Annotated in this window: 50 protein-coding genes, 1 pseudogene and 1 riboswitch (1 of these 52 running past the window's edge); of the genes and pseudogenes, 28 read left to right on the forward strand and 23 right to left on the reverse strand. The window is 69.1% G+C overall.

Annotation, left to right across the window (positions count from 1 at the left end):
• On the reverse strand, window positions 1-1430 hold a 1430-nt coding region (gene hflX / locus ABI385_RS13680), incomplete at its 3' end, for a GTPase HflX (protein ID WP_348104308.1).
• A gap of 113 nt (window positions 1431-1543) precedes the next feature.
• Between hflX and ABI385_RS13685 the strand changes: the two genes are divergently transcribed.
• The gene (locus ABI385_RS13685; protein WP_348104309.1) at window positions 1544-2173 is read left to right on the forward strand and encodes a methyltransferase; all 630 of its coding nucleotides are present in this window, start codon (window positions 1544-1546) and stop codon (window positions 2171-2173) included.
• Here ABI385_RS13685 and dapF read toward each other — a convergent pair.
• Genes dapF through def form a run of 3 tightly spaced genes read right to left on the reverse strand, consistent with a single transcriptional unit; the run spans window position 2157 to window position 4583 of the window.
• Window positions 2157-3023, reverse strand: coding sequence for a diaminopimelate epimerase (gene dapF, locus ABI385_RS13690; RefSeq protein ID WP_348104310.1), 867 nt, complete (start codon window positions 3021-3023; stop codon window positions 2157-2159). The two genes, ABI385_RS13685 and dapF, sit on opposite strands and share 17 nt — an antisense overlap.
• On the reverse strand, window positions 3020-3973 hold the full coding sequence (gene miaA, locus ABI385_RS13695; RefSeq protein ID WP_348104311.1) for a tRNA (adenosine(37)-N6)-dimethylallyltransferase MiaA: 954 nt from the start codon (window positions 3971-3973) through the stop codon (window positions 3020-3022). The genes dapF and miaA overlap by 4 nt, the downstream gene beginning before the upstream one ends.
• Window positions 3954-4583 carry a peptide deformylase gene (gene def / locus ABI385_RS13700; RefSeq protein WP_348104312.1) on the reverse strand — a complete coding sequence of 210 codons (630 nt, stop codon included), beginning with the start codon at window positions 4581-4583 and terminating at the stop codon, window positions 3954-3956. Before def ends, miaA begins: the two co-directional genes overlap by 20 nt.
• Window positions 4584-4682: 99 nt before the next feature.
• On the opposite strand from def, the gene ABI385_RS13705 reads away from it, so the two are divergent.
• Entirely contained in the window at window positions 4683-5003 is a 321-nt protein-coding gene (locus ABI385_RS13705) for a hypothetical protein (RefSeq protein WP_348104313.1), read from the forward strand.
• 16 nt (window positions 5004-5019) lie between these two features.
• On the opposite strand, the gene ABI385_RS13710 is transcribed toward ABI385_RS13705, so the two are convergent.
• Window positions 5020-5664: a TMEM175 family protein gene (locus ABI385_RS13710; RefSeq protein WP_348104314.1), complete on the reverse strand. Its 645-nt coding sequence runs from the start codon at window positions 5662-5664 to the stop codon at window positions 5020-5022.
• 102 nt (window positions 5665-5766) lie between these two features.
• On the opposite strand from ABI385_RS13710, the gene ABI385_RS13715 reads away from it, so the two are divergent.
• Entirely contained in the window at window positions 5767-6540 is a 774-nt protein-coding gene (locus ABI385_RS13715; RefSeq protein WP_348104315.1) for a hypothetical protein, read from the forward strand.
• A 40-nt stretch (window positions 6541-6580) separates the two neighbouring features.
• Here ABI385_RS13715 and miaB read toward each other — a convergent pair whose 3' ends face one another.
• The 3 genes and pseudogenes from miaB to recA form a co-directional block, all read right to left on the reverse strand.
• Window positions 6581-8086 carry a tRNA (N6-isopentenyl adenosine(37)-C2)-methylthiotransferase MiaB gene (miaB, locus tag ABI385_RS13720; protein WP_348104316.1) on the reverse strand — a complete coding sequence of 502 codons (1506 nt, stop codon included), beginning with the start codon at window positions 8084-8086 and terminating at the stop codon, window positions 6581-6583.
• 308 nt (window positions 8087-8394) lie between these two features.
• A complete protein-coding gene (locus ABI385_RS13725) occupies window positions 8395-8847 on the reverse strand; it encodes a regulatory protein RecX (RefSeq protein ID WP_348104317.1) in 453 nt (150 codons plus the stop codon).
• A 289-nt stretch (window positions 8848-9136) separates the two neighbouring features.
• Window positions 9137-10129: pseudogene (gene recA, locus ABI385_RS13730) on the reverse strand (recombinase RecA); the annotation flags it as partial.
• A 367-nt stretch (window positions 10130-10496) separates the two neighbouring features.
• Between recA and ABI385_RS13735 the strand changes: the two are divergent.
• Genes ABI385_RS13735 through ABI385_RS13745 form a run of 3 tightly spaced genes read left to right on the forward strand, consistent with a single transcriptional unit; the run spans window position 10497 to window position 13051 of the window.
• Entirely contained in the window at window positions 10497-11510 is a 1014-nt protein-coding gene (locus ABI385_RS13735; RefSeq protein ID WP_348104319.1) for a glutamate ABC transporter substrate-binding protein, read from the forward strand.
• A gap of 54 nt (window positions 11511-11564) precedes the next feature.
• Window positions 11565-12209: an amino acid ABC transporter permease gene (locus ABI385_RS13740; RefSeq protein WP_348104320.1), complete on the forward strand. Its 645-nt coding sequence runs from the start codon at window positions 11565-11567 to the stop codon at window positions 12207-12209.
• Entirely contained in the window at window positions 12206-13051 is an 846-nt protein-coding gene (locus ABI385_RS13745; RefSeq protein WP_348104321.1) for an amino acid ABC transporter permease, read from the forward strand. The genes ABI385_RS13740 and ABI385_RS13745 overlap by 4 nt, the downstream gene beginning before the upstream one ends.
• Window positions 13052-13101: 50 nt before the next feature.
• Here the strand turns inward: ABI385_RS13745 and ABI385_RS13750 are convergent, their stop codons facing one another.
• From ABI385_RS13750 to ABI385_RS13765, 4 genes are all read right to left on the reverse strand, one after another.
• On the reverse strand, window positions 13102-13926 hold the full coding sequence (locus tag ABI385_RS13750; RefSeq protein ID WP_348104322.1) for an ABC transporter permease: 825 nt from the start codon (window positions 13924-13926) through the stop codon (window positions 13102-13104).
• Window positions 13923-14768 carry an ABC transporter permease gene (locus ABI385_RS13755; RefSeq protein ID WP_348104323.1) on the reverse strand — a complete coding sequence of 282 codons (846 nt, stop codon included), beginning with the start codon at window positions 14766-14768 and terminating at the stop codon, window positions 13923-13925. The genes ABI385_RS13750 and ABI385_RS13755 overlap by 4 nt, the downstream gene beginning before the upstream one ends.
• A complete protein-coding gene (locus tag ABI385_RS13760; RefSeq protein WP_348104371.1) occupies window positions 14768-15727 on the reverse strand; it encodes an ABC transporter ATP-binding protein in 960 nt (319 codons plus the stop codon). Before ABI385_RS13760 ends, ABI385_RS13755 begins: the two co-directional genes overlap by 1 nt.
• Before the next feature lie 82 nt (window positions 15728-15809).
• Window positions 15810-16037 carry a DUF3046 domain-containing protein gene (locus ABI385_RS13765; RefSeq protein ID WP_348104324.1) on the reverse strand — a complete coding sequence of 76 codons (228 nt, stop codon included), beginning with the start codon at window positions 16035-16037 and terminating at the stop codon, window positions 15810-15812.
• 155 nt (window positions 16038-16192) lie between these two features.
• Between ABI385_RS13765 and ABI385_RS13770 the strand changes: the two genes are divergently transcribed.
• Both ABI385_RS13770 and ABI385_RS13775 read left to right on the forward strand, forming a co-directional pair.
• A complete protein-coding gene (locus ABI385_RS13770; RefSeq protein ID WP_348104325.1) occupies window positions 16193-21073 on the forward strand; it encodes a DEAD/DEAH box helicase in 4881 nt (1626 codons plus the stop codon).
• Between the two features lie 4 nt (window positions 21074-21077).
• Window positions 21078-21974, forward strand: a complete 897-nt coding sequence (locus ABI385_RS13775) for a DNA-formamidopyrimidine glycosylase family protein (RefSeq protein ID WP_348104326.1) — start codon at window positions 21078-21080, stop codon at window positions 21972-21974.
• A gap of 16 nt (window positions 21975-21990) precedes the next feature.
• Here the strand turns inward: ABI385_RS13775 and ABI385_RS13780 are convergent, their stop codons facing one another.
• From ABI385_RS13780 to rimO, 5 genes are all read right to left on the reverse strand, one after another.
• The gene (locus ABI385_RS13780; protein WP_348104327.1) at window positions 21991-23145 is read right to left on the reverse strand and encodes a dipeptide epimerase; all 1155 of its coding nucleotides are present in this window, start codon (window positions 23143-23145) and stop codon (window positions 21991-21993) included.
• Between the two features lie 30 nt (window positions 23146-23175).
• Complete coding sequence (locus ABI385_RS13785; RefSeq protein WP_348104328.1) at window positions 23176-23472, reverse strand: helix-turn-helix transcriptional regulator; 297 nt, start codon at window positions 23470-23472, stop codon at window positions 23176-23178.
• 218 nt (window positions 23473-23690) lie between these two features.
• Window positions 23691-24182 carry a CinA family protein gene (locus ABI385_RS13790; protein ID WP_348104329.1) on the reverse strand — a complete coding sequence of 164 codons (492 nt, stop codon included), beginning with the start codon at window positions 24180-24182 and terminating at the stop codon, window positions 23691-23693.
• Window positions 24179-24844 (reverse strand): CDP-diacylglycerol--glycerol-3-phosphate 3-phosphatidyltransferase, encoded by a 666-nt coding sequence (gene pgsA / locus ABI385_RS13795; RefSeq protein ID WP_348104330.1) that lies wholly within the window; start codon window positions 24842-24844, stop codon window positions 24179-24181. The genes ABI385_RS13790 and pgsA overlap by 4 nt, the downstream gene beginning before the upstream one ends.
• A complete protein-coding gene (gene rimO, locus ABI385_RS13800; protein ID WP_348104331.1) occupies window positions 24841-26295 on the reverse strand; it encodes a 30S ribosomal protein S12 methylthiotransferase RimO in 1455 nt (484 codons plus the stop codon). Before rimO ends, pgsA begins: the two co-directional genes overlap by 4 nt.
• Before the next feature lie 49 nt (window positions 26296-26344).
• Between rimO and ABI385_RS13805 the strand changes: the two genes are divergently transcribed.
• The 7 genes from ABI385_RS13805 to ABI385_RS13830 all read left to right on the forward strand — a co-directional run bounded on the left by ABI385_RS13805 (window position 26345) and on the right by ABI385_RS13830 (window position 35340).
• Window positions 26345-27541, forward strand: a complete 1197-nt coding sequence (locus ABI385_RS13805; RefSeq protein ID WP_348104332.1) for a dipeptidase — start codon at window positions 26345-26347, stop codon at window positions 27539-27541.
• A 114-nt stretch (window positions 27542-27655) separates the two neighbouring features.
• Window positions 27656-27742, forward strand: a complete 87-nt coding sequence (gene kdpF / locus ABI385_RS18550) for a K(+)-transporting ATPase subunit F (RefSeq protein ID WP_407068279.1) — start codon at window positions 27656-27658, stop codon at window positions 27740-27742.
• Window positions 27742-29388, forward strand: coding sequence for a potassium-transporting ATPase subunit KdpA (gene kdpA, locus ABI385_RS13810; protein ID WP_348104333.1), 1647 nt, complete (start codon window positions 27742-27744; stop codon window positions 29386-29388). The genes kdpF and kdpA overlap by 1 nt, the downstream gene beginning before the upstream one ends.
• The gene (kdpB, locus tag ABI385_RS13815; protein ID WP_348104334.1) at window positions 29385-31415 is read left to right on the forward strand and encodes a potassium-transporting ATPase subunit KdpB; all 2031 of its coding nucleotides are present in this window, start codon (window positions 29385-29387) and stop codon (window positions 31413-31415) included. The genes kdpA and kdpB overlap by 4 nt, the downstream gene beginning before the upstream one ends.
• 5 nt (window positions 31416-31420) lie before the next feature.
• Window positions 31421-31996, forward strand: coding sequence for a potassium-transporting ATPase subunit KdpC (gene kdpC, locus ABI385_RS13820; RefSeq protein WP_348104335.1), 576 nt, complete (start codon window positions 31421-31423; stop codon window positions 31994-31996).
• Window positions 31997-32035: 39 nt separating this feature from the next.
• The gene (locus ABI385_RS13825; protein ID WP_348104336.1) at window positions 32036-34660 is read left to right on the forward strand and encodes an ATP-binding protein; all 2625 of its coding nucleotides are present in this window, start codon (window positions 32036-32038) and stop codon (window positions 34658-34660) included.
• Window positions 34657-35340, forward strand: coding sequence for a response regulator transcription factor (locus tag ABI385_RS13830; protein ID WP_348104337.1), 684 nt, complete (start codon window positions 34657-34659; stop codon window positions 35338-35340). The genes ABI385_RS13825 and ABI385_RS13830 overlap by 4 nt, the downstream gene beginning before the upstream one ends.
• Before the next feature lie 7 nt (window positions 35341-35347).
• On the opposite strand, the gene ABI385_RS13835 is transcribed toward ABI385_RS13830, so the two are convergent.
• Window positions 35348-37864, reverse strand: a complete 2517-nt coding sequence (locus ABI385_RS13835; protein WP_348104338.1) for a DNA translocase FtsK 4TM domain-containing protein — start codon at window positions 37862-37864, stop codon at window positions 35348-35350.
• 19 nt (window positions 37865-37883) lie between these two features.
• On the opposite strand from ABI385_RS13835, the gene ABI385_RS13840 reads away from it, so the two are divergent.
• Window positions 37884-38264 carry a hypothetical protein gene (locus ABI385_RS13840; RefSeq protein ID WP_348104339.1) on the forward strand — a complete coding sequence of 127 codons (381 nt, stop codon included), beginning with the start codon at window positions 37884-37886 and terminating at the stop codon, window positions 38262-38264.
• A gap of 376 nt (window positions 38265-38640) precedes the next feature.
• On the opposite strand, the gene ABI385_RS13845 is transcribed toward ABI385_RS13840, so the two are convergent.
• Window positions 38641-39390: a 6-phosphogluconolactonase gene (locus ABI385_RS13845; RefSeq protein ID WP_348104340.1), complete on the reverse strand. Its 750-nt coding sequence runs from the start codon at window positions 39388-39390 to the stop codon at window positions 38641-38643.
• A gap of 65 nt (window positions 39391-39455) precedes the next feature.
• Between ABI385_RS13845 and ABI385_RS13850 the strand changes: the two genes are divergently transcribed.
• Window positions 39456-40697, forward strand: a complete 1242-nt coding sequence (locus tag ABI385_RS13850) for an amidohydrolase family protein (protein WP_348104341.1) — start codon at window positions 39456-39458, stop codon at window positions 40695-40697.
• Between the two features lie 1054 nt (window positions 40698-41751).
• On the opposite strand, the gene ABI385_RS13855 is transcribed toward ABI385_RS13850, so the two are convergent.
• On the reverse strand, window positions 41752-42747 hold the full coding sequence (locus tag ABI385_RS13855) for a Gfo/Idh/MocA family oxidoreductase (RefSeq protein ID WP_348104342.1): 996 nt from the start codon (window positions 42745-42747) through the stop codon (window positions 41752-41754).
• Window positions 42748-42845: 98 nt separating this feature from the next.
• On the opposite strand from ABI385_RS13855, the gene ABI385_RS13860 reads away from it, so the two are divergent.
• The 11 genes from ABI385_RS13860 (at window position 42846) to ABI385_RS13910 (ending at window position 56279) form a co-directional block, all read left to right on the forward strand.
• On the forward strand, window positions 42846-43991 hold the full coding sequence (locus tag ABI385_RS13860) for an ROK family protein (RefSeq protein WP_348104343.1): 1146 nt from the start codon (window positions 42846-42848) through the stop codon (window positions 43989-43991).
• On the forward strand, window positions 43988-45175 hold the full coding sequence (locus ABI385_RS13865) for a DegT/DnrJ/EryC1/StrS family aminotransferase (protein ID WP_348104344.1): 1188 nt from the start codon (window positions 43988-43990) through the stop codon (window positions 45173-45175). Before ABI385_RS13860 ends, ABI385_RS13865 begins: the two co-directional genes overlap by 4 nt.
• 1 nt (window position 45176) lies before the next feature.
• Window positions 45177-46835 (forward strand): ABC transporter substrate-binding protein, encoded by a 1659-nt coding sequence (locus ABI385_RS13870; protein WP_348104345.1) that lies wholly within the window; start codon window positions 45177-45179, stop codon window positions 46833-46835.
• 5 nt (window positions 46836-46840) lie between these two features.
• Window positions 46841-47788: an ABC transporter permease gene (locus ABI385_RS13875; protein ID WP_348104346.1), complete on the forward strand. Its 948-nt coding sequence runs from the start codon at window positions 46841-46843 to the stop codon at window positions 47786-47788.
• Complete coding sequence (locus ABI385_RS13880) at window positions 47788-48678, forward strand: ABC transporter permease (protein WP_348104347.1); 891 nt, start codon at window positions 47788-47790, stop codon at window positions 48676-48678. Before ABI385_RS13875 ends, ABI385_RS13880 begins: the two co-directional genes overlap by 1 nt.
• Before the next feature lies 1 nt (window position 48679).
• On the forward strand, window positions 48680-50719 hold the full coding sequence (locus ABI385_RS13885) for an ABC transporter ATP-binding protein (protein WP_348104348.1): 2040 nt from the start codon (window positions 48680-48682) through the stop codon (window positions 50717-50719).
• The gene (locus ABI385_RS13890; protein WP_348104349.1) at window positions 50716-51186 is read left to right on the forward strand and encodes an acyltransferase; all 471 of its coding nucleotides are present in this window, start codon (window positions 50716-50718) and stop codon (window positions 51184-51186) included. Before ABI385_RS13885 ends, ABI385_RS13890 begins: the two co-directional genes overlap by 4 nt.
• Complete coding sequence (locus tag ABI385_RS13895) at window positions 51186-51992, forward strand: sugar phosphate isomerase/epimerase family protein (RefSeq protein WP_348104350.1); 807 nt, start codon at window positions 51186-51188, stop codon at window positions 51990-51992. The genes ABI385_RS13890 and ABI385_RS13895 overlap by 1 nt, the downstream gene beginning before the upstream one ends.
• Window positions 51993-52323: 331 nt before the next feature.
• Window positions 52324-53688 (forward strand): IS1380 family transposase, encoded by a 1365-nt coding sequence (locus tag ABI385_RS13900; RefSeq protein WP_348104351.1) that lies wholly within the window; start codon window positions 52324-52326, stop codon window positions 53686-53688.
• Window positions 53689-53906: 218 nt separating this feature from the next.
• Window positions 53907-54032: riboswitch (SAM riboswitch) on the forward strand.
• Between the two features lie 37 nt (window positions 54033-54069).
• The gene (locus ABI385_RS13905) at window positions 54070-55539 is read left to right on the forward strand and encodes an aminotransferase class V-fold PLP-dependent enzyme (protein WP_348104352.1); all 1470 of its coding nucleotides are present in this window, start codon (window positions 54070-54072) and stop codon (window positions 55537-55539) included.
• A gap of 143 nt (window positions 55540-55682) precedes the next feature.
• A complete protein-coding gene (locus ABI385_RS13910; RefSeq protein ID WP_348104353.1) occupies window positions 55683-56279 on the forward strand; it encodes a hypothetical protein in 597 nt (198 codons plus the stop codon).
• Between the two features lie 150 nt (window positions 56280-56429).
• Here ABI385_RS13910 and ABI385_RS13915 read toward each other — a convergent pair whose 3' ends face one another.
• The 3 genes from ABI385_RS13915 to ABI385_RS13925 form a co-directional block, all read right to left on the reverse strand.
• The gene (locus tag ABI385_RS13915) at window positions 56430-56636 is read right to left on the reverse strand and encodes a hypothetical protein (RefSeq protein ID WP_348104354.1); all 207 of its coding nucleotides are present in this window, start codon (window positions 56634-56636) and stop codon (window positions 56430-56432) included.
• Between the two features lie 105 nt (window positions 56637-56741).
• Window positions 56742-57377 (reverse strand): NifU family protein, encoded by a 636-nt coding sequence (locus ABI385_RS13920; protein ID WP_348104355.1) that lies wholly within the window; start codon window positions 57375-57377, stop codon window positions 56742-56744.
• Window positions 57378-57671: the 3' portion of a nucleoside recognition domain-containing protein gene (locus tag ABI385_RS13925; protein WP_348104356.1), read on the reverse strand. It continues 219 nt past the right edge of the window; the window shows 294 of its 513 coding nt (coding positions 220-513); its start codon lies off the right edge, out of view — the gene reads right to left on this strand; it ends in the stop codon at window positions 57378-57380.

The raw sequence follows: 57671 nt of genomic DNA on the forward strand, positions 1-57671 counted from the left end.
TCGCTCGCCAGGGGCGGGTGCGCCTTGGCGTGCACCAGGGTCCCGTCCTCGCGGTGCTCGGTGGTGAGCACATCGGCCTCGGAGTGCAGGCGGCTGACCAGGTCCCCACGGTCGTAAGGGATGACGACCTTGATGTCGACGTCGGGTCGGGGGATCTCGCGGGCGATGAGGTCGCGAAGGGCGTCCAGGCCCAGACCGGTCCGCGCCGACACGACGAGGGAGTGCCTCTCGTGCCGGGTGATCCGGTCGAGCACCTCGGGGTCGGCGGCATCTGCCTTGTTGATCACGATGACCTCCTTGACGTCCGCCGCGCCGACATCGGCCAGCACCGAGCGGACGGCCGAGATCTGCCCCTCCGGGTCGGGGTGGCTGCCGTCGACGACGTGCAGCACCAAGTCGGCGTCGCCGACCTCCTCGAGAGTGGATCGGAACGCCTCGATCAGCTGGGTCGGCAGAGACCGGACGAACCCGACGGTGTCGGCGAGGGTGTAGGGCACGCCGTCCTCGGTCTCGGCCCGGCGCACGGTCGGGTCCAACGTGGCGAACAGGGCGTTCTCGACGAGCACACCTGCACCGGTGAGCCGGTTCAGCAGCGAGGACTTGCCGGCGTTGGTGTAACCCGCGATCGCCACGCTGGGGACGTGGTTGACGGAACGGCTGTGCCGCTTGGTGTCCCGGGTGGTCTTCATGTGGGCGATCTCGCGCTTGAGCTTGGAGATCCGGCTGTTGATCCGTCGCCGGTCCAGCTCGATCTTGGTCTCACCGGGACCGCGCGAACCCATTCCCTGGCCGCCGGCCGCTTGACCGCCCGCCTGTCGTGACATCGACTCACCCCAGCCGCGCAGCCGCGGGAGGAGGTACTGGAGCTGGGCCATCTCGACCTGCGCCTTGCCCTCGCGGCTCTTGGCGTGCTGGGCGAAGATGTCGAGAATCAGCGCGGTCCGGTCGATGACCTTGACCTTGACGACGTCCTCGAGGGCCCGCCGCTGGCCCGGGGCCAGCTCGTCGTCGCAGACGACGGTGTCGGCGCCCTGCGCGATCACGATGTCGCGCAGCTCGAGTGCCTTGCCCTTGCCCAGGTACGTGGCGGTATCCGGGCGCTGGCGGCGTTGGACCACCCCCTCAAGCACCTCGGAGCCGGCCGTCTCCGCCAGCGCCGCGAGCTCCCGCAGGGAGTTCTCGGCGTCCTCGAGGGTGCCTTCGGACCATACCGAGGCCAGGACGACGCGCTCGAGACGCAGCTGCCGGTATTCGACCTCGGTGACGTCCTCGAGCTCGGTGGACAGTCCGGAGACGCGGCGCAACGCAGCCCGCTCGTCGCGTTCCAGCTGCTCTCCGTCGTGCTCCGCGAGGTATCCGTCCTCGAAGGCGTCGGCTTCGGCAGCAATGGCCTCGGCTCGCTCGGTGAGCAGTTGTGAACGTCGCGTCATGTCTTCCTAGGGTCGTGAGCGGATCGAGGTGGTGCCCCACCAGGGTGACACGGTGGGAACGTCCACTGCGAAACGTTTATGCCGTCCAGATAGTGCTCGGTAGCGTTCGGGGGGTGGACGGCGAGACGCAGGAGCACTACTTCACGGCCGAACCCGCGGCCCCCGGGGGGCGGCGCACACACGAGGTGTGGCTCGCCGGTCGGCGAGTCCTGGTGCAGACGGCCGGTGGCGTCTTTTCGCCTGAACGGGTCGACACCGGCACGGGGGTGCTGCTCCAGGAGGCGCCGGCGCCCCCGGGGACGGGAACCTTCCTCGACCTGGGGTGCGGCTGGGGACCGCTCGCGCTGACGCTCGGGCTGGTCTCCCCCGAGGCACTCGTGTATGCCGTCGACGTCAACGATCGAGCGATCGACCTCACCCGGGCCAACGCAGCCTCGTTAAGCCTGACGGGAGTGGTCGCCTGTCGACCAGAAGAAGTCCCTGACGACGTGCACCTCGACGTCATCTGGTCGAACCCGCCGATCCGTGTAGGCAAGTCGGCGCTGCACGCCATGCTGGAGCACTGGCTCCCGCGGCTGCATCCCGGCGGAGTGGCATACCTCGTCGTGCAGAAGAACCTCGGCGCAGACTCTCTGCAGCGGTGGCTGGGCCACGCCATGCCGGAGCTCACCTGTAGCCGGCATGCCATCTCGCGCGGCTTCCGGGTCCTGCAGGTGAGTAGGGAGGTCAGTCGAGCAGGGTGACCGTGCCGTCCGCTACCAGCACTGCCGGCCCGGCGAGCTCGACGTGCTGGTCGGGCAGCGCGGTGACGGTGAGCCGCCCGCCGGGGACGTCGACGACCCACTCGGTGTTGTCGGCGGACTCCCCCTCCCACCACCGGGTCGCCAGCGCCGCCGCTGCGGCTCCAGTGCCACAGGACCGCGTCTCTCCGACGCCGCGCTCGTGGACGCGCATCGCAATGTGTCCCTGACTGATCGGCGTCACGAACTCGACGTTGGTGCCGTACTCGGGGTGGGGTGAGACGGCGGGTGGCTCGGTGAGGTCGAGGTCGTCGAGGCCGATCTCGGGGGGCAGGATGACCACCGTGTGGGGGTTACCGAGGTCCAGGAGCAAGGCCGGCAGCTCGACACCGCCGCGGGCGCGCACGGTTGCCCCGAAACCCCTCTCGCGGGCGCCGTCGGGGTCGACGACGTGCCAGGGACCGAGGTCGACGGCGTACTGCTCCCCGGTCACTTTCACGGACCGCACGCCCGCCCGCGTCGCAATGCCGAACTCGTCCTGCGTCTCCAGTCCCTCACGCCGCAGGTAGGCCGCGAACACCCGCGTGCCGTTGCCGCACATCTCCGCGACGGATCCGTCGGCGTTGCTATAGTCCATGAACCACGTTGCGGCAGCGGCCTGTTCGCGCACAGCTGGTTCGCTGGCCAACGTCGTCGGGACGATACGGATGACCCCGTCACCGCCGATCCCTGCCCTGCGGTCGGCGAGGAGCACCACCTGGTCTCGGGTCAGGGTGATCGCGCCGTCGAGGTCCGGGACGAGGACGAAGTCGTTCTGCGTGCCGTGACCCTTGGTGAACCGGACGCCGCTCATGACCACATTCTCGCAGCCTCGGCCACGACGGCGAGCGCCTGGTCGACGAGGTCGGGTGCGTCATAGGGAATCCAGAGGATCCGCGGGTCGGCGCGGAACCACGACTCCTGGCGGCGGGCATACCGTCTCGTGGCTCTGGCGGTGTCCTCCTGGGCCGCCGGCTCGTCGACCGCCCCGTCGAGCTGTGCGACGGCCTGGCTGTAGCCGAGCGCCTTGGATGCCGTTGTCCCGCCGCGCAGCCCGCGTCCGAGCAGTGACCTGACCTCGTCGACCAGACCGTCGTCCCACATCGTCCTCACCCTGGCGTCGATGCGTTCGTCGAGCACCGGGCGGGGGATCGACAGACCGATCATCACGGTCGGCTCGACGTGTTCTCGCGTTGGCATGGTTGCCGAGAAGGGCCGACCGGTCAGCTCGATCACCTCGAGAGCGCGCACGACCCGACGGCCGTTGTTGGGCTCGATGGCGCGAGCGGCGACGGGGTCGAGCGCCAGCAGCCGCTGCCTCATCGCCACCACACCGTCCCGGTCGAGATCGCTCGTGAGCCTCGCTCTCACCGCGAGGTCGGTGGGCGGGATGTCGAGTCGGTCGAGAGCCGCGCGGACATACAGGCCCGATCCGCCCACGAGGATTGGCACTCGTCCGCGGGCGCGGATATCCGCGAGGTCCAAGCGTGAGCTTCGTTGATATGCAGCGACACTCGCGACTTCCTTGACGTCGAGGACATCCAGCTGGTGGTGCCGTATGCCCCGACGTTGGGTCACCGTGAGCTTGGCCGTGCCGATGTCCATCCCCCGGTAGAGCTGCATTGCATCCGCGTTGACCACCTCACCGCCCAGCCGTTCGGCGAGCTCGAGGCCCAGCCCGGACTTGCCGCTGGCGGTGGGCCCGACCACGGCGACGACGGGCAGGAGCGAGGTCGGCGCCTGCTCAGACGACGCGGTCGTCATGCCCTGACGAGTCGAGGTGAGACTCCCCCGGTGGGTCGTCGTGCCCGAAGGGGTCACGGTCGACGCCGGGCATCCAGCGGTGACCGGCACTCCCCCAGCCGTTGGCTCGGATCGCCTTGCGCGCCTTCTTGGACTGCCGCGCGTCGAGGCGGTCGACGTAGAGCAGCCCGTTGAGATGGTCGAACTCGTGCTGCATCACCCGAGCGAACCACCCGGTCGCACCGAACGTGAACGGGTCGCCCGAAGGGTCGAACCCACTGACAGTCACCTGGTCGGCCCGCTTGAGGGGAAAGCTCTCGCCCGGGACCGAGAGACAACCCTCGCTGTCGTCGTCCGGGTCGGGGCGCTCCTGGGAGATCCGGCCCAACGAGAGGATCGGGTTGATGACGACGCCCCGGGCCGGCATCCCGTCGTCATTGCCGATCTCGTAGGTGAACAGTCGCATGGCCACACCGATCTGGGGCGCGGCCAAACCGACGCCATGGGCGGCGTCCATCGTCTCGAACATGTCCTGCACCAGCTCCGCGAGCGGAGCGTCGAAGGACTCGACGCGGGCGGCGGGTCGGTGCAGCACCGGCTCCCCGGTGATGACGACGGGGCGAACGGTCATGGAGGGAAGTCAACCAGCCCGGCCCACCGGACCAGAACGTGGAGTACGGGTCGGACATGGCACCGAGCCGCGTCCGGTCGGCGCCAGTAGCGTTACGCCATGACGCCCACCCCGCACCCCGATGCGCACAAACCCAACCAGGGGCTCGCCCAGGTGGACGACCCTGGCCTGGTCGAGGGGGCGGACGCCGGGTTCGAGCAGGAGACCGGACCCGCACCCGACTCCGGTGCCGAACCAGGCACCGACTCGCAGCCAGACAGTGACTCGCAGCCAGCGGCGACGTCCGCGCCGGCGACCACGCATCCGCAGGAGTACGACCTGGGCCAGCTCAGGGACGGCAGCGACAAGGGTCCGGTCGCGGGCCCTCCGGACAGCGCGGACGCCTACGGCTCTGGCCAGGACGAGGGCTCGATCGACTGACGATCGGGGCGGTGGGCTAGGGGATGGCGTTGCGATCGGCGCGCTCTTGGACGAAGACCGCCGCTATGAAGAAGAGTGGGACAACGACAAACAACGTGAGCGACAGGTAGGGGGAGACGAATGCGAGGGCGGCGGTGATGGGGTAGACCACGACGCTGAACATGGCGCGCCGCCTCGAGGTCCGTAGGTAGTCGACCTGGGCGGGGTCGGTGAGTAGGTCCACCGCGTGAATGAGGTAGGTCTCGACCGCGATGAAGGTCAGCGGGACGAGGAACCCGACTCCGGCGTACAGCAGGCTGGCCGCAATTTGGTCGTCACGGTCACCACCGCGTTGGGAAGCCGAGATGACGGCGGTCGGCCAGGGAAAGAGCGAGGCGACAAGCAACAGGAAAAGGTTCAGAGTGATCAGCGTGGCGTCGACCCCGCGGACGCGGGTGAACAGGTCGTGGTGGTTGATCCAGATGGCGGAGACGTTGAGGAACGCGGCGACGTACGCTGCGTAGGTCGGCCATTGGGCGCTCAGCTGGTTGGCGAAGTCGCCCCGTTCGAAGTCACTGTGCAGGTCAAGCACGAGCAACGTGACGGCGATTGCCAGCACGCCGTCCGAGAATGCCTCCACCCTGGTGCTCTCCGGTACTGAGCGAGTCGGGTGCTGCCCCATATACGGTCCTTCCCGGCTGGATGATCGTTTGTCGACGTCAGGTGGGACCGTCGTGGCGACTCTGTCACGTGGTCTGGTCAGAGGTCGCGGTTGGATAGCCCGGTGGGCACCGGGACTCGTGGAGGCGACGAACCGTCGACCGACGACGGCGTGGTCGAGCGGTCGTTGACCGTCTCCGGCTCGGCGGGCCGCGTGCCCGGCCTGCTCTGGCTGCCCGACTCGACGGCTCCCACCCCACCGCCCCTCGTCCTGATCGGGCACGGGGGGAGCGGCCACAAGCGCAGCGAACAATGCCTGCGCTTGGCGCGGTGGTTCACGACGCGAGCGAGGGTTGCCGTGCTGGCGACCGACGGGCCGTACCACGGGGACCGGGTCGCCCAGCCACTCAGCGCCTCGGTGTACCAGTCGCGGATGGTCTCCGACGGGGTCGACCTCGTCGCCGGCCAGATGGTCGACGACTGGTGGACCGCGGTCGACAGCGTCGGAGCTGCAGGCCTCGCCGACCCGGATCGGCTGGCCTACCTGGGGCTCTCGATGGGGACCCGGTTGGGGTTGCCGCTGGTGGCGGCAGCCGGTGCGCGGATGCGGTGCGCCGTGCTCGGCAAGTTCGGACTGAGCCAGACCTCGGTCCTGCCAGCAGGCCTGCGCTCGGAACTCGTCCTCGATCAGGCTCCTCGGGTCACGGCGCCGGTGCTCTTCCATCTGCAGTGGGACGACGAGATCTTCCCCCGGGGCGGTCAGCTCGCGCTGTTCGACCTGCTCGGATCCTCCGACAAGCGCGTCCTCGCCTACCCCGGTCGCCACAGCGAGACACCCAGGTCGGCGGTCGACGCATGGTGCGCCTTCACGGCATCGAGGCTGCTGAGTGGATCGTGACGCGACCGACGGCCGCGCAGCGCGGCCGGCGGGGTAACCGTCAGACCAGCTGGCAGGCGGCGGACAGAGCCGCAGGCGCTGCGGTCGGGGCCCCGAGCGACGGCATACCGAGCGACACCGATGGTTTCGCGCTCCCTCGCTCCTGCAAGGCCGCCCATGCGTCCCCGCCCCGGGTGCGACGCACGGCATACGCACCGCCGTGTAGGCCGGAGTCGGCGACCAGGTGATGCGGGGCCCCATAGCTGACGCCGACCGTGACGACGTCCCCAGGCCGCGGCTTCGTTGCCCCCTCGGGGACGGTGAAGTGCACCAGCCGGTTGTCGCGCGCCCGGCCCGACAGTCGGTGGGTGGCGGTGTCCTTGCGGCCCTCGCCCGTGGCGACGAGCACCTCGACGTCGGTCCCCTCGAGGCGGCGGTTCTCCGCCCAGGAGACCTCCTCCTGAACGGCGATCAAACGCTCATAGCGGTGCTGCACGACCGCCTTCGGCAGCTGGTCGGGCAGCTCGGCTGCAGGCGTACCGGGCCGGACGGAGTACTGGAAGGTGAAGGCGCTGGAGAACCGGGCGGTCCGCACCACGTCGAGCGTCTGCTCGAAGTCCTCCTCGGTCTCACCGGGGAAACCCACGATGATATCGGTGGTGATCGCGGCATCGGGGATCCGGGCGCGCACCGTGTCGATGATGGCGAGGAACCGGGCGCTGCGGTAGGAGCGACGCATCGCCTTCAGCACGCGGTCCGACCCCGACTGCAGCGGCATGTGCAGGCTCGGCATGACGTTCGGCGTCTCGGCCATGGCGGTGATGACGTCGTCGGTGAAAGCGGCCGGGTGCGGGCTGGTGAACCGGACCCGTTCCAGGCCGTCGACCTCGCCGCAGGCGCGCAGCAGCTTGCCGAACGCCAGCCGGTCGCCGAACTCGACACCATAGGTGTTGACGTTCTGCCCGAGCAGCGTCACCTCGACGACGCCCTGTTGGACCAGTGCCTCGACCTCGGCGAGAACCTCCCCGGGACGCCGGTCCATCTCCTTGCCGCGCAGGCTGGGCACGATGCAGAACGTGCAGGTGTTGTTGCAGCCCACCGAGATCGAGACCCAGCCGGCATACGCGCTGTCCCGTCGGGTCGGCAACGTCGACGGGAAGGTCTCGAGGCTTTCGCGGATCTCCACCTCGGCGCGCCGGTTGTGCCGGGCGCGCTCGAGCAGCACCGGCAGTGACCCGATGTTGTGCGTCCCGAAGACAACGTCGACCCAGGGAGCCCGCTCGACGATCGTCCCCCGGTCCTTCTGGGCAAGACAGCCGCCGACCGCGATCTGCATATCCGGGTTGCGTTGCTTGGCCGGCCGCAGCTGTCCCAGGTTGCCGTAGAGCTTGTTGTCCGCGTTCTCCCGCACGGCGCACGTGTTGAAGACGACCACGTCTGCCGTCTCGGGCGGGTCGGTGAGGCTCTTCACGTCGATGTAGCCCGCCGTCTCGAGCAGCCCGGCGAGGCGCTCGGAGTCATGGACGTTCATCTGGCAGCCGTGCGTGCGCACGTCGTAGGTCTTCATCTCGCCCCACAGGGTATGCCGCCACGGCTGATGGTTCCGCGGTGCCAGTCCGTCAAACGGGAGTTGGTCGCGTGCGGTCGCCGTTTCGGGCCGGAATCGCGACCAACTCCCGTTCGGGGGGCGGCCGAACGCCGCCACACGCGCTGAGCGCAGCCGGATGAAGGCGACCTCGACGGTGAGTGTGGAGCGGCGGTCCCCGGAGTAGACCCCCGTGGAAGCTGGGTCACTCGACGTCAAGGTTCGAGTGGTCGCCGATGGTCTCCATGGTTTTCCAGGCGCAACCGACCACACCCGATCGTGGCAGGCGGTCAGTCGCGTTGATGCTCGGGAGCTGCGTTGACCGCGTCGCGCACGACGGCATAGACGACCGAGGGCGGGTAGCCCTTGCGCGCGAGCGCCCCCGCCAGCCGACGCGACTGGACCTGGGGGTCGAGCCCGCCCATCGTGCGCATCTTCTTCGCCGCCACCTGCTCGGCGAGGGCCCGCTCGGACTCGGCATCGATCGAGCCGAGTGCCCCTTCGATGGTCTCGTCGTCGACCCCTTTGCCCCGTAGCTCCTGGGCGAGCGCACGCTTGGCGAGTCCACGGCCGGCCTGTTTGGAACGGACCAACATGGCGGCGTACGCGTCGTCGTCCACCAGCCCGACGTCGGTCATCCGGTCCAGCACCCGGCTGGCGACGTCCTCGGGACAGCCGCGCTCACGCAGCTTGTCAGCCAGCTGCCTGCGGCTACGCGGCGCCATCGTCAGCTGGCGCAGCACAATCGCCCGGGCGATGTCCTCCGGGTCGGGCTCACGATCGGGTTCCTGGTTTCGCGGTTCTCGGTTCCGCGGTTCTCGGTTCCGCGGTTCTCGATCCCGCGACTGCCGGTCCCGGCCGCGGCCCCGCGGCCTTCGGTCACTGGGCTGCCCACTCCAGGTCGGGCCCGGACCCGCCTGGATTTCCGGGCCCGACCTGGACTGAGCTAGCCCGTCGGTGTGGGTGTCATCCACGGGCGGGTCAGAAGTCGACCGGCACGTCCGCGACCGCCGGGGTGTTCACCTGCGGCCCGATGCCGAGCTTCTCCTTGATCTTCTTCTCGATCTCGTCGGCGAGGTCGGGGTTGTCGCGCAGGAAGGATCGAGCGTTCTCCTTGCCCTGCCCGAGCTGGTCGCCCTCGTAGGTGTACCAAGCGCCGGCCTTGCGGACGAACCCCTGCTCCACACCCATGTCGATGAGGCCACCTTCACGCGAGATGCCGTGCCCATAGATGATGTCGAACTCGGCCTGCTTGAACGGCGGGGAGACCTTGTTCTTGACCACCTTGACGCGAGTCCGGTTGCCGACCGCGTCGGAGCCGTCCTTGAGCGTCTCGATCCGACGCACGTCGAGCCGGATCGACGCGTAGAACTTCAGCGCTTTGCCGCCCGTGGTCGTCTCGGGCGAACCGAACATCACGCCGATCTTCTCGCGAAGCTGGTTGATGAAGATCGCCGTGGTGCCCGTGTTGTTGAGGGCGCCGGTGATCTTGCGCAGCGCCTGCGACATCAGCCGGGCCTGCAGGCCGACGTGGCTGTCGCCCATCTCGCCCTCGATCTCCGCGCGGGGCACCAGTGCGGCCACGGAGTCGATCACGATGATGTCGATAGCCCCGGAGCGGATCAGCATGTCGGCGATCTCGAGCGCCTGTTCCCCCGTGTCGGGCTGCGACACGAGCAGGGCGTCGGTGTCGACGCCGAGCTTCTTCGCGTACTCCGGGTCGAGCGCGTGCTCGGCATCGATGAACGCCGCTATGCCGCCGAGCTTTTGCGCGCTGGCCACCGCGTGCAGGGCCACCGTCGTCTTGCCGGAGGACTCCGGACCGTAGATCTCCACGACCCGTCCTCGGGGCAACCCACCGATCCCCAGGGCCACGTCGAGAGCGATGGACCCGGTCGGGATCACCTCGATGGGGGGCCGCGTGTTGTCGCCGAGGCGCATGATCGCACCCTTGCCGTGCTGCTTCTCGATCTGGCCGAGAACCGTCTCGATCGCCTTCTCGCGATCCGGTCCGCCTGCTGCCATGTCACCCTCCGTGCTTTCGTCTCGAAGTCTGCCGTCCACCTGCGACCCGCCACCGTGTCCGGACTGATCTGGCCGGTCGGACGTGTTGGGTCAGACGTTAGGAGCGAGCACCGACATCCCGTGAGGGCGCCAGCCAGCCTGTGGATCGTGGGACGACCGTGCTGCACCGTGTGGACAACGTACCGAACATCTGTTCGAGATCGGCGTCGACACGCGCGACGCGCCGATCCGGGCGACACACGTCCGGGCATCCGGAAGGTTGTGTCTCGACTGCACACCGATGTGAGGGTCTCGTCCTCACCCGCCGTGCTGTCGAGGTGACGGGTCTAGGGTCGAACGGAACCTTCCAGCGTACGAGGGAGCCCCCATGACGAAAAGCACTCCCCGCCTGCCCGAGCTGCCCGAGCTGCCCGAGTTGTCCCAACTGCCCCAGCTGTCCAGCGGCCCTCTGTCAAGGCGCCAGGCGCTCGCCCTGTTGGCCGGCACCGGAGCGACCCTCGGGCTCGCCGCCTGCTCGAGCAGCGGGGACGCCTCGTCCAAGCTCGGTGGCGGTGCCACCGCATCGGCGTCCTCGAGCGCATACGAGGCGATCATCACCAGCGCCCCCAAGGCCGACGACGCCACGATCAGCGGCAACGCCTGGGCCAAGGCGATCAAGGACCGCGGGACGCTGCGCTGGGGTGGCACCGATGCCAACCCCTTGTTCTCGCTGCTGGACCCGACGACGGGCAAGACCCAGGGCTTCGACGCCGGAATGGTCCAGATGCTGGCGCAGTACATCGTCGGTGACTCGACCAAATGGGCGATGACGCAGGTCACGGTCGACACTCGGGAGACGCTGATAGAGAACAACTCGGTCGACGTCGTCGTCGCGACCTACTCGATCACCCCCAAGCGCGCCGACAAGGTGGCGTTCGCCGGGCCCTACTATGCCTCGGGCTCCTCGATCATGGTCAAGGCGGACAACACGACTATCACCAAGGTCGACGACCTGGTCGGCAAGAACGTCATCACCGAGTCGAACTCCACGGCCATCACCGCTCTCAAAGCCCACGTGCCCTCGGTCCAGCCGATCCTGTTCACCGAGAACGCCCAGTGCGTCGCCGCCCTGAAGCAGGGTCGGGGCGACGCCTATGTTCTGGATCAGTCGATCCTGCTCTCGACCGCGGTCAAGGACACGTCGGTGAAGGTCGTCGGAGAGCCGTTCTCCACGGACAGCTACGGCATCGGGTGCTCCAAGTCGACACCGGACGCCAAGGCGTTCATCAACGCCTGGCTGAAGACGATGGAGGACGCCGGCCTGTGGGAGAAGCTGTGGGCCGCGACAGTCGGCACAGTCCTCAAGTCGACGAACACCAAGCCGCCGGCGATCGCCGCCTGAGCCGGCCCCGGTCTCCACCCGGCACCCGGTAGCAACAACGCCCCGCAGGTCTGCGTGGACATCTTCCTCGACCACATCGCTGAGTTCGGCCACTCGCTGCTGCTCACCCTCGCGCTGACCGCGATCGGGTTCGCCGGGTCGCTCATTCTCGGGACCGTCACGGCCGTCTGCCGCGTCAGCCCCGTCACGCCGCTGCGCGTGGTCGGCGCGGTCTACGTCGAGATCTTCCGCAACATGCCGTTGTTATCGCTGCTGATCGTCGTGGTCTTCGGCCTGCCGGACGTCGGACTGCGGCTGTCGCTGTTCAACTCTGCCGCGATCTGTCTCATGCTGATCGGTGGGGCCTTCACCTGTGAGGCGCTGCGTTCGGGCATCAACGCGGTGCCGGAGGGCAACGCCGAGGCGGCCCGGTCGATCGGGCTGACGTTCACCCAGTCGATCCTGTTCGTCGTGCTCCCGCAGGCGCTGCGCTCGATGATCCAGCCGCTCGTCAACATCTTCATCGGGCAGCTGCTCGGGTCCTCGCTCGCGGCCGCCGTCAACGTCGACGAGCTCACCTACCGCGTGCAGTTCCTCAACCTCCAGTATGCCGGCGGGTTGGCCCTGTTCGGGATCGCCGCGGTCATCTACATCGTCATCGCCCTGCTGAGCGGGGCCGTCGGCGCCCGGCTCGAGAAGACCCTGGCGGTGCACCGGTGAACGCCACCCGAGTGCTCTTCGACGAGCCAGGACCCAAGGCCAGAGCCCGCATCCGGATCACCACGGTGGTCGTCATCCTTGTGATCCTCGGGGTGTTCGCCCTCGTGCTCGTCCAGTTCGGCTCGCACGGTCAGCTCGCTCCCGAGAGGTGGACGCAGTTCACCGAGGGCCCCATCATCCGCTACATCGGGACCGGCCTCGTGAGCACGCTGCAGGCTGCAGCCGTCGCCGCCGTCGTGTCGGTCCCGCTCGGCGCACTCTTCTCGGTGCTGCGACTGAGCCGAAGCAGGCCGGTGCGGTGGCTGTCGACGGCATACATCGAGATCTTCCGCTCGACCCCCCTGCTGCTCCTGGTCTATCTGTTCGTCGGCGGACTGCCCGCGATCGGCTGGAACTTCCCGATCTTCTGGAAGCTCGTCATCCCGATGATCTTGGTCAATGTCGCGGTGTTGGCCGAGATCTTCCGCGCCGGGGTCGCCTCGCTGCCGAAAGGCCAGTCTGAGGCCGGCCTGAGCATCGGCCTCACCTACAGCCAGAACCTGCGCAGCATCGTGTTTCCACAGGCGATTCGGCTGGTGATCCCGGCGTTGGTCACCCAGCTGGTGGCCTTGCTCAAGGACACGACCCTCGGGTATGCGGCCAGCTATCCCGAGCTGATGAAGACGGCGACCAACCTGACGGCGTTCACCGGTTACCTGATCCAGACCTACCTGGTGATCGCCACGCTCTACGTGGTACTGAACTTCCTGATCTCCAAGCTCGCCGAGCTCCTCGAGCGCCGGATCAACGGAGGCGACCGGACCGCCGCGGCCGTCGCGAAGGTGACCGTTCCCGCCGAGTGAGACGGCGACAGCGAAAGGTTGCGACAGCGAGAGGCCGCGACAGCAGGAGGCTACGAGAGCAACAGGCGCTCGAAGCGGCGGGCCGTGCCGAGCAGCCCGAGGGCACCGAGCACGACGAAGTAGAGCACGTGCCACTGCAGCCCGGGCGAGACCTCCGCCAGCATGAGCGCCCGCTCGAGCGCGACCCCGTGGTAGAGCGGTGTCACCTCGACGAGCCACTGGACCGGGACCGGGTAAGTCGAGAGCGGGAAGAAGGTCGCCGAGAACAAGAACATCGGCAGCAGCGCCAGGTTGACGTAGTCGAAGTCGACCCAGGACCTCATGAAGGTCGTGAAGAACATTCCGACCGCCGAGAACGCGAACGCGACCAAGGTCGCGGCCGGCAGGGCCAGCAGCGCCCACCACGTCGAGACGGCCCCGGCCGCCCAGGCGACGGCCAGGAAGGCCGCCGAGTAGAACGTGCCTCGCATCAACGACCACGTCATCTCGCCCACCGCGATGTCGCGCGGACCCATCCGGGTGGCGAGGACGGAGTCGTAGAGCTTGCTGTACTTGAGCTTGAAGAAGACGTTGAAGGTGGCGTCGAAGATCGCGCCGTTCATGGCGCTCGTGGCGAGCAGCGCCGGGGCGACGAACGCGGCATACGAGACCGTCGTCCCGTTGTCGGTGGTGACGGTGCGGATCAGCGCTCCCAGGCCGATCCCGAGGGAGAACAGGTAGAACACCGGCTCGGCGAACCCGGTGAGCAGGGTCAGCCAGCCGTGTCTGAAGCTCGTGACGTTGCGCTCGACCAGCATCCGGGCCAAGCCCGCTCCGGCCGGGATCGGCACCATTCTGGCCAGCTTGGACGGCCGGGGCGACACGTCGGCGCTCACGGGACCAACCGTCTCTGCAGTCCTCGCAGCGCCAGAACCCAACCCAGCACAGCAAACCCGACCAGCGCGGCCAGGTGGCCGAATACCCCGGGCAGGTTACCGGTGCCGAGGGCGAGCGCGCGGTTGGCCTCGACGCCGTGCCAGAGTGGCGTGAACCAGGCCAGCGGCTGCATCCATCCGGGGAGCTGCGAGATCGGGAAGAACGTGCCGGAGAACAGCATCATCGGCGTCTGACCGAGACGGAAGAGCACGTTGAAACCGCCGTCGTCCTCGAGACGAGCGGTGAGCGCCACGACCAGGGTCGTGAACGCGACGCCGAGCAGCACCGACACCGGAAGGCACCAGAGTGCGGACCAGGACGGGAAGCCGCCGAAGACCCCGGCGACGACCATGAAGATCGCCGCAGCCATCGCCACCTGGGTCGCGACGTAGGCCACGTGCGCCTTGAGGATGTCGATCACGCGGGCCGGGGTCGCGAGCATCGCGTGGTAGCCGCCGAAGAACTTGATGGCGCCCAGCACCGGCCAGGACGACTCCCCCATGCCGGTGGTCATGCTCTGGACAGCGAGGATCGCCGGCACGACGAACAGCAGGTAAGGCACCATCCGGTCACCGACCTGGATGCCGCCGTTGGCCTTGTTGACCAGGGTTCCCAGCCCGATGCCCATCGCCAGCAGGAAGAACAGCGGCATGAGCAGCCGACTGGAGATGCTGGCCCGCCAGAGCCGCCGGTAGACGAGCACCTGGTACTCGTAGATGAAGACCCAGGGCCGGTGTGGTGGCGGGGGTGGCCCGTCGCCGGTGACGAGCTCGGGAGGCGTGGTGCGGCTGACGGTGGTCATCAGTCGATCAGGCTGTGGCCGGTGAGCGTGAGGAAGACGTCCTCTAGCGAGGACCGCCGCACGAGAGCGGAGACGGCTTCGAGTCCGCGGGAACCCACCGCGGCGAGCGCTGCGTCGCCGTCGTCGGCGTAGAGCAGGACGCGGTCAGGAAGCGCCTCGGCGCGGTCCCCGATCCCCTCGAGCCGGACGGCCAGTGCTTCGTTGTCCTCATCGAGCTCGAACCGCAGCTCGACGACCTCGCGGGTGCAGTGCCGGGCGATGAGCTCGCGCGGTGAGCCTTCGTCGATGATTCGGCCCCGGTCCATCACGACCAGGCGGTCGCACAGCTGCTCGGCCTCGTCCATGTAGTGAGTCGTGATGATCAGCGTGACGCCCTGACGCTTGAGCCGGAACAACCGGTCCCAGAGGATGTGTCGGGCCTGGGGGTCGAGGCCGGTCGTCGGCTCGTCGAGCAGCAGGATGCGGGGCTCGTTGATGAGCGAACGAGCAATGGTGAGGCGGCGTTTCATGCCACCGGACAGCGGTTCGACACGGTCCTTGGCCCGGTCCGTCAGCTGGGCGAACTCGAGCAGCTCCACCGCCCGGCGGCGGACCTCGGCCCGAGCAATACCGAAGTAGCGGCCGTAGAGCCAGAGGTTCTCCTCGACGGTGAGCTCCTCGTCGAGGTTGTCCTTCTGGGGGACGACCCCGAGCTGGGAGCGGATCGCAGGACCGTCGCGACCGGGATCGAGCCCGAAGATCGTCAGCTCCCCCGCCGAGACGGGGGACACACAGCCGATCATCTTCATCGTCGAGGACTTGCCTGCGCCGTTGGGGCCGAGGAACCCGAACGCCTCCCCGTGCCGGACCTCGACGTCGATGCCGTCGACGGCCGTGAAGTCACCGAAGGTCTTGGTCAGACCCCGCGCCCGCAGCAGCACCTCGCGGGTGTTGGTGTCGGGCTGCGCGCCGAGGGCCACGCGGTCGACAGGGTCGTCCACCCGGCTCGGTCCGCCGCTCCCACTCACCTGGCCCACGTTAGTGAGCGGCACCGACAGGTGATCAACCGGTTTTCCGCGCCGGGATGTCCCGACCGTGCCGCCTCGCAAGCGGGACGTCGAGCGCGTCGCATAGCGCCAGCCATACCTCACGAGGCGGTATGCCGTTGCCGAGGGCCTCGTCGGCGGTCCGGCCACCCAGTGCGTCGAGGGACTGGTCGCGGGCCAGCGACGCGGCATACGAGCGCCCGAACTCGTCCTCCATGAGGGTCCAGAACAGGCTCAGCCGCACGGCTGCGAGTGTGTCACAGCAGGTCTGGCCCAGAGTCTCGCGTGAACACGGATGACTCCAGCAGCCAGTCCGTCGGGTCCTGGACGAGCGGCAGGCCCATCCCCGCCACGCTCAGGTGGGGCCTGTCGGTGGCGGGTGGCAGGGTGGGACACCTGATGAGAGACGACGTCCTCGACCGGTTCTCCCCGGCCACTGCAGCGTGGTTCCGGGGTTCGTTCCCGATGCCCACCGCCGCACAGGTCGGCGCCTGGGAGGCGATCAGCTCGGGCATCGACGCCCTCGTCGTCGCGCCGACCGGGTCGGGCAAGACCCTGTCCGCCTTCCTGTGGGCGCTCGACCGTCTGGTCAGCGGCCCTCCCCCGGAGTCGCCGCAGCGGCGCTGCCGGGTGCTCTACGTCTCGCCGCTCAAGGCGCTCGCGGTCGACGTCGAGCGCAACCTGCGCTCTCCCCTCGTCGGCATCGGGCACGCGGCGGCCCGCCTCGGCCTGCCCCAGCCCGACGTCACCGTCTCGCTGCGCTCCGGCGACACCCCCGCGGCCGAACGCCGGCTCTTCGCCCGAGCGCCCTCCGACATCCTCATCACCACCCCGGAGTCGCTCTTCCTCATGCTGACGTCCAGCGTCCGCGAGGCACTGACGGGGGTCGAGACCGTGATCCTCGACGAGGTGCACGCCGTGGCCGGCACCAAACGCGGGGCTCACCTCGCGCTCACCCTCGAGCGGCTCGACGCCCTGCTGCCCAAACCGGCCCAGCGGATCGGACTGTCGGCGACGGTCCGACCGGTCGAGGAGATGGCCCGTTTCCTCGCGGGGGGCCGTCCCGTCGAGGTGGTGCAGCCGCCGTCGACCAAGGAGTGGGATCTCGAGGTCGTGGTGCCGCTGGCCGACATGTCGGCGCTCGGCGAGCTGACCGAGGACCTGAGCGGTCCGGCCGCCGGGGAGCAGCGCCGGGCCTCCATCTGGCCACACGTCGAGGAACGCATCGTCGACCTCATCGCGCGGCACCGGTCCACGCTGGTGTTTGCCAACTCGCGACGGCTCGCCGAGCGGCTGACCACCCGCCTCAACGAGATCTGGGACGAGCGCCTCACCGCGGCCGCTGACGCCGAGATCACCGGGGAGGCAGAAAATACTCCCAACGCTGGGGATCTTCGTGTCCCGAGGGGCGGGCCCGCGCGAACCCCCGCCGAGATGATGGCCCAGGCGGGTTCGTCCTCGGGCGCGCCGGCGGTGCTGGCGCGGGCGCACCACGGCTCCGTGAGCAAGGAGCAGCGCGCGGAGATCGAGAACGCCCTCAAGGCCGGGCTGCTTCCGGCCGTCGTGGCGACGAGCAGCCTCGAGCTCGGTATCGACATGGGGGCGGTCGACCTCGTCGTCCAGGTCGAGTCGCCCCCGAGTGTCGCCAGCGGACTGCAACGGGTGGGCCGGGCCGGGCACCAGGTCGGCGCCGTGTCGCGAGGCGTGCTGTTCCCCAAGTTCCGCGGCGACCTCGTGCAGACCGCAGTCGTCGTCGAGCGGATGCGCGCCGGGGCGATCGAGTCGATGCGGGTGCCCACCAACCCCCTCGACGTGCTGGCCCAGCAGATCGTCGCGATGTGCGCGCTCGACGACTGGGTGGTGGACGACCTCGAGACCTTGGTACGCAAGGCCGCACCGTTCGCGGGGCTCCCCCGCTCGGTCCTCGAGTCGGTGCTGGACATGCTCGCGGGGCGCTACCCCAGCGACGAGTTCGCCGAGCTACGACCCCGGGTGGTCTGGGACCGGGTCACCGGCGTCCTCACCGGTCGACGCGGCGCCCAGCGGCTCGCCGTCACCTCCGGGGGAACCATCCCCGACCGCGGCCTGTATGCCGTCTTCCTCGCCGGTTCCGAGGGCGCCGGACGGCGGGTGGGTGAGCTCGACGAGGAGATGGTCTACGAGTCCCGGGTCGGTGACGTGTTCACCCTCGGGACCTCCAGCTGGCGGATCGAGGACATCACCCACGACCGCGTCCTGGTCTCACCCGCCCCCGGCCTCCCCGGCAAGCTGCCGTTCTGGAAGGGAGACACACTCGGTCGACCTTCCGAGCTCGGGCAGGCTGTCGGTGCGTTCGTGCGTGAGGTCGGCGCGATGGCTCCGGCGAAGGCTCGCGAGCGCGTGGGCAACGCCGGGCTCGACGAATGGGCGACCGACAACCTGCTGGCCTACCTCGAGGAGCAGAAGGCCGCGACCCGGCACCTGCCGAGCGACCGGACGATCGTGGTCGAACGGTTCCGCGACGAGCTGGGCGACTGGCGGGTCGCTGTGCTCTCGCCGTTCGGGGCTCCCGTTCATGCCCCTTGGGCGCTCTGCGTGTCGGCGCGGATGCGTGAACGTTTCGGGGTCGACGTCCAGGCCATGCATGGCGACGACGGCATCGTCTTCCGCCTCCCCGACCTGGAGTTCGACGCGTTCGACGACCCGGAGGCCGACTCCGGCGACGGGACGGCGGGCACTAAAGGACGAAGTGGAAGCGGGCGAAGCGGGGGTGCCCGCGGCATCGGCGACGAGCTGCTCGCCTTGATCCTGCTCGACCCCGACGAGGTCCACGACCTCGTCACCGAGCAGATTGGTGGGTCCGCGCTGTTCGCCTCCCGGTTCCGCGAGTGCGCGGCCCGCGCCCTGTTGCTCCCGCGCCGCCGACCCGACCGACGCCAGGCTCTCTGGCAGCAACGCCAGCGGTCGGCTCAGCTGCTCGAGGTCGCCAGCCAGTTCCCGTCCTTCCCGATCATCCTCGAGGCGGTTCGCGAATGTGTCCAGGACGTCTACGACGTGCCCGGGCTCAGCGACCTCATGCGGCGCATCGGGTCGCGCGAGGTCAGCCTGCTCGACATCGAGACCGCGCAGCCGTCACCGTTCGCCCGTTCTCTTACGTTCGGCTACGTCGCCCAGTACATCTACGAAGGCGACTCCCCGCTCGCCGAGCGGCGCGCGGCCGCACTGTCTCTCGACCCGACCCTGCTGGCCGAGCTGCTCGGTCGCGGCGACGGGCTCAGCCTCCGCGATCTGCTCGACCCCGAGGCGGTCGCCACAACGGAGTCCGAGCTGCAGCGGCTCGAGGAGTCTCGGCGGGCTCGTGATGCCGAGGACGTGGTCGACCTGCTGCGCAGCATCGGGCCGCTTTCACTCGATGCGGTCGTCGCCCGGACCCAGGATGGTGTCGACGTGCGCACCGTCGGAGGCTGGCTCGTCGAGCTCGAAGGGTCCCGACAGGTCATCCGGCTTCGCGTCGCCGACGAGGAGCGCTGGGCGGCCATCGAGGACGCGGCTCGACTACGCGACGCGCTGGGCTCGTCACTACCCGTCGGGGTCCCCGACGTGTTCCTCCAGCCGGTCGAGGACCCACTCGGGGATCTCGTCGCCCGTTACGCCCGCACCCACGGTCCGTTCCCGGCCGTCGACGTCGCCCACTGGTACGGGCTGGGCCAGGCGGTCGTGTCCGACGCCCTGCGCCGACTGGTCGGCGCCGGCCGTGTCGTCGAGGGTGAGCTGCGACCAGACGGGTCCACGTCGGGCGGAGGCCTGGACTTCTGCGACGCCCAGGTGCTTCGCACACTACGCCGCCGCTCCCTGGCCGCTCTGCGCGCCGAGGTCGAGCCGGTCACCGCGGTGGACTTCGCCCGGTTCCTGCCGGCCTGGCAAGGAGTCGGCGGGACGTTGCGGGGGCCGGAGGGCTTGTTGCGGACGGTCGAGCAGCTCTCCGGCGCGGTCCTGCCGGCGAGCGCGCTCGAGGCGCTCGTCCTTCCCTCGCGGGTAGCCGGTTACACGCCGTCCATGCTCGACGAGCTGATGTCACGCGGCGAGGTCGTCTGGCGCGGACACGGTTCCCTCCCCGGCGACGACGGCTGGGTGTCGCTGCACGTGACTGACCTCGCGCACCTGACCGCCCCCCCGCCGGACGCGAGCCTGGACCTCACGGATCTGCACCACGCCGTGCTCGAGGCGCTGGCCGGTGGAGGTGCCTACTTCTTCCGCACCCTCGGCTCCAGCGTGGCCAGCCTCGGCAGTGCTGATGACGCGTCGCTCCTCGATGTCGTCTGGGACCTCACCTGGGGCGGGTACCTCACCAACGACACCCTGGCCCCGTTGCGCGCCCTGCTCTCCGGCGGCCGGGTCGCGCACCGCCGCACCGCCACCGGACCACGACGCGGCAGGTATGCCGGTCGGCCCGGAGCGCTCGGCGGCCTGGCTGGGGGGGCCAGCCGTGGTGCCCGGCCTTCGATGACCGCCCGCTCGGGTCCGGCGTCGGCGGCCGGACGATGGAGCCTGTTCCCTACGACCGAGACGGACGCCACCGTCCTGGCCTACGCCACGGCCGAGGTGCTGCTCGAGCGCTACGGAGTGGTGACCCGCGGAAGCGCGGTCGCCGAGTCCGTCCCGGGAGGGTTCGCCGCGGCATACCGGGTGCTCGCGGCCGCGGAGGAGTCGGGCCGGGTTCGGCGTGGTTATTTCATCGAGGGCCTGGGGGCTGCGCAGTTCGGCACCACCGGTGCAATCGACCGGCTGCGGGCCCAGAGCCGTCCTCTTGACGCCCCCCGACGGGCCGACGAACGTCCACTCGCCCTCGTGCTGGCCGCGTGCGACCCCGCCAACCCCTATGGGGCTGCCCTCCCGTGGCCCGAACGTCCGTCCAGCCCCGACCCGAGCCCGAGCGCGACGCGCGGCAGTGTCGGTTTGGTCCGGTCGGACCTCGACGGCTCCTCAGCCCCGACCGGACGACCGGGGCGTGGTCACCAACCGGCCCGTAAGGCCGGGGCGCTCGTGGTGCTGGTCGACGGCGAGCTCGTCCTCTACGTCGAACGGGGTGGCAAGACTCTGCTCACCTGGACGGAGCAGCCCGACCCCCTCCAACGTGGGGCGGACGCCCTCGCCCTCGCCGTCCGCGAGGGTGCGCTCGGGCGGCTCACCGTGCAGAAGACGGACGGCAGCCAAGTCCTCAGCTCCGGCCAACCCGTGGTGGAGGCGCTGGCCCGAGCCGGCTTCCTCGCAACACCACGCGGCCTGCGGCTGCGGCGGTGACGGCGTGCCCGAGGGTGACACCGTCTACCGCACCGCACACCGACTCGACCAGGCGCTGGCCGGCGCGCCTCTGACCAGGAGCGACCTGCGGTGGCCGGACCTGTCGACGCTCGACTTCCGGGGCGTGACTACCACCGAGGTCGTTGCCCGCGGCAAGAACATCCTGCATCGCCTGGGCAACGGCGTGACCATCCACTCGCACCTGCGGATGGAAGGTCAGTGGCGGATCGAGTCGACCGCCTCGGTCACGGGGCGCACCCTGGCCAACCTCCAGCTGCGGGCCGTCCTCGGCACGCAGGCCTGGACTGCGCTCGGTGCCCGGCTGGGGGACCTGCACGTGGTGCCGACCGCGCAGGAGCACCAGCTGGTCGGTCACCTCGGCCCCGACGTGCTCGGTCCCGACTGGGATCCGGGCGAGGCGGCACGGCGGCTGGCGCTCGGCTCCACCACGATCGGAGCCGCCCTGCTGGACCAACGCAACCTCGCCGGCGTCGGCACGCTGTATGCGTCGGAGACGCTCTTCCTCGAACGCCTGGGTCCCTGGACGCCGGCCGCCGACGTCTCGCCCTCGACGATGACCTCGCTGGTGGAACGCGCGCACCTACTGCTGGACCGGGGCAGGCGGCACGCCATCCAGTCGACGACGGGCAGTGACCGGCTCGGAGAGACGGCATGGGTGCACGCTCGGTCGGGCCGCCCGTGTCGCCGCTGCGGAGACACGGTGCGGGTCGCCATGATCGGGGAGGCCCCCCGGGACCGGACGATGTTCTACTGCCCGGTCTGTCAAGGCGGTCTGGGACCGACGGACGATGGTCGCCGTCAGCAGCCGCTCGGGTCGGGGGCCGCCATCGGACCTCGGCGCGGGCCGGTCCAGGGTGACCGCGCACGTCGGGGCCGCTGACTGAAGGTGGGACGGATCAGACCAAGGTCTCGGTCAACGCCGAGACGCCGAGTCCCGGCTGGTCCGACAGGACGAGCCGGTCGCCGTGATAGGTCGGCCCGCCGACCACCGGTGACGATGCGGCCCACCAGGCAGCGTCCAGGTCGTCGACGAGGGACGTCGGCTGCGCCGCGACCAGGCTCCCCATCGCGCCGAGGCCGATAGGTGTCTCCATCATCGACCCGACCATCGTCCCGAGCCCGTTCTGGGCCGCCCGGTCGAGCAGCTGCGCTGCGATGGCGAGCGAGCCGCACTTGGCGAGCTTGACGTTGACCAGGTCGGCGGCTTCCAGCCGCAGGATCCGTTCGAGGTCATAACGGCTGTAGAGCGACTCGTCAGCCATGATCGGGAGTCCGACCCGCTGGCGTACCTGCGCAAGGCCTTCGACGTCCTCGCCGGCGACCGGTTGTTCGACCAGCTCAACGCCCAGGTCGGCTGCCTCGAGCGCGCGAATCACCTCGACTGCCTCGTCCACGGTCCACCCCTGGTTGGCGTCGAGCCGGATGGTCACGTGGGGTCCGACGGCGTCGCGCACGCGGAGCACCCGCTCGACGTCCGTCCGCGCGTCGGTGCCCACCTTCATCTTCAGCGTCCTGAACCCGTCGGCCACCCGAGCCGCTGCCGAGGCAGCCAACTCCGGTGCGCTCCCTGCCGACAGGGTGACATCGGTGCGCACCTCGCTCGGTCTGGGTTCACTGTCGGGTTCACTGTCGGGTTCACTGTTGGGTTCACTACCGGGACGTCTCCCATGACGGACCCCGAGGAGCTCGGCCAGGGTGACCCCGGCACGCCGGGCGCTGAGGTCACGCAGGGCGACGTCCACGGCAGCCTTGGCACCGAAGTTGCGGGCCACCGCCGCCTGCAAGGATGCGGCGACCTCCTCCCAGTCGTCGGTGTCGCGGCCCACGACGAGCGGTCCGAGCATCCGCTCGACGCAGGCGGTGGCACCCATGAGGGACTCACCGGTCACCTGCCAGGCCTGAGGGGCCTCACCCCACCCGGTGATGCCATCGTCGTCTGTCACGCGGACCACGACCGTGTCGGTCGTCTCGGTGCGCCGCAGGGCCGTGACGAACGGGGTGTGCAACAGCACGGACAGCTGGGTGCAGGAGACCGAGACGAACCGGCTCACAACGGCTGGGGCTCCAGCGGGCGAGGAGGGTCAGGCCGCGGAAGCGACGACGCTCGCGGCGGCGACCGGCAGCGTCACCGGGGCGGTGAGCGACTCCGTGATGGCCACCCGGGTCGAGACCTCGCGCAGCACCTCGGACAGCGGCATGCCCAGAGCGCCGCAGATGGAGCCGAGCAGCTCGGAAGAGGCTTCCTTCTCGCCGCGCTCGACCTCGCTGAGGTAGCCGAGTGAGACTGCGGCCGATGAGGAGACCTCACGTAGGGTGCGTCCCTGGTGCTGTCGTTCCTCGCGCAGGACGTCACCCAGCTCACGTCGCAACAGGACCATGGTCGCCTCCTTCGCCGTCTCTCGATGGGATCTGCCGTCAGTCACGCCGATGAACCGGTTCCACCATAACCCGTGACCCCCGCAGGCCGCCGTCCGGTTGTGTCGTTTCGCCGTGAGCGGACACCCGTCGCACACGTCAACAGCGCGAGCCGAACGAGGCTTCCCGGACCGTCTGTACGCGTGCGGACGCGTGCGGGGACGCGTGACCACACCGCTGCTCAGGCGCGCAGCTGGTCGGCGAGCAGCCCCAGCGCTGCGTCCACCGAGGCCACCCGCACCATTGCCCGGCCCCCGTCGAATCGGTGCTGATGGACAACAGGGACGACCCGGACGGCTGGCCCGGCGGGGACCTCTGGGCCGGCGACGGCGACGTAGACCAGGCCGACCGGCATACCGTCCTGCGGGTCGGGTCCGGCGACGCCGGTGGTGGCGACCCCCCAGTCAGCACCGAGGACGCGCTGCGCCCCGACGGCCATCTGAGCCGCGACCTCCGCGTCGACCGCGCCCCGCGCGGCGAGCAGCTCGGCGTCCACGCCGAGGAGCTCGTGCTTGAGGTCGGTGGCATAGCTGACGACCCCTCCGCGTACTACCGCGGAGGCACCGGGCACGTCGACGAGCCGCGCCGTCAGCAGCCCCCCGGTGAGCGACTCCGCGCAGCCCACCGACTCGCCGCGTTCGAGAAGCAGCGCCACGATCTCGGCTGCGGTCACACTCGACCGTCGCGGCGGCCGGCTCTGGCCCGGCGCTTCTCGGCCGTGCGGGCGCTGGTGCGGCGCAGCTCGCGGGCCTGGTTGAGGTAGTCGACCCCGGTCACCAGCGTCACGACCAGGGCTGCGCCGAGGACGACGTAGGCCACCGTCAGCCATACCGAGCCGCCCGGCAGGGACTCGAGAGGAAACAGCAACAGGGTCAGCGCGGCCGCCTGGAGCATCGTCTTGAGCTTGCCACCGCGGCCGGCGGGCATCACCCCGTGCCGGATGACGGCGAACCGCACCACGGTGATGCCCAGCTCCCGCACCAGGATCAGCGTCGTCACCCACCACGGCACGATCCCGATGATCGACAACCCGATCAGCGCCATGCCCGTGAGCGCCTTGTCGGCGATGGGGTCGAGCACCTTCCCGAGGTCCGTGACCAGCCCGTGGCGGCGCGCGAGGTCGCCGTCGATGCTGTCGGTGACCATCGCGACCACGAAGACGGCACACGCGGCCAGTCGGTAGGCCCAGGTATGGCCTCCCTCGGCGAGCAGCAGCCACCCGAGCAGCGGAACCATCAGCAGCCGGATCACGGTGAGCGCGTTCGCGACGTTCCAGTTGCTGGGAGTCGGGCGTCGCGCCTGACCCGTCCCGGTCTCGCCCGGGGTGGCGCTCATCGTGACCTGGCGACCAGGTCAACGCCCTTCGAACCGACGACGGTCGCGCGGACGATCTCGCCGACCGCGGGACGCGGCACTCCGGGAGCGAACAGGACGGTGGTGCTCCCGTCGACGTCGGGACCCTGGTATGCGGTCCGACCAGTCACCGACCCGGCACCCGTCTCACCCGCTTCACTGACCTCGTCATCCAGCTCCTCGACCAGGACCTCGACGTCCTCCCCGATCCGCTCGGCCGCACGCTGCGAGGTCAGCTCCTCGACGAGGTCGGTGATGCGGGCGACCCGCTCGGAGACGACGTCGTCCGGCAGGTGCCCGTCAAGGCGCTCCGCCTCGGTCCCGTCCTCGTCGGAGTAGCCGAAGACGCCGACCACGTCAAGCCGCGCCTGGCTCAGGAAGGCCTCGAGCTCGTCGACGTCGGACTCGCTCTCGCTGGGGAACCCTAGGATGACGTTGGTCCGCACGCCAGCCGTGGGGTTGCCCTCGCGCACGCGTCCGAGCAGGTCGAGGAACGCCTCCCGGCTGCCGAACCGGCGCATCCGCCGCAGCAGGGGTTCGGAGGCGTGCTGGAAAGAGATGTCGTAGTAGGGAACCACGCGAGTCGTCTCCGCCATAGCGCGCAGCAGCCCGGGCCGGATCTCCGCCGGCTGCAGGTAGGACACGCGCACGCGGTCGATCCCCTCGACCTCACCCAGCTGCGGCAGGAGCTTCTCCAACAGCGCCAGATCGCCGAGGTCCTTGCCGTAGGACGTGGAGTTCTCGCTGACGAGGAACACCTCCCGAACGCCTCGCTGCGCCAACCATTCTGCCTCGGCCACGACGTCCTGCGGCAACCGGGAGACGAACGCCCCCCGGAACGACGGGATGGCGCAGAACGCGCATCGGCGGTCGCAGCCGCTGGCGATCTTCAGCGGGGCCCATGGCATCCCGGAGAGCCGAGCGCGGACGGGACGCGGTCCGGACGCGGGAAGCCCGGGGATCGCCACCGTCGACAGCTGCGCGGGCCGGTGCACGGGTGCCAACGGCAGCAGCTTGCGCCGGTCCGACGGGGTGTGCGAGGCGACGTGCCCGCCACCGAGGATCGCAGTCAGATGGTCGGACATCGTGGTGTACGAGTCGAACCCGAGCACCGCATCGGCCTCGGGCAGCTGCGAGGCCAGCTGTTCGCCATAGCGTTCGGCGAGACAGCCGACAGCCACGACCGCACGCGTACGGTTGCTGCCGTCCTTGAGGTCGGATGCCTCCAGCAGCGCGTCGATCGAGTCCTTCTTGGCCTGCTCGACGAACCCGCAGGTGTTGACCACCGCGACGTCGGCGTCGGCGGCGTCGTCGACGAGCTCCCAGCCTTCGTCCTGAAGCCGCCCGGCCAGCTCCTCGGAGTCGACCTCGTTGCGGGTGCACCCCAGGGTGACCAGAGCGACCCGGCGGCGGGGCGTGGTGGAGACGGGCACGCCCGGAGTCTACGGCGCGGGCGCGATCTCCCCTGCCATCATCGAGAGCATGACCCGCACCTCCGTTCCCGTGATCGACGGCCACAACGACCTCGCCTGGGAGCTGCGCCGGCAGGTCGGCTACGACCTCGACCGCATCGACGTCGGTCGGCGCCAGACCTCGACGGCCACCGACCTCCCCCGCCTGCGCGAGGGCGGGGTGGCCGGCCAGTTCTGGTCGGTCTACGCCCCCAGCAACCTCCCGGGCGACCTCGCCGTCACCCAGACCCTCGAGCAGGTGGACTTCATCTACCGTCTGGTGGGCCGGTATGCCGGCGACCTCACCCTGGCGCGCACGGCAGACGACGTCGAGGCCGCCATGACCTCCGGCCGGATCGCGTCACTACTCGGCGCCGAGGGCGGGCAGTCGATCGGTTGCTCGCTGGGTGCGTTGCGCGTGCTGCACGGGCTGGGCCTGCGCTACCTGACGCTGACCCACAACGACAACACGCCCTGGGCAGACTCGGCAACCGACACCGCGGTGCACGGCGGCCTCTCGCGGTTCGGTGTCGAGGTGGTCCGTGAGATGAACCGGCTCGGCGTGCTTGTCGACCTCTCCCACGTCTCGGTCGACACCATGCGTGCAGCCCTCGTCGCGAGCGAGGCCCCCGTCATCTTCAGCCACTCCTGCGCACAAGCCGTGACGGACGTGGTCCGCAACGTGCCGGACGACGTACTCCTCTCGATGGCGGCGGGCGGCGGGGTCTGCATGGTCGCCTTCGTGCCGGAGTTCCTTACCGAGGAGGCCGCGGCGTGGCGGGCCGAGGCGGTCGCGCACGCTGCAGGCGACGGCATCTCCGCATCGGACTTCCCGAGGTTCATGGCGTGGTCCGTCGGCTACGCGCGTGCGCATCCGAAGCCCCTCGCGACGGTCGACGACGTCGTGCGGCACGTCGAGCACGTCCGCGATGTGGCGGGTATCGAGCACGTGGGACTGGGGGGCGACTACGACGGCACCGACACGATGCCGGTCGGGCTGGAGGACGTGTCGGCATACCCGCGGCTGCTGGACGCCCTTGACGAGCGTGGTTGGTCCGACGACGATCTAGCAAAGCTGGCGCACCGCAACGCGATTCGCGTGCTTCGTGACGCCGAGTCCGTTGCCAGGGACCTGTCCGCACTGCGGGCGCCGTCGCTCGCCACCATCGGTGAGCTGGACGGCATACCCGCCGCCGTCGGAAAAGACAACACCGTCTGCCCCGTCTAAGGGCGGACATGCCGGCGCCGGCGCCCCCGGGCGTGCGTCAAGATCGCGTCAAAGCCCGTCAACCGCACATCAACACCAAGGGCCGCCGAGCCGGGAGCGCGTTGACTCGCTGACGTGATCGAGAACATCGTTGCGGGGCTCCTGGCCCTGGCCCTCATCGGCTACCTCGTGTACGCACTGGTCAGACCGGACCGTTTCTGATGAGTGACGCCGTCTCCGGGATGCTCACCATCGGCGTTCTGGTCGTGCTGCTCGCCGTCACGCACGCCCCCCTCGGCGGGTGGCTGGCGCGGGTCTTCACCAGCGAGAAGCACTGGCGCGTCGAGCGGTTCGCCTACCGGCTCTGTGGAGTGAACCCCGACAAGGAACAACGCTGGCAGGTCTATGCCGCCTCCGTGGGCGCCTTCACCATCCTCAGTTTCGTGCTGCTCTTCGTCGTCATCGTGGGGCAGGGGGTTCTCCCGTTCCACCACGGTGAGTCGATGCACGTCGACACCGCGGTCAACACCGCGGTCTCGTTCGTCACCAACACGAACTGGCAGTCGTACGCCGGTGAGGCGGGCGCGTCGCAGTTCGTCCAGGCATTCGGGCTCACCGTCCAGAACTTCACCTCGGCCGCGGTCGGCATCGCCGTGGTGGCCGCACTGATCCGAGCCATCGCGCGGCAGCAAGGAACGACGATCGGCAACTTCTGGGTCGACCTGGTCCGCACGACTGTCCGGGTGCTGCTGCCCCTCGCCGTCGTCGGCGCGGTCCTGCTCGTCGTGGGCGGCGTCGTGCAGAACCTCGCCGACCCGACGACCGTCACGGGGGTCACCGGGGCGACCCAGGTCATCCCCGGCGGCCTGGTCGCCTCACAGGAGGTGATCAAGGAGCTCGGCACCAACGGCGGCGGCTTCTTCAACGCCAACAGCTCGCACCCGTTCGAGAACCCCAACGCCCTGACCAACCTCTTCGAGATCTTCCTCATCCTCGTCATCCCGTTCGCACTTCCCAGGGCCTACGGCATCATGGTCGGCGACCGCCGCCAGGGCCACGCGATCACCGCGTTCATGGGGCTTCTGTGGGGCACCTCCCTCGCGCTCGTGACCTGGGCCGAGGTCGCCGCGTCCAGCGGTGTCGCCGGGAGCATGGAGGGCAAGGAGACGCGGTTCGGCATCTGGGCGTCGACGCTGTTCGCCGCCTCGACCACCTCGACGTCTACGGGCGCCGTCAACTCGATGCACGAGAGCTACAGCCCCGCCGGCGGCGGGGTCGTGCTGCTCAACATGATGCTGGGCGAGATCTCCCCGGGCGGCACCGGCTCGGGGCTCTACGGCGCGCTCGTCGTGGCCATCATCACCGTGTTCATCGCGGGCTTGATGGTAGGACGGACACCGGAGCTGCTCGGCAAGACCGTTGGCCGTCACGAGATCACCCTCGCAGCGCTCTACACCCTGGTGACCCCGGCCGTGGTCCTCGTCCTTTCGGCCATCGGCATCGGACTTCCGGTCAGCCGAGACGCGCTGCTCGGCTCGGGACCGCACGGGCTGACCGAGATGGTGTACGCGTACACCTCCGCCGCCAACAACAACGGGTCGGCCTTCGCCGGTCTGAGCGCCGACCAGCCCTACCTCAACCTGACGCTGGCGCTCGCCATGGCACTGGGGCGCTTCGCCCCCCTCGTCCTGGTCCTGGCCCTGGCCGGACGGTTCGTCGTCCAACGACGTCGACCGGTCACCGCCGGGACCATGCCCACCCACACACCCCTGTTCGTCACTCTGCTCGTCAGCGTCGCGCTGGTCGTCACCGGGCTGACGTACTTCCCCACCCTGGCGCTCGGCCCGATCGCGGAGGCACTGCAGTGACCGTCCACTCCATCGTGTTCAGCCTGCCGCAGGCGTTCGTCAAGCTCGACCCCCGACATGTGTTCCGTAGCCCCGTGATCTTCGTGGTCTGGGTCGGGTCGGTGCTCACCACCGTGCTGGCCGCCGTCAACCCCGGGGTGTTCACCGTCGGCATCGCGGTGTGGCTGTGGATCACCGTCTTGTTCGCCAACGTGGCCGAAGCCGTGGCCGAGGGTCGCGGCAAGGCCCAGGCCGCCACCTTGCGGGCGACCCGCGTCGACACGATGGCGCGTCGCCTCACCTCGGACGGACGGACCGCGGAGGAGGTGTCCGGCGCGCAGCTGCGGCTCGGCGATCTCGTCGTGGTGGAGGCAGGACAGGTCATCCCCGGTGACGGTGACATCGTCGAGGGTGTAGCCAGCGTCGACGAGTCGGCTATCACCGGAGAGTCGGCACCGGTCATCCGGGAGTCCGGCGGCGACCGGTGCGCTGTCACCGGCGGTACGACCGTCCTGTCGGACCGGATCGTCGTGCGAATCACCACCAAGCCCGGTGAGACGTTCATCGACCGGATGATCGCCCTGGTCGAGGGCGCGTCCCGCCAGAAGACGCCAAACGAGATCGCGCTCAACATCTTGTTGGCGACCCTGACCATCATCTTCCTGCTCGTCGTCATTGCGCTCCAGCCGATGGCGGGCTACTCCGGGGGTCTTCAGCAGGTCGTGGTCCTCGTCGCGCTGCTCGTCTGCCTGATCCCCACGACCATCGGGGCGCTGCTCTCCGCAATCGGCATCGCCGGGATGGACCGCCTGGTTCAGCGCAACGTGCTCGCCATGTCGGGCCGCGCCGTGGAGGCGGCCGGGGACGTGTCGACGCTGCTGCTGGACAAGACCGGCACGATCACCCTCGGGAACCGCCGGGCGACCGAGCTCCGCGCGGTGGGCGGGGTCAGCTCGTCGCAGCTGACGCACGCCGCATACCTCAGCAGCCTGGCCGACGAGACCCCCGAGGGCCGCTCGGTCGTCGAGCTCGCGACGGCGCAGGGAGAGTCGCACACCGCAACCGCGCTGGGGGACCTCCAGCACGACGGCGCCGTATTCGTGGAGTTCACCGCCCAGACCAGGATGTCCGGCGTCGACCTGTCTACCGGTCTCCAGATCCGCAAGGGCGCCGGCAGCCAGGTCGTCCAGTGGGTCCTTGCCGGCGGAGGTACCGAACCCGCTGGGCTTCATGAGGTCGTCGACGGCATCGCCGCCGCGGGCGGCACCCCGCTCGTCGTCGCCCAGAGACAGGACGCCCAGCCGGCCCAGGTCCTTGGTGTCATCCACCTGAAGGACGTCGTCAAACCCGGGATGACGGAGCGCTTCGACCGGTTGCGGGCCATGGGAATTCGGACGGTGATGATCACTGGGGACAACCCGTTGACCGCCGCTGCCATCGCCAAGGAGGCCGGCGTCGACGACTTCCTCGCCGAGGCCACTCCCGAGGACAAGATGGCCCTGATCCGCAAGGAGCAGGAGGGCGGCCGGCTCGTCGCGATGACCGGGGACGGCACGAACGACGCGCCGGCACTGGCCCAAGCCGACGTCGGCGTGGCGATGAACACCGGTACGTCGGCCGCCAAGGAGGCCGGCAACATGGTCGACCTGGACTCCGACCCGACCAAGCTCATCGAGATCGTCGAGATCGGCAAGCAGCTGCTCATCACCCGGGGCGCGCTGACGACCTTCTCCATCGCCAACGACGTCGCCAAGTACTTCGCCATCATCCCGGCCATGTTCACCGGGATCTTCCCGGGGCTCGTGGCGCTCAACATCATGCACCTCTCGACACCCAGCTCGGCGATGCTCTCAGCCGTCATCTTCAACGCCCTCGTCATCGTCGCGCTGATTCCGTTGGCCCTACGCGGTGTTCGGTACCGACCCTCCGGTGCGGCCACGATGCTGCGACGCAACCTGCTGGTCTACGGGCTGGGCGGCGTCCTCACGCCGTTCCTCGGCATCAAGCTCATCGACCTCGTCGTCTCCCTCCTGCCCGGAATGAAGTGACCTGCATGACCACCCTCACCCGCCAGCTGTCCGCTGCCCTGCGTACCCTGCTCGTGCTCACGCTCCTGTGCGGAGTGGCCTACCCGCTCGTCGTCCTCGGGGTCGGCCAGGCCGTCGACCACACGGCCGCCAACGGCTCGCTGCTCGAGCGCGGAAAAACCGTCGTAGGGACGAGCAGCTTCGGCCAGCAGGTCACCGGGGCCCAGTGGTTCCAGGGTCGGCGGTCGGCCAGCGAGTATGCCGGGACATCCAGCGGCGGCTCGAACCTCGGCCCCAACGAGGCGGCGCAGACCAAGGCCCTGGCAGACGCCCGCGCGGCGCTCGTGGCCGCCAACCCGCAGGCGTCGACGCCGCCACCTGCCGAGGCCCTCGCTGCCTCCGCGAGCGGCCTCGACCCCGACATCTCCCCCGCGTACGCGCGGTGGCAGGTTGCGCGCGTGGCCTCCGCCCGGGGCATGTCGGTCGGCTCGGTGCAGGCTCTGGTGGAAGCGCACACCAAGGGTCGAGTCCTGGGGTTCCTCGGTGAGGAACGGGTCAACGTGACCGAGCTCGACCTCGCCCTGGCCCAGGCGACGTCCTGAACGGGCCTGAGATGCCGCTGCCCAGAGGACAATGACGTCATGGCCCGTGGACGACTGCGCATCTATCTCGGTGCCGCGCCCGGTGTGGGCAAGACGGTCGCGATGCTGGCCGAGGCTCGACGGGGGGTGGACCGCGGCACCGACGTCGTCGTCGGCATCCTCGAGACGCACGGCCGCTCGTTCACGAGCTCGGCGGCCGAAGGCCTCGAGGTCGTCCCGCGTCGGCGGGTCGAGCACCGCGGCTCCACGCTGACCGAGCTCGACGTGGACGCTGTCCTGGCCCGCGCGCCGGAGGTCGTGCTGGTCGACGAGCTCGCGCATACCAATGCCCCCGGGTCGGCCCGCGCCAAACGTTGGGAGGACATCGAGGTCCTGCAGTCAGCTGGCATCGACGTCATCTCGACCGTGAACATCCAGCACCTGGAGTCGCTCAACGACGTTGTCGAGTCGATCACGGGTGTGCTGCAGCGCGAGACGGTCCCCGACGACATCGTCCGCGCCGCCGACCAGATCGAGCTCGTCGACATGTCGCCGGAGTCCCTTCGTCGTCGGATGGCCCACGGCAACGTCTACGCGGCCGACCGGATCGACGCGGCGTTGACCAACTACTTCCGGCCAGGCAACCTGTCAGCCCTGCGCGAGCTGGCGCTGCTCTGGCTGGCGGACCGCGTGGACGAGACCCTGGAGCGTTATCGCGCCTCCCAAGGGATCTCCGCCCCCTGGCCGACCCGCGAACGGATCGTGGTCGCCCTCACGGGTGGTGAGGAGAGCGAGACGGTGCTGCGCCGCGCGGGCCAGATCGCGTCCCGCGGCGCCGGGAGCGAGCTGCTCGCGTGCCACGTCACCCGGTCGGACGGGCTGGTCGACGCGGACCCCGAAGCCCTCGCCACCCAACGGCGGCTGGTCAAGGAGCTCGGTGGTGTCATGCACGAGGTCGCCGGCAGCGACGTCGCCCAGTCCATTCTCGACTTCGCGCGCGGAGCCAACGCCACCCAGATCGTCATCGGGACCAGCCGGGGTCCGGTGCTGTCCTCCCTGCTCCGCCGCGGTGTCGGGCAGCAGGTTGCCCGAGACGCCGGTGACATCGACGTCCACCTCGTGGGACACGCGGTGGGGCGCAGCGACACTCTGGCCCGACCGGCATACGGGCTCGGGCGGGCCCGCCGGATCTCCGGGTGGCTGCTGGCGACGGTCGGGGTCGCGGCCGTGACGCTCGGTCTCAGCCTGACCCGCCCATGGCACCAGCTCCCACTCGAGGTGCTCATCTTCCTCACGTTGACCGTGGCCACCGCGCTCGTCGGAGGGTTGCTTCCGGCACTCGTCTGCGCGGTCGTGTCCTCGCTGGCGATCAACTGGTTCTTCACCGAACCCGTCGGCACACTGACGATCCAGAGTCCCGAGAACGCGGTAGCGCTACTCGTGTTCGTCGTCGTCGCCGCGGCCGTGGCGTCCGTGGTGCACCGGGCCGCGCGACGACGTGACATCGCGCTCCGCTCCGAGCGAGAGTCGCGCATCCTCGCCGCCCTGTCCCAGTCGCTGCTCGCCGAGGCCGACCCCGTGCCGGCGCTCCTCGAACGAGCCCGGTCGACCTTCGCGATGACTGCGGCAGCCCTGGTCTCCCGAACGAACGTCCGTGAACCGTGGACGGTGGTTGCCGCCGCCGGCGACTTCGCCGCCGACGACATCGGGTCGGCGTCGGTGCGTCAGACCGTCGACGAGCAGACCGAGCTCGTTCTCGTCGGGCCAGTCCTTCCCGCCGACGAGCAGCGTCTCGTGGTGGCCTTCACCTCGCACGCCGCGTCGTTGCTGACCCGGGACCGCCTCGTGGTGGAGGCCGCTCGAGCTCGCGGCCTGGCCCGCGACAGTCGTTCTCGCACCGCGCTTCTCGCGGCGGTCTCGCACGACCTGCGTACGCCGCTGGCCGGGATCAAGGCGGCGGTCTCGAGTCTGCGCCAGCAGGACGTCCAGTTCTCCCCCGAGGACGAGGCACAGCTGCTGGAGTCGATCGAGGAGTCCAGTGACCGGCTGGGGTCGTTGATCGGCAACCTCCTCGACATGTCGCGCATCCAGACGGGCACCATCACCGCGCACCTCGGAGAGCTGTCGCTGGACGACGTCGTCGACGCGGCCCGGAGCCCGCTCGCGGACGGCGGCCGGGTGCGCACGAGGTTCGACCACGACCTCCCCCTCCTCCGTGCGGACGCCGGACTGCTGGACCGGGTACTCGCCAACGTCCTCGAGAACGCGTTGCGGCACTCACCGGGCCGGCGCGAGGTCGTCGTGCAGGCCAGTCGCCTCGGCGAACGGGTTCAGGTCCGCGTTGTCGACCGCGGTCCTGGAGTGAGCGACGCGGCCAAGGAGCAGATCTTCGCGCCGTTCCAGCGCGGGGGTGACACTCCGCGAGGCGACGGCGTGGGTCTCGGGCTCGCGGTGGCGCGCGGCCTGACGGAGCTGATGGATGGGACGCTCTGGGCTGAGGACACCCCTGGAGGCGGGCTGACGATCGCCATCGACCTGCCCATGGCGTTCGACACCGAGGGTGCGACGGACTCGAACGACACCAGGGACGTGAGAGACACGAGCAGCTCGAGCAGCTCGAGCAGCGCCGTGGCCAGCACCGTGGCCAGCACCGTGGCCAGCACCGCGCAAGGGTCGCGCGGGTGACCTTCGTCCTGGTCGTCGACGACGAACCCCACATCCGCCGCACCCTGGGCATCAACCTGCGCGCGCGGGACTACGAGGTCGAGATGGCCGGTGACGGCCGGTCGGCCTTGCAGATCGTCGCCGAGCGGACGCCGGATGTCATCGTGCTCGACCTCGGACTGCCCGACATCGACGGGGTGGACGTCCTGCGACGGTTGCGCGCCGTGTCGACCGTCCCGGTCGTCGTGCTCTCCGCGCGCCACGACTCAGACGACAAGGTCGAGGCCCTGGATGCCGGAGCGGACGACTACGTGACGAAGCCTTTCGGCATGGACGAGTTCCTGGCCCGGATCCGGGCGGCTGTGCGGCGTGGGGCCGGCGAGACCCACGAGCCGCTCGTCGTCACCACCGACGACTTCATCCTCGACATCGGCGAGCGGCAGGCCCGCCGCCGCACCGACGGCACGGAGATCCGTCTCACCCCGACCGAGTGGCGTCTGCTCGAGGCGCTCGCCCATCGGGCCGGCCACCTGGTCACGCATGCCGAGCTGCTGCGCGCGGCATGGGGACCGGCTTACGGGCGCGAGCTCAACTACCTGCGCGTCTACGCCAACCAGCTGCGTCGCAAGCTCGAACCCGATCCTGCCGCGCCCCGCTACCTCCTCACGGAGCCCGGAGTCGGCTACCGGCTGGTGGTCTGACGCCCAGTCAGTCCCGGCCCGTCAGACCCCAGGCGTCTTCTCCGTCTTCTCCGTCGACCTCCTCGTACCGCCGCTCGGGCCCGTCCGCGGAGCCCACCACGTCGTCCTCGAACGGCGCCTCGACGGGGATGTCGTCACCGCGCAGCAGCGCGATGGTGCGCGGCAGGTCGTCGGCCCTGACCAGCACGTCACGCGCCTTGGAACCCTCGGACGGACCGACGATCCCGCGCGACTCGAGCAGGTCCATCAGCCGCCCGGCCTTGGCGAAACCGACCCGCAGCTTGCGCTGCAGCATCGACGTGGACCCGAACTGGGTGGTCACCACGAGCTCGGTTGCCTGCAGCAGCAGGTCGAGGTCGTCGCCGATGTCGTCGTCCACCTGCTTGTGCGCGACCGCCACGATCACGTCGTCCCGGTAGGTCGGCTTCAGCTGCGCGGTGACGCTCTTGACGACCGCGTTGACCTCGGACTCGGTGACCCAGGCGCCCTGGACGCGGATCGGCTTGCTGGTGCCCATCGGCAGGAACAGCGCATCCCCTTGACCGACGAGCTTCTCGGCACCGGCCTGGTCCAGGACAACCCTGGAGTCGGCCAGCGACGACGTCGCGAACGCCATCCGTGACGGCACGTTGGCCTTGATGAGTCCGGTGACGACGTCAACCGACGGGCGCTGGGTCGCCAGCACGAGGTGGATCCCAGCGGCCCGGGCGAGCTGGGTGATCCGCACGATCGACTCCTCGACGTCGCGCGGAGCCACCATCATCAGGTCGGCGAGCTCGTCGACGATGACGAGCAGGTAAGGGTATGGCTTCAGGACCCGCTCCGAACCAGGCAGCGGTGTGGCCTTGCCGGAGCGGACCGCCTTGTTGAAGTCGTCGACGTGCTTGAACCCGAACGCCGCCAGGTCGTCGTACCGCGTGTCCATCTCGCGAACCACCCAGGCCAGGGCCTCCGCGGCCTTCTTGGGACTGGTGATGATCGGGGTGATGAGGTGCGGAACCCCCTCGTATGCCGTCAGCTCGACCCGCTTCGGGTCGATGAGGACCATCCGCACCTCGTCGGGGGTCGAGCGCATCAGGATCGAGGTGATCACCGAGTCGACGAACGAGGACTTGCCGGCGCCCGTTGCGCCGGCCACGAGCAGGTGCGGCATCTTCGCGAGGTTCGCGACGACGTAGCCGCCCTCGACGTCCTTACCGACTCCTATCACCATGGGGTGGTGGTTGTCCCTGGCTGCCTGGCTGCGCAGCACGTCACCGAGCGACACGGTCTCGCGGTCGGTGTTGGGGATCTCGATCCCGATCGCGGACTTGCCCGGGATCGGGCTGAGGATCCGGACGTCGGCCGAGGCGACCGAATACGCGATGTTCTTGGACAAGGCGGTGACCCGCTCGACCTTGGTTGCCGGGCCGAGCTCCACCTCATAGCGCGTCACGGTGGGACCCCGCATGAAACCCGTGACCTGGGCGTCGATGTCGAACTGGTCGAAGACGCGGGTCAGGGCCTCCAGGACGCGGTCGTTGGCGACGCTGCGGGTCCGGTGCGGAGCGCCGGGCGTCAGCAAAGCCTGGGCGGGAAGGGTGTACGCGATGTCACCGGTGAGCGCCAGCTGCTCGACCCGCGCCGGGAGTGTGGACGTGGGCAGCGGCATCAGCTCCTTCTTGGCGACGAGCCCGACAGCCGTGTTCGGGTCGCCGGGCTGCAGACCTCCGGTTCCGGTGAGGCTGGTGGCGTCGGTGAGGCCGGTGGCGTCGGGGGCGTCGGGGGCGTTGTCGGGAGCGGGGCGACGTTCGCCCGGGCGCAGGCGGCGCCCGCCGCCCGAGTCAGGGGCGACGACGGCCGCCTGCTCGAACGCCTCGTCGCCAGAGCGCCCTTCGAGCAGATCGACGGCCCGCCGACGTCCGCGAGCCGGCATGCCGGCGCCGGCCTGGGTGGCCCCGGTGTTCTCGCCGCCGGCGGGCTCGTCTTCAGGAGCCGCACCGACCAGCCGGTCGCGCAGCTGCACGAAGCGGTGCGGGATCTCGCGAACCGGGGTCGCGGTGACGACCAGCAGCCCGAACACCGCGAGCAGGACCAGGATGACGACGGCGCCCGTGCTCGACACGGCGGCGGCCAGCGGGCTCGAGGCGAGGAACCCGACGATCCCCCCGGCGGCGCGCATCTGGTTCGCCCCGCCCGGCGGGTTGGGGATGCCGTCGGCGATGTGGGCGAGACCGCACGCAGCGAAGGTGAGCGCCGCGGTGCCGAGCAGGATCCGGTTCGTCGCGGCCTCGTCCTGCGGCGCGCGCAGCAGCCGGAGCGCGAACGCCAGCAAGACGAGCGGCAGCGCGTAGGCGACCCGTCCGAGCGTCCCCGCGACGACCGCGTGGATGACGTCGCCGACCGGTCCGGGCACGCCCCACCATTCGCGGGCCGCGACGACGACGGCGAGCGCGATCAGTCCGAGCCCGATGCCGTCGCGCCGATGCTCCGGCTCGAGGTCGCGGGCCGTCGAGCCGACCCGGCGTACGGCGCCTCCGGCCACGTGCGACACCCCGAGCCAGGTGCCGCGCACAGCGCGCAACGGGAGCGGAAGGCCGCCCGAGCGGGCCCTCGAGGATGTCGATGACGTCGCGGAGGTCGACCTACCCCGGGCCGGCCGTCGAGGGCTCTGTCGGCCCCCACGCGAGGTCGCCGGGCGCGACGACGCGCCCTGTGACGAGCCCGAGCGCGCAGGGGTCCGCGCAGGATTCGACGACGGTCGCGACGGCATGGGTGGCACGTTACGCGAAAGTCCCGCCAGACTCACGTGTCACACGCGTCACGACTCCCAGCGGCGGGCGGCGGCGGCAGCGGCAGCGGTGGGCAGCGGCAGCGGTGGGCAGCGGCAGCGGTGGGCAGCGGCAGCGGTGGGCAGCATCCCCGCCGCAGGCGTCAACGACTGATACGGCGCGCCGACCACCACTGTTGGACGGGCACCCTTTCCACCACGTATTCTCTTCACCAACGGGCGCCTTCCCACGAGTAGAACCGGACGCCTTCGACAGCTCGAGTTCTCTTGCGGGACAGGCACCCTGTTCACGTCAACACGCCGCCGCAGCCAACAACGACCCGGCTAACAGCGGATCTGGGTCGGAAGACGCCCGAAGGAGCAGTCAAGGTGCGGCCCGGGCCGGATGATCTCGCCGGAAACCCCGTGTGACAAGAGTTTCCTATGCTTGCTGCCGCCTTGTAGGAGCGGTGACAGATACCCGCACCTCGGCGATGCGCTCGGAGTTAGCGCGGTCACGTCGCGTCAGGCACTCGCTGGCACTGCCATCCCTACGTCAGGCTGGAGCGCGATGCGGCGTTGGCGTCGATGTGTAGCGTGGAATGAGGGTGGCCGCGGACGGCGGACGAGGGACACCTCTCGCTTATTTCCCCGTCGACGAGGAGTGCCACGGCGTCAGCCTTGTGAGAACCGATAACGGTCCCTGTCATGGCCGCCGAGCGCAGCAGCCGCGGCACGGTCAGCGTGAGGGCAGTCTTCGGTACCTCGTCGAGTGAGGTGAACAGGCCATCATGCACCTGCTGGCTCCGGCTGCTCTTGTCGAGAGTGACCTCGACGACGTCATCCGGGTCGTCGAAGCGCGTCACACCGGGCTCGTTGAATGCCAGGTGGCCGTTCTCGCCGATGCCGTAGCAGACGAGGTCGATAGGAGCCTCTGCGAGCAGCGCCGCATACCGGTCGGCCTCTCCGTGCCGTTCGGGACTCAGGCGCTCCACCCGGACCGGGTGCACCCGGTTGAAGATCGCGTCGTCGAGCCACTTCGCGAACCGGCGCGGATGGTCGGCTGGGAGGCCGCGGTACTCGTCCATGTGGAAGCAGGTGACCGCGCTCCAGTCGATGCCGTCGGCGGCAGCGAGCACGGCGAGGGTCACCGCCTGAGACGGTGCGGCCGCGAACACCACCCGAGCCTCGCCCTCGGCGGTGAGAAGCCGGAGGAGCGCCGCCGCCTCATTTCCCGCCGCGACTCCCGCAGCCTGGGCGTCGGAGTGGACGGTGACGGTGAGCTGGTCAACGGATGTCATGGTTGCCTCTCGGTCGCGGCGCGAACGGGATAGAGCTGCAGTGCGCGACGCCTAGGATGATGAGCGTGGCGACGGGCGAGCTGAGGGGCCGGCGATACCCGACGGACGAGCGGATTCGCGTGACCTGGCGCCACGGCATCCTCACCGACGTTGTGGTCGAGGGCATCGGCAGCGACCATGACCCGTGGCTGCTGCCGGGTCTGGTCGACCTGCAGGTTAACGGCTACGGGGGCTTCGACGTCAACGGCCCGGACGTGGCGCCGGACTCCGTCACCGGTATGGCGGCGGCCCTCGCCGCGGCCGGGACTACGACCTTCGTACCGACGGTCATCACCGCCTCCGATGACGCCATCGAGCACTCGTTGCGGGTTATCGCACGAGCCTGCGAGGCTGACCCGGAAGTCGCCGCCTCGGTGCCGTGGCTCCACGTCGAGGGGCCACACATCAGCCCGGAGGAGGGAGCCCGGGGCGCGCATGCACTCGACCAGATCCGGCCCCCGAGCGTCGAGGCCTTCGACGCCTGGCAGGAGGCAGCCGGTGGTCGCATCGGCATGGTGACGATCTGCCCGCACCATGAGGGCGCGATCGCCTACATCGTCGCCCTGACACGCCGTGGGGTTCGGGTCTCGATCGGCCACACCTCCGCGACCGAGGCCGAGATCACGGCGGCGGTCGACGCCGGGGCGCGATTCTCCACGCACCTTGGAAACGGCGTCCAGGCAATGATCCCCAGGCACGCGAACCCGATCTGGCCGCAGGTCGCCGATCGACGACTCACGGCAGGTCTCGTCGTCGACGGCCACCACCTGCCGCTCGCCGTGCTGGCGTCGCTCGTGCGCGGCAAGGGGGTCGACCACGCCTTCGCAGTTTCCGACTCGGTGGCGCTGGCAGGCATGCCGCCCGGGCTGTACGAGGCGCCGGTCGGCGGGATGGTCGAGTTGTCGGCCGAGGGCCGGCTCAGTGTGGCCGGGACCTCGTATCTGGCTGGAGCGGCCTGTGCCCTGGTGGCCGGGCTGTCGGTGCTCGATCACGCGGGCATCAGCCGGGCCGACGCACTCCGTCTCGTCTGCACCAACCCCGGCCGTCTCGTCGGCGACCGCGGCGAGCTGGAGCCAGGGCGGCGCGCTGACCTCGTGCTGCTCAGTCCGGAACGAGAGGTCGTCCAGGTCGTGCGTGGCGGTCACCGACTTCTCTCACCCACGACCGTCTTTAAGAGCCGATCGACGGCACCCATGACGGCCGCTTCCGTCCCAGGCGCAAAGGGTGCCGCTAGAGCGAAGTGCGGCAACGAGCCGACGGCTTCGTAGCCACCCTCTGCGAGCTGCTGGTCAGTCGGCAGGTAGGCGAGGATGCCGTTGGTATAGCCCACTGGCCACACCTGCGGCCACCCGTTGCGGATGAGTCGTCCGTAGCCGCTCACTGGCTCGACGTTCATCCCGAGCAGCAACAGCTCGTCGGCCAGGCGGAGCGCGCCGAGAGCAAGATCGACCTGGCCGCCGTTCGCCAGCGACAGGGGCACAAGCGCCGCCGCGGCCCTGGGGACGCCCCAGTCGATCTCCACGGCCGAGGCCATTGCCTCGTGTACGGCGTCGGTGAGCTGACGTCCGAGCCGATCTACCTCGGCCTCATCTCCCAGCCGGAACAATCCGTCGGGCCCGACCAGATGGGGGCGGACGTCGCCAGCGCAGCCCTGCAGAAACAGTGTCGTGCCCCCCAGCTCGCGGTCGAGCCGACGCGCAGCCGCCCCAGGGTAGTCGGCCGACACCCGGTTCTCACCGCTCGTCGTGGGGTGACACGCGAACTGGACGAGCGTGGCCACGGGGCCGTCGTGAGTTTCCAGGGAGGCGACCCGCACCCTACGGTCGACAGGCACGGCCGGGTCGGGAGCCATGCGTATTTTACCGTCGACGAGCCGTCGTCGGTATACGCCGATGTCGCACGCAGCCTCCCCCAGCCGGAGCGTCACCGGCGTCAATGACGCCACCGCCTCCGCACACGCCTCGGCCGCTGCACTGGCGAGCGAAGCGGCGAATGCTTCGTCGTACGGGCCAAGGCTGGGAGCAAGCGTGGTGGCTGTCTGCGCCGCATTGTGCGTGTGGGTGCCGACGACCCAGACCGCCTCGACACCGGTCCCGAGCCGGCGCGCCAGGTCGGCGCGGACAGCATCGGCGAGCGCCGGGCCCCACCACAGGACGTCCGCGACCACGACCGCAAGGCGCAGTTCCTCGTGCTCCAGGCAGACGGCTCGCACCATGAGCGGGGAGGCGACACCCTCCGATGGCGTCGTCCGCGACGCGTGCCCGGCCAGCCGCACTCTCCGATTGGGGGTCACGTCGCGCCGGGCGGACCCGGCACGAACGCTCATCTGAACTCCGGACGCACCGTCGTGCCGGTCCGGCTCGCCTCGTGAACGGCGGCCACCAGGGCCGCCGTCCCGAGACCGTCGAGACCGGCGACGATCGGCTGCTCCCCGGACTTGAGCGCGTCGATGATGGCCCGCCACTGCCGCCGATGCCCCTCCTGGCCGATCGCGCTCGGCGCGGCGGAGCCGCTGCCGACCCGCGACAAGGCGTTGGGACGGTCCACGCCGGGCACGACCCACTCAACTACCTGGTCGTCCGCGAATCGGATCGCGCCTTGCTCGAAGAACAGGTTGAGCTCGGCTGGATGACCGATGGCGGTGCCGCTCGTCACTGACACCACCCCGAGCGCGCCGCTCGCAAACTCAAGCGTGGCGGCGGCGGTGTCCTCTGCCTCGATGTCGTGCACGAGCCTGGCGGTATGCCCAGTAACGGACGCTACCGGGCCCAACAGGTAGCGCAGCAGGTCGAGCACGTGGATGGCCTGGTTGAACAGGGCGCCGCCGTCGAGATTCAGGGTGCCGCGCCACGGTACGTCGGCATAGTAGGCGGCGTCGCGGTGCCAGCGTAGGAGGCACTCGCCGAGCAGCGGTTGGCCGAGGGTGCCGCCGCCGATGGCAGCGTGCGCGGCCCGGACGGCGGGCTCGAGCCGGCGCTGCGAGATGACCGCCACGCGAACCCCGGCGGCCGCCGCTGCGACGACGACCTCGTGGCCCGCGCCGACACTGAGGCTGAGCGGCTTCTCGACGACGACGTGCTTGCCCGCGCGCACCCCGCGAAGCGCCTGCTCGGCGTGCAGCCCGTTCGGCGTGCAGATCGCCACGACCGCGACGTCGTCCCTGGCCAGCAGAGCATCCGCTCCGTCACGCCCGGCGACCCCGACCACGTCTACGTCGTCGAAGCCGGCGAGCACCTCGCTAACCGTGGTGCCGATCGACCCATGGCCGACGATGCCGACCCGGACGGGTATCGGCAGAGGGGCGACAACTGCGTCCACGACCCCACCCTGACCGTGACCCCTCGAAGTGTCAAGCATTATAACAAACAATATGTTAATCATTGCCAGAGCGTTATGGCGGTGGCATAGTGCCGATCATGACAGGCACCGTCGGCGACCGAGCCGCGAAGCGCGTACAGGTGCTGCACGCCGTCCGTCGTATCAACGAGGCGTCGCGCTGGGATCTCGCGCGAGAGCTCGACATCAGCCTTGGAACGGTGAGACTTGTAGTCGACGAGCTCGCTGGGCACGGTCTCGTCGTCCCTTCCGGAAGCTCCCAAGCCAAGGTCGGTCGCCCGAGTGCGCACTGGTCGCTGAACCCCGACGGGCCGGTGGCGGTCGGGGTCGACCTCGCCGAGGTAGAGCTGAGGATCGGCGTCTACTCGCTGGGCGGAAACGCCCTGGAGACACTGCGCGTCCCGTTCCGCCGCACTGGCGGCAACGCCGACCCGCAGCAGGTGGTCGAGGCAGTCCGCTCTCTCGAGTCGTTCCGCACCCTTACCGTTGCCGGCGTCGGTCTCGCCGTGCCTGGCCAGCTCGACATCGCGAGCGGGCGGGTCGTCCTGTCGACCAACCTCGGCTGGCGCGACGTGCCGTTGCGCGACCTCGTCGCCGAGGCCGTGGACGTCCCCGTGTCCATGGACCGCAACGCCAACGCCGGGATGCTGGGCGAGGCGTGGTGGGGGCCTCGCCTGGACCACGCCGTCTCCGTGTTCGTCACCGTTGGTTCTGGTGTCGGCGCCTCGGTGCGGGTCGGTGAGCACATCGTCACTGGCGAGAGCGGGCTCGCCGGCGAACTGGGGCACATGGTCATCGACCCCGGCGGCCCGCGGTGCCGCTGTGGCCAGCGGGGGTGTCTCGAAACCTTCGCTTCGGCGACGGCCATCCAGCGCCTCTACGACAAGCGGCGCGGACCGGTCGATCCGCCTGACGTCACCACGGCTATCCGCGCTAGAAACCCGGCCGCGATGGAGTGCCTTGGCACTGCCGTCGACCACCTGGCGCTCGGCCTCGCGGGCCTCGTCAACCTGCTCAACCCCGGCCTCCTCGTCGTCGGCGGACTGCTGCTCGAGGCGCCGGTGGAGATCTTGGACCGGCTGCGCCGTCGAGTCCGCGAGGGTTCCCTCACCTCCTCGGGCCGCGATGTGGAGATCACCGCGTCAAAGCTCGGCCCGGACGGCGTCCTCCTTGGTGCGGCCAGTCTCGTGTTCAGCGCCCTGTTCGCCGAAATGCTCGCATCATGAACGGTCTGGCGCTCACCGGAGGCACCCCGGTCCGCACTCGTCCCTGGCCAGCGTGGCCGGTTTGGGGCGAGGAGGAGGAGGCGCAGCTGCTAGACGTGCTCCATTCGGGAGTCTGGGGCGGCTATTCACCGCAAGTCGCTAAATTCGAGAGGGTGTTCGCGACGACGGTGGGCACCCAGCACTGCGTGTCGATGGCGAACGGGACCGTCACGCTGGTAGCCGCGCTGCGGGCTCTGGGCGTCCGCCCCGGCATCGAGGTGATTGTTCCGACCTACACCTTCTTCTCCACCGCCAGCGCCGTCGTCCTCGCCGGAGGCACGCCGGTTTTCGCCGACATGGAGCCCGACACCTGGAACATGGACCTCGGTCACGCCGAGTCGCTCATCACCAGCGACACGTTGGTCATCGTGCCGGTGCACTTCGCCGGTCTTCCGGTCGATCTCGACCGGCTACTACCGATGGCCCAGCGGCACGGCCTCAAGGTGCTTGAAGACGCGGCTCACGCGCTCGGCAGCACGTGGCGCGGCCGGCAGGTGGGTACCTTCGGTGCGCTCGCGTCGTTCAGCTTCCAGGCAGCTAAGAACGTAACCGGAGGCGAGGGTGGCGCTCTCGTCACCGATGACGACGCCCTGTGCGAGCGGGTCTGGTCGATCGGCAATCTCGGCCGACGCCGAGGTGGCGACTGGTACGTGCACGACGAGCCCGCTGCGAACTACCGGATGACCGGCTGGTCAGCGGCCGTACTCAACGCCCAGCTTGGGCGACTCGACGACCAGGTCGAGGCGAGGATGGCCGCCGGCGGCTACCTTCGCGAGCAACTCGCAGGCAGCGGGCTCGTCCCCGCCGCCTGGGACGCTCGGGCCGAGCGCCACGCCCATCATCTACTGCCGCTCCGCTACCTGCCCGAGGAGTTCGGCTGGCTTCCGGTCGAGCAGTTTGCCCGCGCACTCGTGGCCGAGGGGGTGCCGGTAGCCCTGGGCTACCCGATGCCACTGAACCGGCAACCAGCATTTGGCGGCCGGCTCGGAGAGTGCCCCGTCGCCGACGCGGTCTGCGCCTCTTCGTTGTGGCTGAGCCAGTGGATGCTCCTCGCCGACCGGGCAGACCTCGACGACATCACCGAAGCGGTCCACAAGATTCGTACCCACGCCTCCTCCCACTCATCGACTCCAATGAGGAGCTAACATGGCCACCTTCGATCCGATCGCGGGCTCCGCTCTCACCCGTCGCCAACTTCTTGGCGGTACCGCTGCACTCGGGTTCACCTCCCTCGTCGTGGGCTGCAGCGAGCCGCCCGCCCCGGGCACCCAGAGCGCCACGGGTGGCTCGGGCGCTCCCGTAGGCGGCAAAGAGCTCGCCCAGATCGTGCTGGCGACGAAGATGACCGAGTTGGCGGACCTGAATCCGCTGAGTGCGCGAGGGTCGCGCGGCATTGCAGTAAGCAATCACGTCAGCGAAGGGCTGACGAAGTTTGCGCCCGACTTCTCCGTCGTGCCGGGCCTGGCCAAGGACTGGAAAATCAGCGACGACGCTCTAACCTATACGTTCAATCTTCGCCCGAACGTTGAGTGGCATGACGGGACCAAGGTCACCGCTGACGACGTCGTCTTCTCGTTCGACACCGCCATGGCGACGAACTCGAAGGCGGCGTCAAAGACTGTTCTGAACACCTACGTCGCCTCTGTGGCGGGAACCGCCGACAAGATTGTCGTCACGCTGAAGAAGCCGTACGCGCCGATGCTGTCGACTCTCGCCGGCCAGGTGCCGATCCTGCCCAAGGCGGTCCTCGGCAATGACCCCTACAAGGCCTCGTTCTCGGCCATGCCCGTGGGCACGGGCCCGTACAAGGTCACCAAGCGAGACACGACCACGCTCACGTTGGAGGCGTTCGGTGCCTACTGGGGGACCAAACCGAAGATCGCGAAAATCGTTCTGTTCGACTCGACCGACCCCGCGGCGCAGTACGCGGGTCTGCTGACGAACCAGATCGACGTCGTCGAGTACGACCCCAATGCCATGGGCGGCCTGGAATCCAAGGGCGCCAAGGTGTGGACCGGGGCGGCCGGTTCGGTTCACGGCATCTGCCTCGACCTTTCCGTACCCCAACTCGCACAGAAGGAGGTCCGCCAGGCGCTCCGGCTTGCGCTGGACCGGCGACGCATCAAGCAGGCAGGATACGCCAACGGCACCCTCGCGGAGGCATTGGTGTCGACGGCATTCGTGGGCTTCCACGCTGATCTGCCCGAGGTGAAGCACGACATAGCGGCAGCGGGGGACCTGCTCGACAAGGCCGGCTGGGCCAAGGGAGCCGACGGGATGCGTACGAAGGGTGGCCAGCCCCTCAAGTTCACGATGTACGCATGGCCAGCCAAGCAGTGGCAGGACATGGCCACCATTGCTCAAGCGAACTGGAAAGAGATCGGCGCCGACGTGGCGCTGACCACCGTCGAGAACGCGCGCATCGCCGACGTCCTGTCCGCGAGCTTTGGCGCAGCCCCGATCGGCTGGGGACTCACGGCCAATCCGCTCGTCGGAATGAATCTTCTTCTGCACACCACAAAGAGCACCTTCAAGCAAGGTGGCACATTTAACGTCTTCCACTACTCCAACCCAGCCGTCGATAAGGCTCTCGAGGATGCCCTCGCCACGGCTGACACCGATAGACAGAAGGAGTTGCTTAAGCAGGTTCAGCAGGCTGCGTACGACGACGTGCCCTTCATTCCTATTGCATACCCGGCCTACGAGCTGGGCGCGCGAGATGGCGTAGTCCTGGACGAAACCGGCAAGGGCACCTTGTCAGGTGTGGGCGAGGCATGGTTCATGGACCGCTGGAGTGGAGCTTAGCGATCATGGGCGCCGTTCTGGCTCGGCGACTGCTGCGAGTAATTCCGCAGATGCTGGTACTCGTGACGATCGCGTTCGCGCTGGTGCACCTGACACCGGGGTCGACCGGCACGGTCAATGTCCAGACCGGCATGAGCCAGAACCTGGAGCAGTTGCGAGGTGACCTCGGTCTTGACAGGCCCCTGAACGTGCAGTACCTGGACTGGCTGGGGCGGGTAGTACGGCTGGATTTCGGCATGTCGTACGTAGACGGTAGGCCTGTGCTCGGCAAGATCCTCGAGCGGCTACCAGCTACCCTGCTGCTCACTGCCACCGCACTGGTGCTGTCCACGGTGCTGGGGATTCTTCTGGGCATCGTGTCGGCCCTAAGGCAGAACACCAAGGTCGACTACGCCGCGACCGTGTTCGCGTTCTTCGGACTGTCGATCCCATCATTCTGGGCGGGGCTCCTGATGATCCTGCTGTTCTCAGTGACGCTGCGGCTCCTGCCCGCACAGGGCATGGAGTCGATCGGCGGCGGCGGGCCGCTCGATGTGCTGAAACACCTCATCATGCCCGCCTGCGTCCTCGCGCTCGAGGCAACCGCGGCGATGTCAAGGTACGTACGTTCATCGATGTCCGAGGTACTGCACGAGGATTACATCCGCACGGCTCGGGCGAAGGGGCTCCCCGAGCGGGTCATCATCGGGCGCCACGCTCTACGCAACGCGCTACTGCCGGCTGTGACCATCCTCGGCCTGCGGCTGCCGGTCCTGGTGGGTGGTGCCTTGCTCATCGAGACCGTGTTCGCCTGGCCCGGCATCGGACGCCTGGGTTACGAGAGCGTCACCCAGCGCGACTATCCCGTGATACTTGGTCTCTTGATCTTCACTGGTCTACTGACGATCCTGGGCAACCTGCTCGCCGATGTGACCTATGCCATCGTCGACCCGCGGGTAAAAGTGGAAGGCTGATGTCCACCGCCACCGCACCGGAGCGCGCGCATCGCAGGGCCGCCTCGCCTGCCCGCCTGACGTGGCGCCGCTTCGCCAAGAACCGACTAGCCCTGACCGGAGCAGTTTTTCTGATACTGCTGGGCATTGTGGTCGTCGTCGGGCCGACGATCTATCGTGCCCTGGGCGGCTACGGCCCCTACGAGATCACGTGTCCAGCTTTCTCGCCGCCGATCTCGGGCCACCTGCTCGGCTGCGACGCCCTCGGCCGTGACTTCTTCGCGCGCCTGCTCGACGGGGGCCGGGTGTCGCTCACCGTCGGCGTCGCGGTCGCCGGACTGACTACGATAACCGGTCTCGTCCTCGGAGCGGTAGCTGGCTTCTACGCCGGCAGAATAGACAACCTGCTCATGCGATTCACCGACACCGTCATGGCATTGCCCTCACTGTTCCTCATCCTCGCCGCGGCCGCGATCCTCGGGCCGTCGCTAACCAACACGATCCTGGTGCTGAGTTTCATCGAGTGGACTACGCCAGCCCGACTCGTCCGAGGCGAATTCCTCACGTTGCGCGAACGAGACTTTGTGCTGGCGGCCCGCTCACAGGCACTGCCCGGGTGGCGGATCATGCGGCAGATCCTGCGCAACATAGTCCCGACTATCCTTGTTGCGGGCACTCTGGCGATGGCGATGGCGATCCTCGCGGAGTCCGGCCTTTCGTATCTCGGCATGGGTACCCAGCCGCCCCAGGCGTCGTGGGGGTACATGCTGAGCGACGCCCAGACGTATTTCATGAGCCGTCCCCGGCTCGCTGTCTGGCCCGGTCTTCTCATCATGTTGACGGTGCTCGCGGCGAACTTCGCCGGCGACGGTCTCCGCCAGGCACTTGATCCCCGGCTCAGGGGGCGGTGACATGGCACTGCTCGAGGTCGATAATCTGCGCACGACTTTCCAGACCGACCTAGGAGAGGTCGTCGCCGTTGATGATGTCTCGTTCTCGGTCGAAGCTGGCAGTACGATCGGGCTTGTTGGCGAGTCGGGGTGCGGCAAGTCAACCGTCGCGATGAGTATCCTGCGACTGATCCGGGATCCCGGCAGGGTTGCGGGTGGGGAAATCCGGTTCAACGGCCAAGACCTAGCGAGGCTCCCGGAGGTCGAACTCCGCAAGGTACGGGGCGGCTCGATCGGTATGGTGTTCCAGGAGCCGATGAGTTCGCTCAACCCCGTCTTGAAGATCGGTGACCAGATTGCGGAGTCGCTGCGGCTACACCGTGGGATATCGCGCCAGCAGGCGCGCACTCGCGCCATGGAACTCCTCGACCTTGTAAGGATCCCCGAGGCGTCCAGCAGGCTCAACGACTACCCACATCAGTTCTCGGGCGGGATGCTGCAGCGGGTGATGATCGCGATCTCACTCGCCTGCGACCCGAAGTTGCTCATCGCCGACGAACCAACCACCGCTCTCGATGTCACGGTACAAGCACAAATCCTCGAACTGATACGCGACCTGCAGGGCGAGTTGGGGATGGCCGTGCTGCTCATCACCCATGACCTCGGGGTAATCGCGGCGACCTGCGACGACGTCAACGTCATGTACGCCGGGAAGATCGTGGAACGGGGAGCGTGGCACGATCTGTATGCGCACCCTGCCCACCCGTACACCGCAGGCCTGTTACGCGCGATGCCGGGAAGTGGCCGGCGCACGACAGCACGCCTGGGCGTCATCCCGGGCGAGGTGCCTGACCCGCTGGACTGGCCGACTGGTTGTCGGTTCGCCGACCGTTGTCACGCGCGGTTCGAGAAGTGCGACCAGCAGCCGCCTCTCTTCGAGGTGGGCGGACAAACGGCTGCGTGCTGGTTGCACAGCCCGCATTGCGGTGGACTGGCAGCCGTCACCCCACCCGCGCTCCCGAAGCCCATCGGCGATGTGGCACCGGTGCCTGAGGCGGGTGAGGCGTTGCTCACGCTCGAAGGCGTCGAGATCCATATCCCGGTACGGCGAGGGCTGCTGCGGCGACAGGTGGGCGCGATCCGGGCGGTAGATGGAGTCGATCTGACGGTGTATAGAGGCGAGACGCTTGGGCTGGTTGGCGAGTCCGGGAGTGGCAAGTCGACCCTCGCCCGCGGCGCGTTGAGGCTCCAAGAGATCACTGCAGGACGCATCAGGTTCGGCGACACCGACATCACCACCCTGTCGGCCTCCAAACTGCGGCCGATGCGGCCGAAAATGCAAATGGTGTTTCAGGACCCGGTGTCGTCGCTGAACCCACGCATGAGGGTAGGCGACATCATCGGCGAGGCGCTGACGGTGCACGGGACACCCGACGGCAGGTCGAGACGCGACGTGGTCGGCGACGTGCTGAAACGGGTAGGTCTGCGGCCGGAGTACATGACACGGTTCCCCCACGAGTTCTCCGGCGGGCAACGGCAGCGGATCGGCATCGCCCGCGCGCTCGTGCTCAACCCTGACCTCATCGTCGCCGACGAACCGGTCTCGGCGCTTGACGTTTCGGTGCAGTCGCAGGTGCTCAACCTGATGGCGGACCTCCGCGACGAGTTCGCCATGACCTACTTGTTCATCGCGCACAACCTTAGCGTCGTGCGACATGTAAGCGACCGAGTCGCCGTCATGTACCTGGGACGTATCGTCGAAGTCGCGAGAACCGAAGAGCTGTTCGACAGGCCTGCCCACCCGTACACCCGCGCGCTGCTCTCCGCCGTGCCCGACCCCGATCCGGCCGCCAAGCACGACGTCCAGAGTCTGCCGGGCGACATCCCCAGCCCAATGAACCCCCCGTCGGGCTGCCGGTTCCACACAAGGTGCCCGCTCGCGAAAGCCAAAGGCACGGCAGACGGGATCTGCGCCGAACAGGAGCCGCCGGTCGTCACGCTCGCCGACGGACACACGGCCGCCTGCCACTTCGCCGGTGAAGCGACCACGATCGACCCATGATGATCAACGAGACCAGCAAGCGGAAGATCCCCTTCCAGCATCGCGACGCGCGGACGGTCGGTGAAGGCTGCTACTACATGGACCTCATCGTCTGGCTCAACGGTAACGAGATCGACATGGGGGACGAAGTGAAATTCAACTACGGGTGCTACGTCAACGGCTACGGCGGAATGTGCGTCGGCGATCGGACCGGGTTCGGCCCGTATGTCATGATCCACACCGCCAACCACGTGACGAGCGACCCGCATCTACCAATCCTTGAGCAGGGATGGAAGAAACGACCCGTTGCGATCGGCGCGGACTGCTGGATCGGGATGGGTGTCTGTATTTTACCTGGTGTGACGATCGGTGACCGGGTGATCGTCGGTGCGGGCTCGGTCGTCACACACGACCTGCCGTCAAACAGCCTGGCGGTCGGCAATCCGGCGAAGGTGATCCGGTCCCGACCTACCCTTGAGGAATCCTGATGCTGATCGGCGCGACCAGCCTCGGCTTCGGTTCAGTCACCTTGGAGGAGGTCTTCGACGGCCTCGCCGCCGTCGGCGGGGAGTGCACGGAACTCAACGGACTCCCCGGCCGGCACGGTGGGGTGACGCTCTCGGGTGCGGAGGTAAAGCGGGTGAAGGCGCTGTCGGCGTCGAGTGGTGTGCAAGTAACATCGGTCGGGGGCTACAACGACTTCGCGAAAGGTCGCGACCATCTCGACGAGGAAGTCGGTCGGCTGCTCGACGCGTGCCGTATCGCCCACGAGCTTGAGGTTCCGGTCGTGCGGGCGATGGTCGCCGACGCCGCTCCTGGCGTGACCTTGGACAACATCCGTCCCGACGTCGTTGAAGGATTCAGGCGAGCCTGTGCGCGCGCCGGGCAGTTGGGAGTGACGCTCGGCATCGAGAACCACGGCCGCCTAGCGAACAACGGATCATGGTTGGCGTCCGTCGTTGACGAAGTCGACGCGCCAAACCTCGGCTTTACCGTGGACACCGGCAATTTCGCGTGGGCCGAACGCACGCCCACGACAGTTCACGCTGATCTGGCATGCGTGCTTCCGCAGGCGGTCAACGTCCACGTCAAGGACGTCCGCTGGGACGGCGAGGGCCACTTCGAGAACTTCGTTACCGCAGGGACAGGTGCGATCGACGTTGAGGGGATCTTGGCAACCCTGAGGTCGCTGGGCTACCTCGGTCCCGTCGTGAGCGAGTACGAGGGCCACGGCAGTCACCGTGACGGCACGGCCGCTTCGATCGAGTACCTCAAGAGGATCCGCAACACCTGATAACTCGGATGGGCTATCCACCGCCGTCCCCGCCCGGCGACCCGAACGCAGACGCACTCTGCGCCGGAATCCGGGCGGCTCGCCCCCCTCGAGGGCGCTCGCGCCCGATCCCCCCCGGGGGTGGCAGGGGAGCCGGCGGCCAAGACCGGGACGGCCGGGCGGCGGGCGGCGGCGCACGGCGCATACCGCTCCCGTACGCTCGCCGTCTCAGCCTTGATCCACCGATTAGTGGGTGGGCGTGGCGGGTCGTGACGCGCGGATACCCCTGTGGGGCGGGAGGATTGGACTTGCTAAGGGTCTGATCCGTGCCGTCCGGAGGGGCATCCGACAAGTGCAAGCATCGCATAAGGTTTCCGCTGTTTTCGATGACCCGAACCTGATCGGTTCGGCGAGTCTGGTTCCGGTGTTGCGGCTGGCCGAGCGCGCCGGGCTGCATGACCTGCTCGCGGCGCACGTGAGTGTCGCGTCGCCGAACGCGGCGGTGAAGGCGGCTGGGGTGGTCGCCGGGATGCTGGCCGGCGCGGACAGCATCGACGACCTGGACGTGCTACGGCACGGCGGGAACGGCAGAGTGTTCACCGGGGTGCGGGCACCGTCGACGTATGGCACGTTCCTGCGCGCGTTCACCTTCGGACACGTCCGGCAGCTGGACGCGGTCGCCTCCCGGACCCTGGCCGGGCTCGCGGGGGTGGTGCCGCGGCTGCTGGCCGGGACCGAGGTGATGGCGTACGTCGACGTCGACGACACCATCCGGCAGGTGCACGGGTACGCCAAGCAGGGCGCCGCGTACGGCTACTCCGGAGTCAAGGGTGTCAACGCCCAGGTCGCAGCCTTGTCGTCCCCGATCTGTGCGCCGGTGATCGTCGCGGCCCGGCTGCGTAAGGGCAACGCCGTGTCCGGGCACGGCGCCGCCCGGCTGATCGGGGACGCGGTCGCCGCCGCCCGAGCCGCGGGAGCAGGCGGGCAGGTGATGGTCCGGGCCGACTCCGGGTACTACCGCCAGGACGTCATCGCCGCCGCAACCAGGGCCAATGCGTGGTTCTCGGTCACGGTCCGGATGGACCCGGCCGTACGGCAAGCGATTACGGCCATCCCCGAGCCGGCGTGGACCACGATCCGGTACCCGCGCGCCATCTGGGACGAGCAGGAACAGCGGTGGGTCTCCGAGGCCCAGGTCGCCGAGACCACCTTCACCGCGTTCACCTCCCACCCCAAAAAGCGGCAGGTGAGCTGCCGGCTGGTGGTACGCCGGGTGCCACGCCTGGGCCGGGCCACCATCGCTGCCGCCGCGGCCGGTCAGGACGAGCTGTTCACCACCTGGCGTCACCATGGGTTCGTCACCAACTCCGCCCTGGCCACGGTCGCCGCCGACGAGACCCACCGCGACCACGCCATCATCGAGCAAGTCATCGCCGAGCTGAAAGACGGCCCACTCGCGCACGCACCGTCCGGGGCCTTCCAAGCCAACGCAGCCTGGCTCGCCCTGGGCTGCCTCGCGTTCAACCTGCTCCACGCCGCCGGCGCCGCCGCCTCGGCCCGGCACGCGAAAGCCCGATGGGCGACCCTGCGCACCCACCTCATCACGGTGCCCGCCCGGATCGCGTACTCCGCCAGAAGCCTCGTGCTACACCTACCGACCGACTGGCCCTGGGCACCCGCCTGGCAGGACCTCTGGGCCACCGCCACCACACCCTGACCACCTCGGCCCGACCGGCCCCCCAGGAACCACCCGACGTGGAAGAACCGGACAGACCGGCCGATCAACCACGCCCACAAGCCAAACAACAAGAAATCATCCGCTGAAATCACCAACCGGCACCCCGGAAATCAACCACGGTGGATCAGGGCTCAGATGACGGAACGTGTGTCTGGGTGTTGGACAGGCCCGACCCACCTCGCTACCGTCTCTGCCTAGGTCATGAGTGCCAGCGCACAGCCCCGGCTTGCTGGCCAGCAACCCTCCTCCGCGGTGGGGTGCTCCGGGTGACGACCCGGCCCAGCCGCCGGTTCACACCGAGCGACAACGGGCAAGCGCGGACCCGCATCCGGTGGGTCCCAGGGACCCCAGGAGCACCAGATGTCCGTCGCCAGCATCGAGAGTGGGACCACGACGTCCACTCCATTCACCACCTCCACCACGGCCACCAGTCGCACGAGCACCGCCCCCCAAGGGCGACTGCACGTCGTCCGGCCCGGCAGCGCCCCTGAGCTGCCCGCCGTGGTGGGTGCGGGACTTCGGGTCCCCACCCTCACCGGCGAGGTCGACTACGCGAACCTCGACCACGCCGCCTCGACGCCGTCCCTTGTCTGCGTCAAGAACGCGGTCGACACGGCGCTGCAGACCTACTCGTCCGTGCACCGCGGCAACGGGTATGCCAGCCGGGTCACCAGCGCCTGGTACGAGCAGGCTCGCGACGAGGTGGCCGCGTTCGTCGGTGCGCGGGCCGACGACCACGTGATCTTCACCCGAAACACCACGGACTCCTTCAACCTGCTCGCGAAGGTCCTGCCCAGCGGCACCGAGGTGTTCGTCTTCGAGACCGAACACCACTCGACACTGCTGCCGTGGCGGGGCCACCCCGTGACCACGCTGCCGGTGCCGTCTTCGGTCGACGCCGGCCTCGAGGAGCTCGGGCAGGCCCTGGCCCACTCGGGAGCGCGGCACCGACTGGTTGTCGTCGCCGGTGCGTCCAACGTGACCGGCGAGACCTGGCCACTGGGCCGGGTCGTTGCGCTCGCCCGACGGTACCGCGCGCGGGTGGCACTCGACGCGGCTCAGCTGGCACCGCACCGCGCGATCGACATCGCGGCAAGTGGCGTCGACTATGTCGCGTTCTCCGGCCACAAGCTCTACGCCCCGTTCGGTGCGGGCGTGCTCGCCGGCCGGGCCGACTGGCTGGACCACGGCGCGCCCTACCTGCGCGGCGGTGGTGCGACCAGCCGGGTCACCACGAACGGCGCGACCTGGGCTACCGGCCCGGCCCGCCACGAGGGCGGCAGCCCGAACGTCATCGGCGCCATCGCGCTGGCAGCCGCGTGCTCGGCGATCAGCGGCTCGCGGCCATCGATCGAGGCGTATGAGGAGGCCCTGTATGCGCGTCTGTGCGACGGCCTCGACGCGATCCCCGGTGCTGACACCTGGTCGATCTTCGGCGACTCCAGCGAGTCCGCCGCTGCTGCGGCCGGGGACGGCAAGCGGGACACGTATCCGGATCGGGTGGCTGTCCTGCCGTTCACGATCGACCGCTTCGACTCGTCCCTCGTGTCCGCGATCCTGTCAGCCGAATACGGCATCGGGGTGCGCCACGGCAAGTTCTGCGCACACATCCTCGTCGACGAGCTGCTCGAGGACCCGTGGGGCGAGGTCCCAGCGACCGCCGTCCGCGTGAGCCTCGGACTGGCCAGCACCCCGGAACACGTCGACCGGCTTGTTGCCGCCGTGGCCACACTCGCCGCGCATGGACCCTCCCGCCGCTACGTGCGGACGGAGCAGGGCTGGGTCGCCGACGACGACACTCGAGAGGCGCTGCCGGCTCGCCCCTGGTGACCCGCATACCGGTGACCTGGGCGCTCTCGTGTATCGGCGCACAATCCACACCCGACCCTGACCTGCCTCGAACACTCCTGTCCCATCGTGGTGTGCAGAGGGTTCGCCACCTGCGGACCCGTGCACGACGAGGAGCAAAACCCATGTGGAGCACCAAGCAGAAGGCAGCCGTCGGTGGGGTTGTCGCGGCCGTGGTGATCGGCGGCGGAGGCGGGTTCGTCGTTGCGCACGCATCGGACGCCACCCGCACCCCGACAGCCACCGCGACCTCATCGCCGACGGGTTCGGCGACGACCGGCACCACAGGCAAGGCCACCAAGGCCACCAAAGCCAAGGCCGGCGCGAAGGACGCTGTTATCGGCAACCTCAAGGACTTCCAACACGCCGAGTGGGTGTCCAAGAGCGCGAACGGCTATGTCACCCACGACGCGATCTTGGGCCAGGTCACCGCCGTGTCCCCCGCTTCGGTCACGGTCCAGGCGGCAGACGGGACGAGCCTGACCTATTCCGTCGCGTCCACGACGAAGGTCCACCAGGCCGGTGCCGCCGGAGGCGGGAAGGCTAAGGCCACGGCAACGTCCACCGCGAGCCCGACGGCCACGGCAACCACCCCCACGACGGCTCCTGCCACTCCGACGGCCGCCACCATGGCAGACGTCACCGTCGGTCAGACGGTCCTCGTGTCCGGCGCCAAGTCACCCGACCTGGTCGCCTCGACGGTGATGGTGCGGGCGTCCTGACGCGCGTATCAACGTCGGGATCACCGGCCCGGTCCTCGGCGCAGCTATCTCGACGCGGAGGAACCCTCGTATACCGCGATCGAGGACGACCCCGCAGACCGCGCGGAGATCGAGGCGATCCAGGAAGAACTGGCCGCGCTACAAGCGAGGTCATAAAGGGGTGAGGTCTGCCGACTGCCCACTCGTGGCGAAGGTCACGAGTAACAGGGCCGCCGGTACGCCGTCCTCCTCCCAGCCGGACTGGCTCGCACTCAGCACGTGGGTCGCCGCCGTCACCAGTGCCCGCGAAACCACCTTCCGGCCGCCGGTCGAGGTCCACGGTCGCCGCACGCTGGTGATGTGCGACCAGATCGCCACTGTGGACCTGAACCGCCTCGCCGAGCCCGCAGGCTTCCTGCCCCTTGAGAGACGCAGCGAGTCGACGAAGCACTCTCATTGGTGCTCGATCTGTGACCAGGGCGGTCAGCGACCACGCGTCGGTATGAGGCCGAGCATGCGTCGGCCCGCGCTGACACCGGGTGCATTGCGCGCCTCGAGTCGACGCAGCGGGGGATACAGGGCGCGGATGCCGGCTTCCAGCCGCTCGCTGAGGGTGATGTCGGACGCCGGGCAGTGACGGCATGCGCCGCTCAGCTGCAGCTGCACGTCGTGGTCGTGAGCGCGCAGCAGCTCGACCTGGCCGCCGTGGGAACGGATATAGGCACCCACCTCACCGTCGATCACCTGTTGCACGGCAAGACGTAGCGCGTCATCGTCCGGCGTGCCACCGGGTGCCGGTCGCCACTGCTGCGGGGTGCACAGGGCGGCCTGCAAGGCCTGGCGGACTCGAGCGCCGTCTTTTCGCCAGGATCGCGCCGACCCCAGCATGGTCAAGACCCCAGCCGGTTCGACCGACACGGACTCGAGCACACCCTCGTCGAGCAGGGACTGCACGGCCGTCGGCAGCTGAGCGGGGACTCCCACGAAGCCGAGTATGTCTGCCGGGCAGCTCCACCTCAGGGTCCGCTCGTCACCCAAGACCGACTCGGGATGCACCGGTACCAGCGGCGAGTCCGGCATACCGGGCACTCCAAGGCTGTGGTCCTGTGCCAGGGCCACTCAGACCACCGCCCCGACGATCAGGCGAGCGGCCAGCGCCATCATCCACGCCAGCACGAACATATAGCCGAACGCGATAGCCGGCCACCGCCAGGACCCCGACTCGCGGCGCATCACCCCGATGGTGGACATGCACTGCAGCGCGTAGAGGAAGAACGCCATCAGCGCGGCCACCACGGGCGGGGTGAACAGCGCCTGACCGGCGCGCGGGCCTTCGTCCACGGTCATGTTCCGCAGCGCCGACTGCGGGTCCTCCGGGTCCTCCGCTGCGGCTACTTGGCCGAGGGTGGCGAC

The organism is Lapillicoccus sp. (assembly GCF_039935575.1).
Lineage (GTDB): Bacteria > Actinomycetota > Actinomycetes > Actinomycetales > Dermatophilaceae > Lapillicoccus.

Excerpts from the sequence above, each read along its gene's own strand:
- dapF (WP_348104310.1), bottom strand. The coding sequence starts at position 3,023 with ATGAGCGGCGTCCGGTTCACCAAGGGTCACGGCACGCAGAACGACTTC.
- miaA (WP_348104311.1), bottom strand. The coding sequence starts at position 3,973 with ATGACGACCGCGTCGTCTGAGCAGGCGCCGACCTCGCTCCTGCCCGTC.
- def (WP_348104312.1), bottom strand. The coding sequence starts at position 4,583 with ATGACCGTTCGCCCCGTCGTCATCACCGGGGAGCCGGTGCTGCACCGA.
- ABI385_RS13705 (WP_348104313.1), top strand. The coding sequence starts at position 4,683 with ATGACGCCCACCCCGCACCCCGATGCGCACAAACCCAACCAGGGGCTC.
- ABI385_RS13710 (WP_348104314.1), bottom strand. The coding sequence starts at position 5,664 with ATGGGGCAGCACCCGACTCGCTCAGTACCGGAGAGCACCAGGGTGGAG.
- miaB (WP_348104316.1), bottom strand. The coding sequence starts at position 8,086 with ATGAAGACCTACGACGTGCGCACGCACGGCTGCCAGATGAACGTCCAT.
- ABI385_RS13735 (WP_348104319.1), top strand. The coding sequence starts at position 10,497 with ATGACGAAAAGCACTCCCCGCCTGCCCGAGCTGCCCGAGCTGCCCGAG.
- ABI385_RS13755 (WP_348104323.1), bottom strand. The coding sequence starts at position 14,768 with ATGACCACCGTCAGCCGCACCACGCCTCCCGAGCTCGTCACCGGCGAC.
- ABI385_RS13770 (WP_348104325.1), top strand. The coding sequence starts at position 16,193 with ATGAGAGACGACGTCCTCGACCGGTTCTCCCCGGCCACTGCAGCGTGG.
- ABI385_RS13785 (WP_348104328.1), bottom strand. The coding sequence starts at position 23,472 with ATGGTCCTGTTGCGACGTGAGCTGGGTGACGTCCTGCGCGAGGAACGA.
- pgsA (WP_348104330.1), bottom strand. The coding sequence starts at position 24,844 with ATGAGCGCCACCCCGGGCGAGACCGGGACGGGTCAGGCGCGACGCCCG.
- ABI385_RS13805 (WP_348104332.1), top strand. The coding sequence starts at position 26,345 with ATGACCCGCACCTCCGTTCCCGTGATCGACGGCCACAACGACCTCGCC.
- kdpA (WP_348104333.1), top strand. The coding sequence starts at position 27,742 with ATGAGTGACGCCGTCTCCGGGATGCTCACCATCGGCGTTCTGGTCGTG.
- kdpC (WP_348104335.1), top strand. The coding sequence starts at position 31,421 with ATGACCACCCTCACCCGCCAGCTGTCCGCTGCCCTGCGTACCCTGCTC.
- ABI385_RS13825 (WP_348104336.1), top strand. The coding sequence starts at position 32,036 with ATGGCCCGTGGACGACTGCGCATCTATCTCGGTGCCGCGCCCGGTGTG.
- ABI385_RS13845 (WP_348104340.1), bottom strand. The coding sequence starts at position 39,390 with ATGACATCCGTTGACCAGCTCACCGTCACCGTCCACTCCGACGCCCAG.
- ABI385_RS13860 (WP_348104343.1), top strand. The coding sequence starts at position 42,846 with ATGACAGGCACCGTCGGCGACCGAGCCGCGAAGCGCGTACAGGTGCTG.
- ABI385_RS13865 (WP_348104344.1), top strand. The coding sequence starts at position 43,988 with ATGAACGGTCTGGCGCTCACCGGAGGCACCCCGGTCCGCACTCGTCCC.
- ABI385_RS13870 (WP_348104345.1), top strand. The coding sequence starts at position 45,177 with ATGGCCACCTTCGATCCGATCGCGGGCTCCGCTCTCACCCGTCGCCAA.
- ABI385_RS13875 (WP_348104346.1), top strand. The coding sequence starts at position 46,841 with ATGGGCGCCGTTCTGGCTCGGCGACTGCTGCGAGTAATTCCGCAGATG.
- ABI385_RS13880 (WP_348104347.1), top strand. The coding sequence starts at position 47,788 with ATGTCCACCGCCACCGCACCGGAGCGCGCGCATCGCAGGGCCGCCTCG.
- ABI385_RS13885 (WP_348104348.1), top strand. The coding sequence starts at position 48,680 with ATGGCACTGCTCGAGGTCGATAATCTGCGCACGACTTTCCAGACCGAC.
- ABI385_RS13890 (WP_348104349.1), top strand. The coding sequence starts at position 50,716 with ATGATGATCAACGAGACCAGCAAGCGGAAGATCCCCTTCCAGCATCGC.
- ABI385_RS13895 (WP_348104350.1), top strand. The coding sequence starts at position 51,186 with ATGCTGATCGGCGCGACCAGCCTCGGCTTCGGTTCAGTCACCTTGGAG.
- ABI385_RS13905 (WP_348104352.1), top strand. The coding sequence starts at position 54,070 with ATGTCCGTCGCCAGCATCGAGAGTGGGACCACGACGTCCACTCCATTC.
- ABI385_RS13910 (WP_348104353.1), top strand. The coding sequence starts at position 55,683 with ATGTGGAGCACCAAGCAGAAGGCAGCCGTCGGTGGGGTTGTCGCGGCC.